Annotated in this window: 49 protein-coding genes, 1 tRNA gene, 1 other RNA gene and 1 pseudogene (1 of these 52 running past the window's edge); 10 read left to right on the top strand and 42 right to left on the bottom strand. The window is 47.2% G+C overall.

Annotated elements, in window-relative coordinates:
• The 4 genes from BN587_RS05775 to rbr all read left to right on the top strand — a co-directional run.
• Positions 1-425, top strand: partial view of a cysteine desulfurase family protein gene (locus tag BN587_RS05775; protein WP_021720196.1) — the 3' portion only. 718 nt of this gene lie to the left of the window's left edge; 425 of the gene's 1,143 nt are visible here — the last part of the coding sequence; the start codon falls outside the window, past its left edge; it ends in the stop codon at positions 423-425.
• 4 nt (positions 426-429) lie between these two features.
• Positions 430-1,509, top strand: coding sequence for a [FeFe] hydrogenase H-cluster radical SAM maturase HydE (gene hydE / locus BN587_RS05770; RefSeq protein ID WP_021720195.1), 1,080 nt, complete (start codon positions 430-432; stop codon positions 1,507-1,509).
• Positions 1,506-2,579 carry a tRNA 2-thiouridine(34) synthase MnmA gene (gene mnmA, locus BN587_RS05765; protein WP_021720194.1) on the top strand — a complete coding sequence of 358 codons (1,074 nt, stop codon included), beginning with the start codon at positions 1,506-1,508 and terminating at the stop codon, positions 2,577-2,579. Before hydE ends, mnmA begins: the two co-directional genes overlap by 4 nt.
• 251 nt (positions 2,580-2,830) lie before the next feature.
• Entirely contained in the window at positions 2,831-3,370 is a 540-nt protein-coding gene (gene rbr / locus BN587_RS05760; protein ID WP_009146377.1) for a rubrerythrin, read from the top strand.
• A 189-nt stretch (positions 3,371-3,559) separates the two neighbouring features.
• Here rbr and BN587_RS05755 read toward each other — a convergent pair whose 3' ends face one another.
• The 14 genes and pseudogenes from BN587_RS05755 to dnaX form a co-directional block, all read right to left on the bottom strand.
• Entirely contained in the window at positions 3,560-4,813 is a 1,254-nt protein-coding gene (locus BN587_RS05755) for an ATP-binding protein (RefSeq protein ID WP_021720193.1), read from the bottom strand.
• A gap of 216 nt (positions 4,814-5,029) precedes the next feature.
• Positions 5,030-5,541 (bottom strand): annotated as a pseudogene (rlmH, locus tag BN587_RS05750) (23S rRNA (pseudouridine(1915)-N(3))-methyltransferase RlmH).
• Positions 5,538-6,635: a S1C family serine protease gene (locus tag BN587_RS05745; protein ID WP_021720191.1), complete on the bottom strand. Its 1,098-nt coding sequence runs from the start codon at positions 6,633-6,635 to the stop codon at positions 5,538-5,540. Before BN587_RS05745 ends, rlmH begins: the two are co-directional and overlap by 4 nt.
• A gap of 13 nt (positions 6,636-6,648) precedes the next feature.
• Positions 6,649-7,464, bottom strand: coding sequence for an MBL fold metallo-hydrolase (locus tag BN587_RS05740; protein WP_021720190.1), 816 nt, complete (start codon positions 7,462-7,464; stop codon positions 6,649-6,651).
• Between the two features lie 163 nt (positions 7,465-7,627).
• A complete protein-coding gene (locus BN587_RS05735) occupies positions 7,628-8,059 on the bottom strand; it encodes a Fur family transcriptional regulator (RefSeq protein ID WP_021720189.1) in 432 nt (143 codons plus the stop codon).
• A 5-nt stretch (positions 8,060-8,064) separates the two neighbouring features.
• The gene (locus BN587_RS05730) at positions 8,065-9,672 is read right to left on the bottom strand and encodes a DAK2 domain-containing protein (RefSeq protein WP_021720188.1); all 1,608 of its coding nucleotides are present in this window, start codon (positions 9,670-9,672) and stop codon (positions 8,065-8,067) included.
• A 21-nt stretch (positions 9,673-9,693) separates the two neighbouring features.
• Positions 9,694-10,551, bottom strand: a complete 858-nt coding sequence (locus tag BN587_RS05725; RefSeq protein ID WP_021720187.1) for a DegV family protein — start codon at positions 10,549-10,551, stop codon at positions 9,694-9,696.
• A 341-nt stretch (positions 10,552-10,892) separates the two neighbouring features.
• On the bottom strand, positions 10,893-12,251 hold the full coding sequence (locus tag BN587_RS05720) for an LCP family protein (protein ID WP_021720186.1): 1,359 nt from the start codon (positions 12,249-12,251) through the stop codon (positions 10,893-10,895).
• Positions 12,252-12,265: 14 nt separating this feature from the next.
• A complete protein-coding gene (locus BN587_RS05715) occupies positions 12,266-12,931 on the bottom strand; it encodes an NUDIX hydrolase (protein ID WP_021720185.1) in 666 nt (221 codons plus the stop codon).
• 212 nt (positions 12,932-13,143) lie between these two features.
• Positions 13,144-14,361, bottom strand: coding sequence for a dicarboxylate/amino acid:cation symporter (locus tag BN587_RS05710; protein WP_021720184.1), 1,218 nt, complete (start codon positions 14,359-14,361; stop codon positions 13,144-13,146).
• A gap of 178 nt (positions 14,362-14,539) precedes the next feature.
• Positions 14,540-14,812 carry a pro-sigmaK processing inhibitor BofA family protein gene (locus BN587_RS05705; protein WP_021720183.1) on the bottom strand — a complete coding sequence of 91 codons (273 nt, stop codon included), beginning with the start codon at positions 14,810-14,812 and terminating at the stop codon, positions 14,540-14,542.
• Positions 14,813-14,834: 22 nt separating this feature from the next.
• A complete protein-coding gene (gene recR, locus BN587_RS05700) occupies positions 14,835-15,434 on the bottom strand; it encodes a recombination mediator RecR (protein ID WP_021720182.1) in 600 nt (199 codons plus the stop codon).
• A 4-nt stretch (positions 15,435-15,438) separates the two neighbouring features.
• On the bottom strand, positions 15,439-15,765 hold the full coding sequence (locus BN587_RS05695) for a YbaB/EbfC family nucleoid-associated protein (protein ID WP_021720181.1): 327 nt from the start codon (positions 15,763-15,765) through the stop codon (positions 15,439-15,441).
• Between the two features lie 86 nt (positions 15,766-15,851).
• Positions 15,852-17,657 carry a DNA polymerase III subunit gamma/tau gene (gene dnaX / locus BN587_RS05690; protein ID WP_021720180.1) on the bottom strand — a complete coding sequence of 602 codons (1,806 nt, stop codon included), beginning with the start codon at positions 17,655-17,657 and terminating at the stop codon, positions 15,852-15,854.
• A gap of 167 nt (positions 17,658-17,824) precedes the next feature.
• On the opposite strand from dnaX, the gene BN587_RS05685 reads away from it, so the two are divergent.
• Complete coding sequence (locus BN587_RS05685) at positions 17,825-19,393, top strand: nitrite/sulfite reductase (protein WP_021720179.1); 1,569 nt, start codon at positions 17,825-17,827, stop codon at positions 19,391-19,393.
• 65 nt (positions 19,394-19,458) lie between these two features.
• Here the strand turns inward: BN587_RS05685 and ffs are convergent.
• The 7 genes from ffs to BN587_RS05655 all read right to left on the bottom strand — a co-directional run bounded on the left by ffs (position 19,459) and on the right by BN587_RS05655 (position 25,916).
• Positions 19,459-19,558: signal recognition particle sRNA small type (ffs, locus tag BN587_RS11885), an RNA gene on the bottom strand.
• A gap of 70 nt (positions 19,559-19,628) precedes the next feature.
• Positions 19,629-19,718: transfer RNA gene (locus tag BN587_RS05680), tRNA-Ser, on the bottom strand.
• 156 nt (positions 19,719-19,874) lie between these two features.
• Positions 19,875-20,735 carry a universal stress protein gene (locus BN587_RS05675; RefSeq protein WP_021720178.1) on the bottom strand — a complete coding sequence of 287 codons (861 nt, stop codon included), beginning with the start codon at positions 20,733-20,735 and terminating at the stop codon, positions 19,875-19,877.
• A gap of 145 nt (positions 20,736-20,880) precedes the next feature.
• Entirely contained in the window at positions 20,881-21,183 is a 303-nt protein-coding gene (locus BN587_RS11410; RefSeq protein WP_303684866.1) for a helix-turn-helix domain-containing protein, read from the bottom strand.
• 258 nt (positions 21,184-21,441) lie between these two features.
• Complete coding sequence (locus tag BN587_RS05665) at positions 21,442-22,839, bottom strand: FAD-binding oxidoreductase (protein WP_021720176.1); 1,398 nt, start codon at positions 22,837-22,839, stop codon at positions 21,442-21,444.
• A gap of 73 nt (positions 22,840-22,912) precedes the next feature.
• Positions 22,913-24,313, bottom strand: coding sequence for an FAD-binding oxidoreductase (locus BN587_RS05660; protein WP_021720175.1), 1,401 nt, complete (start codon positions 24,311-24,313; stop codon positions 22,913-22,915).
• A gap of 196 nt (positions 24,314-24,509) precedes the next feature.
• Positions 24,510-25,916 (bottom strand): FAD-binding oxidoreductase, encoded by a 1,407-nt coding sequence (locus BN587_RS05655; RefSeq protein WP_021720174.1) that lies wholly within the window; start codon positions 25,914-25,916, stop codon positions 24,510-24,512.
• 292 nt (positions 25,917-26,208) lie between these two features.
• Here BN587_RS05655 and BN587_RS05650 point away from each other — a divergent pair, with 292 nt between their 5' ends.
• Positions 26,209-27,768 carry an alanine/glycine:cation symporter family protein gene (locus BN587_RS05650; RefSeq protein ID WP_021720173.1) on the top strand — a complete coding sequence of 520 codons (1,560 nt, stop codon included), beginning with the start codon at positions 26,209-26,211 and terminating at the stop codon, positions 27,766-27,768.
• Between the two features lie 45 nt (positions 27,769-27,813).
• Here the strand turns inward: BN587_RS05650 and ligA are convergent, their stop codons facing one another.
• Together ligA and pcrA are read right to left on the bottom strand one after the other, a co-directional pair.
• Entirely contained in the window at positions 27,814-29,853 is a 2,040-nt protein-coding gene (ligA, locus tag BN587_RS05645) for an NAD-dependent DNA ligase LigA (protein ID WP_021720172.1), read from the bottom strand.
• Between the two features lie 36 nt (positions 29,854-29,889).
• Positions 29,890-32,115, bottom strand: a complete 2,226-nt coding sequence (gene pcrA / locus BN587_RS05640; RefSeq protein WP_021720171.1) for a DNA helicase PcrA — start codon at positions 32,113-32,115, stop codon at positions 29,890-29,892.
• Between the two features lie 198 nt (positions 32,116-32,313).
• Here pcrA and BN587_RS05635 point away from each other — a divergent pair, with 198 nt between their 5' ends.
• Entirely contained in the window at positions 32,314-33,117 is an 804-nt protein-coding gene (locus tag BN587_RS05635; protein ID WP_021720170.1) for a tRNA lysidine(34) synthetase, read from the top strand.
• Complete coding sequence (locus BN587_RS05630) at positions 33,114-33,983, top strand: DMT family transporter (protein ID WP_021720169.1); 870 nt, start codon at positions 33,114-33,116, stop codon at positions 33,981-33,983. The genes BN587_RS05635 and BN587_RS05630 overlap by 4 nt, the downstream gene beginning before the upstream one ends.
• Before the next feature lie 85 nt (positions 33,984-34,068).
• Here the strand turns inward: BN587_RS05630 and BN587_RS05625 are convergent, their stop codons facing one another.
• The 19 genes from BN587_RS05625 to BN587_RS05535 all read right to left on the bottom strand — a co-directional run bounded on the left by BN587_RS05625 (position 34,069) and on the right by BN587_RS05535 (position 56,244).
• Positions 34,069-35,679, bottom strand: a complete 1,611-nt coding sequence (locus tag BN587_RS05625) for an AAA family ATPase (RefSeq protein ID WP_021720168.1) — start codon at positions 35,677-35,679, stop codon at positions 34,069-34,071.
• A gap of 91 nt (positions 35,680-35,770) precedes the next feature.
• Positions 35,771-36,145: a fluoride efflux transporter CrcB gene (gene crcB / locus BN587_RS05620; RefSeq protein WP_021720167.1), complete on the bottom strand. Its 375-nt coding sequence runs from the start codon at positions 36,143-36,145 to the stop codon at positions 35,771-35,773.
• On the bottom strand, positions 36,142-36,507 hold the full coding sequence (locus BN587_RS11405) for an Hpt domain-containing protein (protein WP_021720166.1): 366 nt from the start codon (positions 36,505-36,507) through the stop codon (positions 36,142-36,144). Before BN587_RS11405 ends, crcB begins: the two co-directional genes overlap by 4 nt.
• 22 nt (positions 36,508-36,529) lie before the next feature.
• Positions 36,530-39,031 carry a hybrid sensor histidine kinase/response regulator gene (locus tag BN587_RS05610; protein ID WP_021720165.1) on the bottom strand — a complete coding sequence of 834 codons (2,502 nt, stop codon included), beginning with the start codon at positions 39,029-39,031 and terminating at the stop codon, positions 36,530-36,532.
• 382 nt (positions 39,032-39,413) lie between these two features.
• Positions 39,414-40,172 carry a DUF6339 family protein gene (locus BN587_RS05605; protein WP_021720164.1) on the bottom strand — a complete coding sequence of 253 codons (759 nt, stop codon included), beginning with the start codon at positions 40,170-40,172 and terminating at the stop codon, positions 39,414-39,416.
• A 9-nt stretch (positions 40,173-40,181) separates the two neighbouring features.
• A complete protein-coding gene (locus BN587_RS05600) occupies positions 40,182-41,036 on the bottom strand; it encodes a hypothetical protein (protein WP_021720163.1) in 855 nt (284 codons plus the stop codon).
• Entirely contained in the window at positions 41,020-42,942 is a 1,923-nt protein-coding gene (locus BN587_RS05595; protein ID WP_021720162.1) for a hypothetical protein, read from the bottom strand. The genes BN587_RS05600 and BN587_RS05595 overlap by 17 nt, the downstream gene beginning before the upstream one ends.
• 165 nt (positions 42,943-43,107) lie before the next feature.
• Positions 43,108-43,329, bottom strand: coding sequence for a hypothetical protein (locus BN587_RS05590; RefSeq protein ID WP_021720161.1), 222 nt, complete (start codon positions 43,327-43,329; stop codon positions 43,108-43,110).
• A 183-nt stretch (positions 43,330-43,512) separates the two neighbouring features.
• A complete protein-coding gene (locus BN587_RS05585; protein ID WP_021720160.1) occupies positions 43,513-43,938 on the bottom strand; it encodes a very short patch repair endonuclease in 426 nt (141 codons plus the stop codon).
• Positions 43,939-43,972: 34 nt separating this feature from the next.
• Entirely contained in the window at positions 43,973-45,175 is a 1,203-nt protein-coding gene (gene dcm, locus BN587_RS05580) for a DNA (cytosine-5-)-methyltransferase (RefSeq protein WP_021720159.1), read from the bottom strand.
• 64 nt (positions 45,176-45,239) lie between these two features.
• The gene (locus BN587_RS05575; RefSeq protein WP_021720158.1) at positions 45,240-46,721 is read right to left on the bottom strand and encodes a Sau3AI family type II restriction endonuclease; all 1,482 of its coding nucleotides are present in this window, start codon (positions 46,719-46,721) and stop codon (positions 45,240-45,242) included.
• Between the two features lie 490 nt (positions 46,722-47,211).
• A complete protein-coding gene (gene bioB, locus BN587_RS05570; protein WP_021720157.1) occupies positions 47,212-48,231 on the bottom strand; it encodes a biotin synthase BioB in 1,020 nt (339 codons plus the stop codon).
• A gap of 252 nt (positions 48,232-48,483) precedes the next feature.
• Complete coding sequence (locus BN587_RS05565; protein ID WP_021720156.1) at positions 48,484-48,909, bottom strand: VanZ family protein; 426 nt, start codon at positions 48,907-48,909, stop codon at positions 48,484-48,486.
• A 38-nt stretch (positions 48,910-48,947) separates the two neighbouring features.
• On the bottom strand, positions 48,948-49,778 hold the full coding sequence (locus BN587_RS05560; RefSeq protein WP_021720155.1) for a bifunctional 5,10-methylenetetrahydrofolate dehydrogenase/5,10-methenyltetrahydrofolate cyclohydrolase: 831 nt from the start codon (positions 49,776-49,778) through the stop codon (positions 48,948-48,950).
• 115 nt (positions 49,779-49,893) lie between these two features.
• Complete coding sequence (locus tag BN587_RS05555; RefSeq protein ID WP_021720154.1) at positions 49,894-51,564, bottom strand: formate--tetrahydrofolate ligase; 1,671 nt, start codon at positions 51,562-51,564, stop codon at positions 49,894-49,896.
• A 115-nt stretch (positions 51,565-51,679) separates the two neighbouring features.
• On the bottom strand, positions 51,680-53,713 hold the full coding sequence (locus BN587_RS05550; protein WP_021720153.1) for a penicillin-binding transpeptidase domain-containing protein: 2,034 nt from the start codon (positions 53,711-53,713) through the stop codon (positions 51,680-51,682).
• Positions 53,710-54,906, bottom strand: a complete 1,197-nt coding sequence (locus tag BN587_RS05545; RefSeq protein ID WP_021720152.1) for an FtsW/RodA/SpoVE family cell cycle protein — start codon at positions 54,904-54,906, stop codon at positions 53,710-53,712. Before BN587_RS05545 ends, BN587_RS05550 begins: the two co-directional genes overlap by 4 nt.
• Before the next feature lie 13 nt (positions 54,907-54,919).
• Positions 54,920-55,558 carry a tRNA (guanosine(46)-N7)-methyltransferase TrmB gene (trmB, locus tag BN587_RS05540; RefSeq protein ID WP_021720151.1) on the bottom strand — a complete coding sequence of 213 codons (639 nt, stop codon included), beginning with the start codon at positions 55,556-55,558 and terminating at the stop codon, positions 54,920-54,922.
• 125 nt (positions 55,559-55,683) lie between these two features.
• Entirely contained in the window at positions 55,684-56,244 is a 561-nt protein-coding gene (locus BN587_RS05535; RefSeq protein ID WP_021720150.1) for a hypothetical protein, read from the bottom strand.
• Positions 56,245-56,455: 211 nt separating this feature from the next.
• On the opposite strand from BN587_RS05535, the gene gluQRS reads away from it, so the two are divergent.
• Positions 56,456-57,412: a tRNA glutamyl-Q(34) synthetase GluQRS gene (gene gluQRS / locus BN587_RS05530; protein WP_021720149.1), complete on the top strand. Its 957-nt coding sequence runs from the start codon at positions 56,456-56,458 to the stop codon at positions 57,410-57,412.
• Between the two features lie 53 nt (positions 57,413-57,465).
• A partial coding sequence (locus BN587_RS05525) for a hypothetical protein (protein WP_044484360.1) occupies positions 57,466-57,671 on the top strand: 206 nt, incomplete at its 3' end.

The raw sequence follows: 57,671 nt of genomic DNA, 5'->3' as shown, positions 1-57,671 counted from the left end.
AAAACCTTCCCGGTATCATCGGTCTTGCCGCAGCGCTTAAAGATGCACAGGAGCATATGCAGGCAAACACTGCTTATATCACAGCCCTGCGCGATGCTCTGCGCAACGGCTTAGATAAAATTGACAGCGCCAGCTTCAACGGCAGCCGTGAGCATTGCCTGCCCGGTACTGTCAACTACAGCTTTCAGGGAGTAAACGGCGAAATACTGCTTTCGCTGCTTTCCAACGAAGGTATCTGCTGCTCGTCCGGCTCTGCCTGCTCCGCAGGCTCGCTCGAACCCAGCCATGTACTGCTCGCCCTCGGCCTGAGCCACGAAACAGCACAAAGCGCTCTGCGCTTTTCGCTGTGCGAATACAATACTATGGACGAAGTCCAAACAATTATAACTAAGGTTACAGAAGCTGTAAACCGCTTACGGAGGTAAAATTATGCTGTCAACAGCTGCCAATTTAATAAAAAAGCTCGCCTGTGAGCATGACCTGAGCGACGCAGAGCTGTTGACGCTGATAACAAGTACTGAACCTGACATCAACAAGCTGCTCGCCTGCGAAGCAGATAAACTCCGCCGTCAATATTACGGCGACAAGGTCTATATCCGTGGTCTGATTGAATTCACCAATTACTGCAAAAACAACTGCTACTACTGCGGTATCCGCGCCGGCAACAGCCTTGCGGAACGCTACCGCCTGACGCAGGAGAAAATCCTGGCCTGCTGCGCCGAAGGCTATAGGCTCGGCTTCCGCACCTTCGTGCTGCAGGGTGGCGAGGATGCGTATTATACGGATGACAAAATCTGCGCTATCGTCAGCGCTATCCGCAAGCAGCATCCGGACTGCGCCATTACGCTGTCCATCGGCGAAAAAAGCCGAGCCAGCTATCAGGCCTACTTCGATGCAGGCGCCAACCGTTATCTGCTGCGCCACGAAACAGCGGATGCGGAGCATTACGCCAAGCTACATCCCGACTGCATGAGCCTGGAAAACCGCAAGCGCTGCCTGTTTGACCTCAAGGAAATCGGTTATCAGGTTGGTTCCGGCTTCATGGTAGGCTCCCCCTACCAGACGCCACAAAACCTTGTCAGCGACCTGCGCTTTCTGCAAAAGCTGCAGCCTGATATGATAGGCATAGGTCCTTACATTACGCATGAACACACACCGTTTAAGGATATGGCAAGCGGTACTTTAGAGCAGACGTTGCGCCTGCTGTCTATCCTGCGACTGCTCTTCCCTTACGCACTGCTGCCTTCGACAACAGCGCTCGGCACCATCCATCCCAACGGACGCGAGCTGGGGCTGCAGGCCGGCGGCAACGTCGTAATGCCTAACCTTTCGCCTGTAGGAGTACGCAAAAAATACGAGCTGTACGCCAACAAAATCTGCACCGGCGAGGAGGCAGCCCAATGCCGTGGCTGTCTGGAAGCACGCGTAAAAACGGCAGGCTATAACATTGTAACCGACAGAGGCGATGTACGCCGCACTTTAGATAAACCAGAAGGAGAAAAATTATGAACAAGAAAGCACTAATCGCTATGAGCGGCGGCGTTGATTCCAGCGTTTCCGCATTGATGATGCTGGAGCAGGGCTACGAATGCACCGGTGTAACCATGAAGCTTTTTGCCAACGAGGATATCGGTGTTTCCAAAGCCAACAGCTGCTGCTCCATTGATGATGTAGCAGATGCCCGCAGCGTAGCAACCAGCCTTGGTATGCCTTATTACGTTTTCAACTTTGCTGACCGCTTCGAGCGCGACGTTATCGACCGTTTCGTAGACGCCTACGTTAACGGCAGAACGCCTAACCCCTGCATTGACTGTAACCGCTATCTGAAATTCGACCAGCTCTTCGTACGCGCACAGGAGCTTGGCTGTGATTACGTTGTCACCGGCCACTATGCGCAAATCAGCTATGATGAAGCCAAAGGCCGCTATCTGCTGCGCAAGGCAGTTGACCCTCTGAAGGACCAGAGCTATGTGCTTTATTCGCTCACACAGGAGCAGCTAGCACACGCTATGTTCCCTCTCGGAGGTCTGCATAAGACACAGGTACGCGAAATTGCCGAAAAGCATGGCTTCGTCAACGCTCAAAAGCATGACAGTCAGGATATCTGCTTTATCCAGACCGGCACCTACGCTGATTTTATCGAAGCACGCCTGGGCAGAAAATTTAAGCCCGGCAACTTTGTAGACGAAGCAGGCAACGTGCTTGGCAGACACAAGGGTATTATCCATTACACCGTAGGCCAGCGCAAAGGCCTTGGTCTGGCACTGCCGCAGCCTATGTACGTTAAAGAGATTGACACCAAGAACAATGCTGTTATCCTCACAACAAACGAGGGACTGTTTACCAAAAACGTTACAGCCAAGAACATCAACCTTATCGACTGCGACGCTATCACCGAACCGCGCCGCGTGAAAGCACGCATCCGTTACCATCAGCAGGAGCAATGGGCAACCGTTACCCAGCCTGACGCAGATACGCTGCAGCTCGTTTTCGACGAGCCTCAGCGCGCTATCACCAAAGGCCAGTCCGTTGTTATGTATGACGGTGACGTAGTTGTCGGCGGCGGCACAATCGTATAATACCCTGCAAATTAAAAGCATCAGTTGCGACAATAATTGTAGCAACTGATGCTCTTTTATTATACTCGTTCTGAATGAGTAATAATTTTACCAGTTGTCAGCAAAACCTTTTTAAGCATGATTAATATTTTCTTTATATATACATTGTTAACACTGACTCTATATGATAGAATATAAACAGGCAGATATAAAGCGAAACAATATTTTTATACCGCTCTAAAATAAGTTTGCCAGAAGTAAGGAGGAATAATATGAAATCATTAAAAGGCACCAAAACCGAAAAGAACCTGTTGGAGGCATTTGCTGGCGAATCCATGGCACGCAACAAATACACCTGGTTTGGTATTGTAGCCCGCAAAGCAGGCTATGATCAAATCGCTGAATTATTTGAGAAAACCGCTAATAATGAAAAAGCTCACGCTTATATGTGGTTCAAGGAATTAGACCAGTTAGGCGATACTGCAGCTAACCTTTTAGCAGCAGCTGAAGGCGAAAACCATGAATGGACCGATATGTATGTAAAAATGGCACAAGAAGCTGAGGAAGAAGGTTTCCCTGAAATCGCAGCAAAAATGCGCGGTGTTGCAGCTATCGAAAAACGTCATGAAGAACGCTATCGTAAACTCTTACAAAACATCGAAGAAATGAAGGTTTTCAGCAAAGACAGCGGCCTGACCATTTGGGAATGCCGCAACTGTGGTCATATTGTAGTCGGCCCCAGCGCTCCGGAAGTTTGCCCTGTCTGCGCTCATCCGCAAGGTTTCTTTGAAGTACATATGGATAACTTCTAAGCTTATACATCTCCCCAAATGCATAAGAGAAAGTAGAAAAGTGTAGCGTAAAATTTACGTTGCACTTTTTCTTTATTTCCGTTTCAAAACCAATACGCAAATGAAACGCAAATTTTTACGTTTCATTTCTAATACAACGTAAAAGAGGCGTGCAAATTATGCATGGCTCTAATTTCTTATAATGAATTTTTAGGTTAAGGAATATTTTGTACCCCTACCCTTGCCACCTTTAACAAGCTTATTTTTCTCCACTAAGCTGTTCAATAATCTAATAGTTTTAGCTCTACTAAAGCCTGTTATAGCTGAAACATCAGAGCTTGCCAAAACTAAATTAGCGGCAAATACTTCTAAAACTGCTTGCTCATCCACAGCAAGCGGAAGTTGATACTCCACGCTAGGCAAAGTAACCATTACTGCATTGTCACTTATAGCAAAATTCGGTTTCACGTCAGCGTTCCTGTATGCTTCTAAAATTCTACGCACTCCTGTACCAAAGATTTCTACATATTTTAATCCGAAGAACACATTGCCTAAAGTAGGATTACGTAAAACAGATACATACCCCTTCAAATATTCTTCCTTGCTAACACCTAATGGTAAGCCACCAGGAGAAACTATTTCTATTTTATCAGTATACATCAATACTCTTATATTAGCATTGATATCCCAAGTGCGATGTACTAAAGCATTAGCTAATGCCTCACGAAATGCCCTTTCAGGAATCTGTTCCTTAGTAATTCGTTCAGCGCCCTTTATCAGTTCATATACGTAATAACGCCTGAATAGCTTTATCGCCTTAGCAAATTGCTCAATAACTGATACATTCTTAATGAGCTCCCTATCTAAAATCACATCATTACTGCTACCAAATTTAGCAATATCAATGCCCGGGAAGCTGTTAGTATCTGCCAAAAGTTCTCCGGCATTGTTGAATCTGTCCTTGCTGTAATATAAATTCAAGGTTCTGCATATATCTTTTGTCAGCTTCTTAATGCCAAGCTTAGCCTGCAATTCCTTTTCTAAAATAGTAAACCTTAATTCGCTATTTCCAGCAGGAAGTTCATCATAATATTTTCCCGTACCAAGTAAAGTCAAACGATTCAATTCACCTCTATCAACCTCTATGGTAGAAGTATCATTACGTTTATAGGCCTTTCCCTTGTACAAATACGGTTTGTCCAGACCTTCAGAAACCTTTAAAGCTATAGTATTATTTTGAGAATTAATTCTCAGTGTAAAACCAGGCTTTGGCGAAATGCTGTCATTGATACGATTTTCTAAATCAAGGCATACCTTTTCAGGATTATTTATACCGCAAGGAGTTCCGTCATCCCTTACGCCAAATAAAATTTCTCCAGCGCCATAATTAGCATAAGCACTGACTGTTTTCAGAAATGTATTGGTGACTTCAGACTTAAATTCCAGGCTTTTAGTTTCTTTCATCTGTTACACCTCCCTATCACTATTAAATAAATTGTAGCAGAACTCAGCAGTAAGCGCAACGTATTTTTTACGTTTTATTTTCGTTCCACTTTCATCTCATTTTTAGTTTCAAAGCCAATACGCAAACGAAACGCAAATCTTTACGTTTCATTTCTGTTGCAACGAAAAAGAGCCGTGCCTGCGCACGACTCTTTTTTATTGCTTATTCAGCTTAACTTACCAATGATATTTTTCGCCTCTGCTGATTTTAAAAGCACGGTAAATCTGCTCAATCAGCAATAAACGTATCATCTGATGCGTAAAGGTCATTTTAGAAAAGCTCAGCGCCAAATCGGCACGCTTACGCAACGCATCAGTATAGCCAAAGGCACCGCCAATCACTCTTAAGTATCGCCAAACCCCCCGCCAATCACGAAGGTGATATGGCTGTTGCCGGCAAGCGCCAGCTCGTCCAGCTTTGCCGCCAAATCCGGGCTGCTCAGCTGCTTGCCGATGACATCTAGCAAAATCACATAGGAGTTTGCCGGAATAATTGCCAGCAGGCGTTGCGTTTCACGCTCCAGCACCTGCTGCTTTTCCGCAGGGGAGGGATTATCGGGCATACGCTCTTCGTTAATTGCCAGCGTTTCCAGCTTGCAGAAGGGCGTCAGCCTTTTGCTGAATTCCTCTATCCCCGCAGTAAGATATTTTTCTTTAATTTTGCCTACACAGGCTATCGTTATCTTCAATTGCCATAATCCTTCGGAACCTCTTCCAAGACCACAGTTCTGCTTTCTCTCTGACCGTTACGCATAATAGTTACTTCGGCTCTGTCGCCTACCTTGCATTTAGAGAGAGCAGTACGCAGGTCAACGGCAGTCTTAACTTTGCTGCCATTAAAGCTCAGGAGAATATCGCCGGGGCGGATATCAGCCTTCGCTGCCGGACTGCCGGGAACAACCTTAACGAGGAAGATACCGCCGTGCAGGTTGATTTCAAAGCCATAGCGGTTAGCAATTTCCTGATCCATCAGCGAAGCGCCCAGATAAGGTCTTGCAATGCGTCCACGCTCTGCCAGCTCCTGCAGAATCGGTTTAGCTGTGTTGATAGGAATAGCAAAGCCAATGCCTTCAACACCGCTTACAGCAACCTTAGCACTGTTGATGCCTACTACCTCGCCGTCAGCATTTACCAAAGCACCGCCACTGTTACCGGGGTTGATTGCCGCATCAGTCTGAATCAGGTTGAACTTACGCTCGCCTACTTCAATGCTGCGGTTCAATGCACTGATAACGCCTGCGGTTACACTGCCGCGGAATTCCAGTCCCAGCGGGTTGCCGATAGCAATTGCCGGTTCTCCGACCTGCAGTGTATCGCTGTCACCAAAGGTGGCAACGGTAAGGTTATCCGCATCAATTTTTACTACAGCCAAATCGGTTACAGCATCGGCACCCAGTACCTTGCCTTTAACGGTACGTCCGTCAGGCAGGCTGACGATGATTTCCGATGCACCCTCAACTACGTGGTTGTTGGTTGCAATATAGCCGGCCTTGTCATAAATAACGCCGCTGCCTGTACCACGCTCCATCAGCTGCGTGCGGTTGAAGAAGTCGCGCACATAAGCCTTGTTGGTGATACCTACGACAGCAGGACCAACCTTCTTGGCGGCAGCTACAATCGGTGTATTGCGCGCTGCGCTCAGCTGCTGCTCAGTCTTGGCAGCAGGCTTTTCATGTACTGCGGCGGAGGTTTTATTGTCGCCGCAGCCGGCAACAAGAATTGCCGCACCCAAAAGGCCACAGACAAAAATATTAGCTGATTTTTTCCAGATACTCTTGTTCATCTGTATCCACTCCTTATTTTAAATCTAAGACTGCCGGCAGCGGACTGTCTGCTACTACCCTGTTCTGAGCAGCCACAAAAAGCTCTATTTCCTGCAGGCGGTTATTATCATGTAAAATATTCTGCACCGTATCCTGCGCCAGCTGCGGCAGGTTATTGTGCTCACTCAGGTGCGCCAGCACGATATGCTCCGGCAGACGTTCAAGCTCCGTCAGAAAATGTCCGGCGGTATCATTGGATAAATGTCCCAGCGTACTTAAAATACGCTGCTTCAGATGACGCGGATATGGACCATTTTTCAGCATTTCCACATCATGATTGGCTTCGAGCACCAAAGCACTGCTGCCGGCAACCGCCTCACGGATGGTATCGGTCACAAAACCCGCATCCGTAAGATATGTGCACTTAGAGCCGTTGCTGCGGCTCGTAAAGGTATATCCGTGCGGGTCAACGGCATCATGCGGAATACTGAAGCTTTGCACCTCCAGATCACCGCAAAGCAGACGGTTATTATCAATAAGACGGCAATTCTGGCGCACCAGACTGCTGTCCTTGGCTAATATTGCACGCCAGGTAAGCGCACTGCTATATACAGGCACCTGATAATTTTTTAAAAAGGTTGCCAGCCCGCGGACATGGTCGACATGCTCATGTGTAATAAACACGCCGTCCAGCTCGTTTACGCTGACGCCTATTTCCTTCATTCTCGTTGTCAACGCTCTGCAGCTGATACCTATATCAACCAAAAAGCGTTGCTTTGCTGTGCTTATCAAAGCGGCATTTCCCTTGCTGCCGCTGGCCAGCATCACAATCTGAAAGTCGTTTAGCACAACGCCTTCACTCCTATCAATATAACATCTTTATTATAGCAAATTCACTAACTGCTATTGTGGCATTTTGGTAAAAATAACGCTACAAAAATCTGACATAATTACCCAATATATAAAGAAAAGTGTACCAACCAACTAGAGAATCGGTACACTTCTTTATAGTTTAATGCATCGTAGAACACTTCGGACACAAGCCAAAGAAATAGAACTGACGGCGGCTGATAGTATAACCGCTCTGCTTTTCTACATCCTGTGTCAGCTGCAGCTTAACGCCGTCATCCATCAGCGCATCGTCTACCGCACCGCATTTCAAGCAGCGCAGATGATAATGCTCGCTGATATCAGCATCATAACGGAAGCTGTCCTCACCCGTATTCAGAATCTGAATAACGTTGATATCGTGCAGAATCTCTACAGTTTTATACACCGTAGCAAAGCTCATAGCAGGAAACTTCGGCTGCAGCTTATTGAACAGCATCTCTGCATTCGGATGCCATGTTTCATCAGCCAAGGCTTCATAAACAGCAAGTCTTTGAGGGGTGACCTTATAGCCACGCTCGCGCAACAGGTTGGTTAATTCCTGACTTGTAAGCATATTCATCACTCCATTGCCAACAGAATCGGATACAGCGGTTGTCCTCCGTAAAAGGTTTCAACCTCCCATTCATCATTCAGCTCTTCCACTTCAGCTGCCAGCTTTTCAGCCTGCTTTTCAGTTACATCGGCACCATAATATAAGCTGATCAGTTCATAATCCCCATCTGTCAGCATCTTCTGCAGCACTTCCTCCATGCTGCTGCCGTTGCAAACAATTTTATCGTTTAAGATACCAAGATAATCGCCCTCATGGATAGCAATACCGTTTACTACGCTGTCGCGTACAGCTACGGTAATACTGCCGCTGGCTGTTTCCTTGGCTTCCTTGGTCATAATAACAGTGTTTTCGTCCATGCTGCGTGTTGCATCAAAATGCAGCAGTGCGGACAATCCTTGCGCCATATTGGTAGTAGGAACATAGGCTACCTTGGAATTACCCAGCAGCTTACGCACCTGCTCAGCCGCCAAAACAATATTCTTATTGTTCGGCAGAATAATGTACTGCTCGCAGGTACCGTTTTCAATAGCATTGACAAACTCCTCAACCGGAGGATTCATGCTCTGACCGCCGCTGATAATCTCTGCAGCACCCATTTCATGCATAATCTTGGCAATGCCGTCACCGGCTGCAACAGTAAGCACACCAACGCCATGCTTTACCGGTTGAATATCCTCGGCAGTAAAGAGACGGTTTTCGTGCTGGTCACGCATATTTTCTATTTTGATATCATGCAGTGTTCCCCAGGTCTGCGCCATATTAAGCGCATCACCGGGATGCTTGGTATGGATATGCACTTTTACAATATCCTCTACCACTGCTACAATCATAGAATTGCCCATGCCCTCCAAGGCCTTGCTGACGGTCTGCTTATCAACATCAGCATCCTTGACGATAAATTCGGTGCAATAAGGATATTCCAAATCAAGCGGCTCGCCCTTTTGAATCTGTACCTTGGCACGCGGTGTAACATCCAGCACTTCGCAATTCTGACCGCGCAGGCCTGCCAGACAGCCCTCGAAAAAGACAATCAGGCCTTGACCGCCGGCATCAACAACACCGGCTGCCTTCAGTGCAGGCAACAGCTCCGGAGTTCTTGCAAGCTCTTCCTTGCCGCTGCGGATAGCCTCCAGCAGTACTTCCTCCAGGCTAACGTTGCCACGGACAGCATTATAAGCACCCTTGGCCATGCCGCGGGCTACTGTCAGAATAGTACCTTCTACCGGTTTGGATACACTGCGGTAAGCATATAAAATACCAAACTGGAAAGCCTTGCCGATTTCTGTATTGTTCAGCGTCTTTTTACCGGCAACACCCTTGCCGATACCACGCAGCAGCTGCGATAAAATTACGCCGGAATTGCCACGTGCACCCATAATAGCGCTGCGGGCAGCTGCGGCACCGATTTCGCCGGCCTCAGCCTCATCGCTCATTGCGCTGATAGCCTTCGCCACGGACGCCATAGTATGCATCATATTAGTACCGGTATCGCCATCCGGTACCGGAAATACATTTAAATCATTAATAGCTTCAAAATTCTTTTCAAAGCTATGGTAAGCACCCAGCAGCATATCCTTCAGCTGCTTGCCGGTAATTACCTTGCTATTATTCATCTAAACCCCACACCTTTCCTTTCAGGCTTTGCGACGGACAAATACACCGATAGCACCGGGTCCGAGATGAGCAGCCAAAACGGTGCCGATACCTGTAAGCATAGTCGGTACATTTGGGAACAATCCCTGCAACTGCTGTTTCAAATCCTCTGCATCTGCCAAAGCCTCTGCATGAGCGACGAAAATTGCTTCAATGGGTGCCTTTTCAGCAGCCATCTCAACCATGCGCTTCATAACCTTTTTACGGGTACGGCACTTGTCCGCAACTTCCAGTCTGCCCTCTTTATCTAAGTGCACAATAGGGCGAATACCAAAAATACTTCCTATCAAAGCGCCAACTGCGCCAATGCGTCCACCCTTTTGCAAATAGTCTAATGTATTTACACTGAAAAATGTTTCTGTACGCGCAACCATCTCACGCGCCATTTTTTCGGCCTCGTCAATATCCATGCCTGCAGCTGTATGCTTCAGTACTTCCATCGCAATGCCGCTGATAGGGCAGGCAGCAGTCTTGCTATCGATTACACGGATATCCGCACCCTTTATATCATCCATTACCTGACGCGCAGCAACGCAGGCGGTCTGATAGGTACCGCTTAGTACGCTGTCTATTGTCAGCATAATAACCTTTTTGCCTTTCTGAGCAAGCTTGGTAAAAAGCTCCACTACAACACCGATAGGCGGCTGTGAAGTAATCGGCAGCTTGCCGGTTGCGTCTACCATACCGAACAATTCTGCCAACGAGCGTTCCCCGTCCTGCCATTCTAAATCTCCATGACGGATAATCAACCTCAGGATATGGCAACGGGGATCATCCTTCAAAGCTGTTTCATCTGCTGCCGAAATGCTATCTACGACAACATGTATTTCATCGTGCATATAAGCCTCCTGTTAGTTATGAATATTCTCTATATAAGTTATATCCGTTCCTCTCCCATATTATATTATATTGTACCATATTCTGAAAACTATTGCTACATTGACTATGGCTAACTGACAATATTTCCAAAAGTGAATACTAAATTTCTAAAAAGGCTAAAAAAAAAAGCCCTTACGAAGAAGGGCCAAATGAGGGGCTGTTTTGATGTTCTTAGTATACCATCTTTGTATACAAAATGCAAGAGTTTTTTGTAAATTTTTTTACGTTAAATAACGAAACTGTCCACGAGCTTCAGAAGCACCTTCTGATTCGTGGACAGCTCTCTTATTGATTATCAAGCTTATTTGAAGTCTGCGCCCAGCATAACAACACCATCGCAGTCAGCAGCACCGTCGCGGCTGATGCGCATCTGGTGCGCAAAGGGAACGTTGGAAAGACGATTGACAACAGCACCATTATTAGTCGTAGAAATAACAATTGTATTGGCAATTACATCACCACTGCCGCCGCTGATAACCTCAAAGCCTGCATTGCGCAAGCGCGCAGCAGCATCTGCGCCTGCTGTCTTGCTGCCGCTGCAGTTAACAAGACGTACAACTCCGCGGCTTTCGGAGGAAGCTTCTTGGGAAGCAGTATTTTTACCTGCATCCTTGTCTTTATCAGCTTGCTTCTTCTTTTCTTCCTTCGCTTTTTCTTCTTTCTTAGCCTTCAGTTCCTTTTCTTCCTTGACAGCTTCCTTGTTTTCTTCGCTGTCATCACCCTTTTCTACCTTTTCCACAGCGTTGTTGTATTCCTTCTCCATCAGCTCAGCTGCAGATTTATAGTGCTCCGTCATAGTTGCACCCTGCATCTTGACCATCAGCTCACGCAGGTCGGTAATATCCGGTAGCCAATAGCTGATACCGTCGATATACTTCGGAGTACCAGGAACCATCGCCATAGACAAGCCCTTTTCCTTAACCATGGAATGCAGCGCTCTGCCCAAATCCATCATATCACCAAGAGGCATATCAGTCTTTACCATAGAGGTCAGCTGCTTAGCCAGGCCGGGGATATGCAGCAGCATATCGGCAGAGGTAATCTTGTCGTAAACTGCCATCAGGAAATGCTGTTGGCGGCGGATACGGCCGATATCGCCCTCTTCATCACGGAAGCGTACATATTGAATGGCTGTTTTGCCGTCCAGATGCTGACGGCCCTTTTTCAGATCAACGGTAAAACCATCCCAGGTATCATGGTAGTACATGTCCTTTTCCACATCGATATCAATACCGCCGATAGCATCAACAAGACCGGTAAAGCCTTTAAAATCAACCATTACGTAATTGTTGATTTTGATACCCAGCAGCTCTTCTACAGTTTTCTGTGTCAGCTCACGTCCGCCGTAAGCGTAGGCATGGTTAATTTTATCCCAGCCGTGACCGTCAATACGTACGCGTGTATCACGCGGCACAGAAAGCAGGGAAGCGCTTTTGTTGCTGCTGTCGAACATTACGACAAAAAGCGTATCACTGCGCCCCACATCATCGGAGCGTTCGTCAACACCCATAACAACGATATTCTTTTTCAGATTCAGCCTGTCTGTCGGCGCAAGATTATCCAATCCCGTTTCCGGAAAGAAATAACCGAAGGCAATATAGCCTACTACACAGATAGCCGTTACAATCATTAAAATTTTTGTCTGGAGAATGCTTTTCATCCTTATATAACCTCTCAATCAATTTCTTCTGCCAGATATTCCGTCAGCTCCTTGCGGCTGCGGTACAGGAAAGCATACAGCATGCGTGCAGTCAGGCCCCAGATAACCTTATCCTCATACAGGTAAAAATACACATAGTAGGATTTGTTCATGCGCCAGCCACGCTTGCGCTGCGGCACCAGGTCAAATGGGAAATCATCACCCGGATGATCTGCCAGCTGTACAGAGCCACGCCGCGGCTTTTGCTCCAAAAGCACCTTTAGCGGCACAGTAAAGATGCGCTCCACCTCACTCTTGCTGTACGTAATCTTGCTGATATCATCAATCAGACCAACAAAGGGGTGGATAATCGGTCCGTTATGCGTTACCAGACAATCCAGTTCACCGCAGATGGTGATATTCTCCGGCTGCAGGCCAAGCTCCTCACAGGTTTCGCGCACTGCGGTATTGCGGAAACTGTTATCCGCACATTCGTACTTACCGCCAGGGAAGCATATTTCACCCGGCTGACTGCGCAGCGTATGCGCCCGCTCTTCAAAAAGCACACTTATGCCTTCTGGAGTACGCACTAAGGGCAGCAGCACAGCAGCGTCCCACAAACGGTCCAGCTTATCAATGCCAGGAGCACGACGGTGCAGTCGCTCAAACAATACATACTGTAATTTTTCCATCTCATTCATAATAACACCTTATTTTAACACCTTTGCCTGCAAAATTAAATAGTATTTATAAATTTCTGCGCAGCAAAAGTTTTTTCCTGCCAACAAATGTAACTAAGCTGTAAAATCCAGGTAACAATCCTTGAAAAATGCACTTTAAACACTATATTTCTGCATAAAAGGAAAGCGCCAGCCGCTAATGCAGCTGACGCCAAGGGAAAGACAGATTTTAATTAATACAGAGGAGCTTCAGCTTCTGCATGCTTTTTTTCGCTCTTGTCAACCAGCAGAGTTACAGCAGCATCGCCGGTGATGTTAACAGAGGTACGCGGCATATCCAGGATACGGTCGATACCTGCGATAAGAGCAGAGCCTTCCAGCGGCAGACCAAGGCTAGTCAGAATCATGGTCAACATGATGAAGCCTGCGCCCGGAACACCTGCAGTACCGATAGAAGCCAAAGTACCGGTAACGATAATGGTCATGTATTGGGAAGCGGTGAGGTCAATGCCGTACAGTTGAGCAATGAACAGTGCGCATACACCCTGATAAGCAGCAGTACCATCCATGTTGATGGTTGCGCCCAACGGCAGAACGAAGCTGGAAACTTCTTTGGAAGCGCCCATTTTTTGAGCACAGCTCATGGTCAGCGGCAGAGTACCACCGGAGGAGCAGGAGCTGAAAGCCATCAGGGATGCCGGAGCAATACCCTTAATGAATTGGATGAAGCCCATGCCTGCAAGGAATTTGATCATAGAGCCATAAACGAGAACTGCATGCAGGAGGCAAGCAAGATATACAGCAATAACAACCTTCAGCAGCGGCAACAGTACGGAAGGACCGTTAGATGCAACTACCGGAGTAATCAGACCGAAAACACCAATCGGAGCAACAGCCATGATCATGCCAACGATTTTGTAGGAAACCTCAGCCAGACCATCGATGGTGTGCTTCAGAGCGTTAGCCTTTTCACCGACAACGGTGATACCAGCGCCAACGAAGAGAGAGAAAACGATAATTTGCAGCATGTTGGCTTTAACCATAGCTTCCAGCGGGTTAGTCGGGAAAATGTCAATGATAACCTTGGAAATAGGCGGTGCAGCCTTAGCAGCAACCTTCGCGGTATCAGCAGCCATATGCAGGCCAACACCCGGCTGCATGATGGTACCGATTGCCAGACCGATAACGATAGCAAAAGCAGTGGTTACCAGATAGTACGCTACAGTTTTTACACCGATACGGCCTACCTTTTTGATATCACCAAGGCTGGTGACACCAATTACCAGGCTGGAGAATACCAGCGGTACGATAACCATTTTGATCATGTTCATGAAAATTGTTCCCAGAGGACCAATCCAGGTCTTGGCGAAGCCGGCGCCTTCAGCACCCAGCTCCAGGCCTGCAATAATACCAAGCGCAAGGCCGATTAAAATTTTTGTAGATAAATTCATTTTTACAACCCCCAGATAATTAAGTAAAAAAACTGTTAAGCTAATTATAACAACTTATCAGAGAAAAGTCCGATTGTATACAGTATTATTGCCGTGTATACAATATTATTTACGATTATCCCGTCGAAGCGCATAAAAATACCCCTGCAGCAACGTGCAGGGGTAAAAGCAAATTATCTTATTTAACTAAAAGCTCATACAGCACTACGGCAAGAGCACCGGGAACACCGAAGAAGCCGGCAATCAAAGCCTTGATAACCGTAATCTTCATGGTAAAGCCCGCCAACGAGCCTACTACATTGATAAACCACAGCAGCAAAGCGCCGCAGAGACCATTCCACACCAGCTTGAAGGGCATCGACAGCAGCTTTACTATTACTAAAAGCAACAGTACGCCAGCAATCATCGGTCCAAAAGCACCAAGCGGTGACAAAATAGCATTAAGTTCCATAAATAAATAACGCCAGTCCTTTCTACATCTTGCGCCTGTTTTCCAGCGCCTTAGACAAGGTTATTTCGTCAGCATATTCCAAATCGCCGCCCATCGGCAGGCCATGAGCAATACGGCTGACGGTTATTCCTACAGGCTTCAGCAGCTGCGCCAGATAGGTAGCAGTCGCCTCGCCCTCTACATCTGAGTTGGTTGCAATAATAATTTCACTGACTGATTCCTGCTGCAAACGCAAGAGCAGCTCTCTGATGCGCAGCTTTTCCGGACCAATACCATCCAGCGGTGACAGCACACCATGCAGCACATGATACAATCCGTGATAGCCATGACTGCGCTCCATCGCCGCAATATCCTGCGGCTGCTCCACTACACAGATAGTAAAGCTGTCGCGCGAGCTGTCACGGCAAATCTCGCATACATCGCTGTCAGTAAGATTAAAGCAGCGGCTGCAGTAGTGAATCTGCTCCTTGGCGCCGCTCAGAGCCGCCGCCAGCTGCTTCACATCCTCCGCAGGCATGTCAATCACATGATAGGCCAGTCGCATAGCTGTTTTCGAACCAATGCCCGGCAAACGCCTGAGCTGCTCATATAAATTAGCCAGCGGCCTGATCATTCTTGCCATCAGCTTAGAACATGCCAGGCAGCTTCATACCGCCGGTAACCTTAGCCATTTCTTTTTCGGTCAGCTCGTCAATCTGCTTCATAGCGTCATTGACAGCTGTCAGAATCATATCCTCCAGCATTTCTACATCCTCGGGATCTGCAGCGGTCGGATTGATTTTGATGGATTTCAGTTCTTTTTTACCGCTGACAACAACGGTTACAGCACCGCCGCCAACAGAAGTTTCTACAGTACGGCTTTTAAGATCCTCCTGCATTTTCGCCATATCGGACTGCATTTTTTGTACCTTTTTCATCATTGCCTGCATATTACCCATGCCACCTGGAAACATAATTAAATTCCTCCTTGATATTTACATATATTGATATTATATATTCTCAGAAACATAAGCCAAGACCTGCTAGTCTCAATTTAGTTTCATTGGTCTGATATATCCGTTACACTGCCGCCTAAGGCATTAAATGCCTTGCGCAGGTTTTCCGGCAGCTGCGCTGCCTGCAGATTTTGCGTTTCGCTTTCGGGCGATTGCTGCACCTCCTGCTGCTTTACAGGCTTTTGCGGCAGCTTAGCCTTGCCCTCAATCACAGCCTCCAGTCTGATTTCACGTCTTGCCAGACGCAGCAGAACCTCTTCAAAGGCACCGCGATAGTCATCCTTGTTCATTCTGTCCGCAAGGAAGGGCGCCTTAAAGGCCACCTGCAGAATATTATTGGCAAAGCTGAAGACTCTGCCGTTTTTAGCACAGGACACCATCGAGTTCTTCTTTTCAGCCTTCATAATCTCCAGAGCCTGCTTCCAGAAATCCTCACCGGCGGCAAAATCACCGGCATATTCCTCTGTCTGCTGCACTCTGGCACTTTTAGGCTTAGGAGCGGCGTTCACCGCTGCAGCCAGCGTATCGGCAGCAGGCTGCGCTTTAGCTACCGGCTTCTTAGCAGGAGCAGGTTTTGCTGCCTGCATAGGCTCTGCCGCAGGTGTCTGCTGCGCTGCCGGCGCTGCATGTTCCTGTGCAGCTTGCTGCTGCACTGCCACAGCAGGCACAGGCTGAGCATTAACCGGAGCCTGCTGATAAACAGGCATCACACCGCCTGCCAGCTGACGCTCCAGCTGTTCTATCCTTGCCGACAAAGCAGCCAATGTGCTGCCCTCTACGCGGCACAAATCCAATAAGCACAGCTCCGCAGTGATGCGCGGACGCATTGAGCCGCGCAGCTCCTGAATAGCACTATGCAGTCTTTCTTCCGCCGCCAGCAAGCGATCACGCCCAAATAACGGCGCCAGCTCTGCCAGCGCTTCTTTGGTATCCGTCAGATAAATTTCTTCATAGTCAGGCACAGCCAGATAAAGCACCAGCGCCCGCAAATACTCTATCAGCTCCGTAAGCACCTGCTTGACATCCTTACCCTGCTCCAGCAGCAGATTCAGCGTAGCCAGCGCCTGCGGCAGCTGTCTGCGGCCTATTGCTCCTGTCAGCTCGTGCAGCGCTTCACGCCCTACGATGCCCAGTACCTCGCGCACGGTAGCAACAGTAACGCGCTTGGCCATGACACCACACTGGTCCAGCAGGCTCAGCGCATCACGCATACCGCCCTCAGCCTGAATCGCTATTAAGCGCAGCGCGTCCGCATCTGCCTCAATGCCACTGCCAGCGGCTACCATGGCCAGATGCTCCGCAATTTCGTCTACCGTTACCCTGCGGAATTCAAAGCGCTGACAGCGCGACTGAATCGTTGCAGGCACCTTCTGCGGGTCCGTAGTCGCCAGAATAAATACAGCGTGTGCCGGCGGCTCCTCCAATGTCTTCAGCAAAGCATTGAAAGCTCCGGTAGAAAGCATGTGCACCTCGTCGATAATATAAACCTTATAACGGCTTTCGGCAGGTGTAAAGGCTACCTGCTCGCGCAGATCACGGATATTATCTACGCTGGTATTGGACGCAGCGTCAATTTCAATTACATCCAGAGAGGTTCCCTGTACAATGCGCTGACAGTTGCCGCATTGGCCGCAGGGCTCGGCAGTCGGCCCCTGCTCGCAATTCAGGGCCTTGGCCAGAATACGCGCCATACTGGTCTTACCGGTGCCGCGTGGACCGGAAAACAAATAGGCGTGAGCAATTTTACCGCTTGCCAAAGCATTTTTCAAGGTTGTTTTCACAGCCTTTTGTCCCACAAGAGCGTCAAAATCCTGCGGACGCCACTGGCGGTATAATGCTACATAAGCCATCACTGCACCTCCCCGGAATTTATTACATACATAATTATTATACTCAAAATAGCCTGAAATGTAAATTGAAGTTTTGTAGTCCCAAAATCACGTTGAAATAAATATTTTACTAATACACCAAAGTATTATATAATATCTTCAGCAATTTAAAAAGGGAGGCTACAGTCATGACTATACCCGAAATTGATAAAGATTTCCTGCGCAGGCAGCTGCCGGAATTTGCCGGACAGACTGCCGACTATCATAACGAAAAAATCGGCAAAATTGCCTACAAGGAGTTTTCCGGTTACTTCGGCAGCTTTGCCCAGCGCGACGGCAAAAGCAACATGCTGCGCCTGCGCTGCAGCGCAGGACGCATCACTGCGGAAAAACTGGCCTTCATCGCCGAGATAATCCGCAAATATAACATCAGCCGCATTCATTTCACAACCGGGCAGACTATACAGCTGCATGATCTCAGCGCCGAGGCTGCCGCTGAAATTTTGGAGCAATGCCTGGACGCGGATATCATCCCCTTCGGCTGCGGCGGTGACTATCCCGGTAATGTGCTCTGCTCACCCTTAAGCGGTGTGGAGCGCGAGGAATATTTTGACGTGCTTCCTTACGCTGAAGCAGCGGCGCAATATCTTGTTGCAACTATTCCCGACGGCAAGCTGCCACGCAAATTAAAGACCGGCTTTTCCAATTCACCGCAAAATCTTACGCACGCTACCATGCGCGATTTAGGCTTCGCCGCCCGTCCCGACGGTCGCTTCGATGTCTACAGCGCCGGTGGACTCGGCCCTGCTCCCTGCATAGGTATAAAAATGGCCGAGGCTGTTGCTCCCGAAAAAATCTTGTATCATATTAAAGCAATGCTCGCCACCTTCCGCGAATGCGGTACCTATACGCAAAGATCCAAATCACGCACCCGTTATCTGCCTGAGCTTTTAGGCGGCGAAGCCGCTTACAAGGCAGCCTACAGCGAACGCCTCCTGCAGGCACTGCAGGAAGGCGGTCTTGATTTGCAGCCTGAGGCAACAAAAATCACCAAGCGCGACTTCAAGCTCATCACCGGCTTCCGCATTACCTCACAGAAGCAGCCCGGTCTTTACGCTGTCAATTATCATCCACAGGCAGGACTGCCCAAAATCGAAAGCTTCCTCGCCCTGGCCGATTATCTGCAGAACATTAAAGCCGCCGAGCTGCGTCTTGCACCCGACCAAAGCGTCTATATTATCAACCTCACTGCTCCCGAAGCAGCAAAGGTAATGTCGCTCACGCCTGACACAGCCTATAATGCCTTCACAAGCAGCGTGGCCTGCATCGGCTCCACCGTCTGCCAGATGGGCATGGGAGATTCCCAAAGCCTGCTGACAAGCTGCTTCGAAGAAATGGCTACGCAGTACGCCGCCAGTGATGCTCTGCCGCAGATTTATATTTCCGGCTGTCCTTCCAGCTGCGGCACCCACCAAATAGGCGAACTCGGCTTCCGCGGTACAGTTAAGGTCATCAAGGGCACAGCACACCCAGCCTTCACTATGTACATCAACGGCTGCTCACTGCAGGGCAGCGAACGCCTAGGGGAAGAAGCAGGCACACTGCTCGCCGAAGATATCCCCTTCGTGCTTTTGGAAATCGGCAAGCATATCGCCCAAAGCGGGCTGGACTTTGCCGCCTGGCAGGCAGCAAATCCTCAGGCCATCGCTACTATCGTTGCTCCCTATATGAAAAAAATCGAGCTGCTCAGCAAATAAGCGCAGCACAAAAAAATCCGTCGCACATGCGACGGATTTTCTTCGTTTATTTCCCTGTAGGACCGCAAAGACGGGCTTCCCCACGGCACATGAAAGTATCCGCTTAAGGCTGCTTCCTTCCGGACCTGACCTGGTTCACAGGCTCCCATTGCGCAGGACCCGGCTCTACGATCCTACAGAGAAACAAGCTATATGATTTTATTAAAAAAGCCGCTCAGTGCGGCAGATTTTTAAGTGGCGGAGAGAGAGGGATTCGAACCCTCGGTACGGTTTCCCGTACACACGCTTTCCAGGCGTGCACCTTCAACCACTCGGTCATCTCTCCAAGGTTGAAAACTTTAAACTATTTTCAATTTGCCAGCACAATACGTACCCGCAGTCAACATAACTGCAAGTAGTATTATACTGGCATTTTTAATGAAAGTCAAGCATTTTTTGTAAAAATTTTTATAAAATCATCAAAAAAATCTTCTGCGGCAGTTTAGGAGAAGGTATCCTCCTCATCACTGTCTTCAGCCGGCAGCAGCATTACCGCACAATCAGAATTCAGGACCACGTTTTCCGAGATGCTGCCCAAGTCATCACCGTTAGTCATATCGGCACCGGTTTTAGTCATCATAATCAGACTGACATTGTCGCGCTCACAGATAGCGGCAATTTTTCTGGAGGCTACGCCATGTGCAATGCGGTAATCGGCTTCAATACCGAAAATTTTCATTTCGTCTACCAGCTCTTGCAAAAACATCTTGGCACTGCCGTATTTTTCCTTGTAATCATGTTTGTTTCTGCTATGCTCAACAACATGCACAAACAATACCTTGCCTACATATTCACGCAAGCTACGGATAACGTTCAGCGCTTCTAAGGATTTACGGGAAAAATCGGTCGGTATCAGCACAGTATCCAGCAGATTTTCTGTAACCTCATCTTCCTCATCCTTATTAATCAGCAGGGGAATCATTGTAGCCCGTGCCAGCTCATAGGTAGTGCTGCCCATCAGCGCACGCTTCAAAAAGCCCTTGCGGTGAGATGCTACCAGCATCAGGTCAGCGTCGTTTTCTTCCGCCAGCCTGCTCAAGGTTTCGCAGGGCTCGCCTGCCGGGGTTACAATGGAAATTTCTTCATAGCCTGCCTGCTCTATATCATTTTTATACCCATCCAATCGGCTGCGCGCTTTTTTAAAGCTGCTACCGTCAGGGTCGGCATCATCGTCATCATCAAAGACGTGAGCCAAAACCACTTCCGTTTCCGTATCGGGGCATAAGCAAAACAGACACTCGGTCAATTTATCAGCCTGCGGGGACAGATCTGTGGCCAACAGGACCTTGGTGAATGTACTCATCTAATTGCTCCTTTAAAAAATATGTAATATATGGATAGTTCGCCATGAATCCCGAAATTCCTGCCTGAGTAAAAAACAGCTTTCCTAAAAATACTGCCACAGCAAAAGCAAAAAGCAAAGCCATAAAATGACTTTGCTTTTTGTTTCAGGCACGTGCCTTTTTCAGGAGTCTTGCCAGCTCCATAACATTTTCCAGAGTTATATCGCTGCTGTTATCAGCTTCCTTTTCCCCTTCGATATCCACAAAAAAAGAACTGATAGGACATTCCAAAATCTGATGCAGCTTAATCAGATTGGGTATTGTCAAACCCGCGCGTCCGTTTTCGATATTGCTTAAATGCGTCTGAGTTACCCCCAACTCTTTCGCCAATTTTGTCTGAGATACCTTAGCGGAAATGCGCTGCATTTTTACACGCTTGCCTATCAAGCGATTGTATTCCTCTGTCATATTCATCATCATCCTCACCTTTTCATAATATATATTCATTATTCCTAATTAAATTTATACAGACAGCATTATAACATATACGTATTTTACAAGCAATAGTTTTTTAATTTTCGGCAATTTATTTAACTCTGCCTCTATCAAGTTGGCAACATTTATAATGTAGGCGAGGAATATTGTAAATAAAAAAAGCGACGTACTCTTGCATATAAGAGTACGTCGGACGCTATATTAAAATTATTCAGCAGTGCTCAAAAAGAATCAGGCACGGATAAGCTTGCCCGGATTCAGGATATTGTTCGGGTCCATAGCGCGTTTAATAGTCTTCATGATAGACATTTCTACCGGGTCGCAATAAGCTGCCAGTGCGTCAATCTTTTTCGCACCGATACCATGCTCGCCGGAAAGACGGCCGCCAAGGCTATAAACATATGCGTAGCAGATTTTGTGGAACTCTGCGAGCTGTTTTTCCCATTCTTCGTCGGTCATATCCATCTTCAGGCAGTTGAAATGCAGGTTACCGTCACCTGCGTGAGCCAGGCACATGCATTCGAAATCAAATTGCTTGGAAACCTCCATCAGGTGGTTCAGGCAGACAGCGATTTTGTCGATAGGTACAACAAGGTCATCAGAGGTAGATACCTTGCTCAAAGCCTTGGAGCCTTCCAGACAGCTGCGGCGCACCTTCCATACGCGCTCGTCTGCTTCAACAACGTCGGTTGCACCGCAGGCAGTACAGATTTCGTCAAGCTGCTCCATCTTCATATCCAGCTCGTCCTCGTTAAAGGTTTCCACGGTAACGATAACGTAGCTGCCATCCTCGTAATGCGGCAGACGCTGTTCTGCATAATCGCTGGCAGCACGTACAAAGCCGTTGTCCATAAATTCAACACTTGTCGGATTCAGGCCGGCCTTAACCAGCGCAGGCACTAGGTCGACAGCCTTCTGTACCTCGGTGAAAACTGCAAGGATATCCAGACGATACGGAGCCAGCGGCAACAGCTTCAGAGTTGCTTTGGTGATGATACCCAGAGTACCCTCACTGCCCATTACCAATTGGTCGAGGCAGTAGCCGGTGCTGCATTTTTTCAGGCGGTTGCCCAGCTCAGCGATTTCACCTGTCGGAGTAACAACCTCGATAGAATAAACCTGATGACGGGTAGTGCCGTAGCGTACAGCCTTGTTGCCGCCGGCGTTGGTTGCAATGTTGCCGCCGATCATACAGCTGTCAGCACTGCAGGGGTCACCGGCATACAGCAGGCCTGCTTCGTTAGCCTTAGCCTGAATATCAGAGGTCAGCGCACCAGCCTCAACCTCCATATACATAGCATCGGCATCAAGCTTAATAATCTTGTTCATGCGTTCCATCAGCAGCACAATGCCGCCGAAAACAGGAATCGCACCGCAGGATACACTGGTACCGGCACTGCGCGGAGTTACAGGTACAAGATATTTATTGGCGATTTTCATAACAGCAGCCACCTCTTCGGTGCTGCCCGGTGCTACAACTACCTCCGGCAGATGGTGGTAATGAGCATCCGGCTCTTCGTCGGTTTTGTAACGCTCCAGAGTTTCGGCATCATTTTTTACATGCTCTGCACCGACTGCTTTACGCAGCTCCTCCAGAACTTCTTCGGTTACGGGATTGTACTTTGTCATACTAAAATCTCTCCTTTGCTACTTAGCTACAATGCTACATATTTTAGTTTTACAGCAGACCATTGAGATAGTCTTATAAATTAAAAACCTTGCCTGGATTCAGGATATTATTGGGATCCCAGGCTTTTTTTATTTTTCTCATCAGTTCCAGCTCACCGCCAGGAGTAAAGCGCTCCAAGAAGTGTGCCTTCTTGCTGCCAATGCCATGCTCACCGGAAAGACGGCCGCCATGCGCATAAGCATATGTATAAACCTCTTCCGTAAAACGGCTCAGTTCGGCTTCCCACTCCTCATCGGACAAATCCAGCTTACACAGCACGATATGCAGGTTGCCGTCACCGATATGCGCGTTGATGCGCAGAGGGAAGGGATATTTCGCCACAGTTTTAATGATGTACTGAATCATGTCGCTCATTTCATCAACCGGCACAACAACGTCATCCGTCGTGCACACCTTGCTAATAAGGCTGACAGATTCCAGACAGTTGCGGCGCATCGACCAGATACGCTCATCAGCCTCCAGAACATCAACAGCGCCTGCGGCCTCGCAGATATCGCTGGCCTGCTCCATTTTCATGTCCAGCTCATCTTCATTGAAGGTTTCTATCGTAATGATAACATAAATACCGTCTTCAATATGCGGCGCACCGGGGAACTCAAGGTATTCCGAGGTTGTCCGCACATTAGGATTATCCATATATTCGATGCTTGTCGGGTCGATACCTGCTTTCACAAGCTGCGGTACAACGCCGATTGCCGCCATCGGGTCATGGAAAATTGCCAGCATATCGATTTTATACGGAGGCAAGGGCTGCAGCTTCAGCGTTACCTGCGTAATAATACCCAGCGTGCCCTCGCTGCCGATAACAAGCTGTTCCATGCAGTAGCCTGTGCTGCACTTTTTCAGCGGCGAGCCCAGGTCAACAATGTCGCCGTAGGGCGTAACAATCTGCACAGCGTAGACCTGATTGCGCGTTACACCGTAGCGCACTGCCTTGATGCCGCCGGCATTTGTCGCCAGGTTGCCGCCGATCTGGCAGCTGTCGCTGCTCGACGGGTCACCTGCATAAAGCAGATTCTCCGCCTTCGCCGCTGCCTGAATATCCAGCGTGCGCACACCGGCCTGTGCTACCATGTACAAGCCTTCCTTATTCAGCTCGATAATTTTGTTGAGGCGTTCCATCAGCAGCACTACGCCGCCCTTGTCGGCAATAGCGCCGTCAACGATACCTGTACCGCCACCGCGCACGGTCAGCGGAATGAGATACTTGTTGCATAGCTTCACTACACCGGCAATCTCTTCGGCATCGGCGGGAATTACCACTGCATCCGGCAGGTGGAAGCAGCGCTCGTCTGCCTCCTCGTCCGTCTTGTAGCGGTCGAGCGTATCAGCATCGGTTTTGACATATTTTTCGCCCAACAGCGTTTTTAATTCATCAATAAATTCAGGAGTTACAGAATTGTAATTGCTCATAATACACTACCTTTTCTAAAGGCTGACGAGAAGGTATCAGAGGCAAAGAACAGGCACCGCCGGCGTACTAAACGTACGTCAAGGTGACTGTGATGAAGCTCGTCGCAAGCGACATTAGCACGACCATCGGTTTTTCGCTACGCAAAGCTTGCGACAAACCGGGTCTTTGCGTCTATGATGCCTTATTCGTCAGACTTCATGCTTTAAACACCTTACCCGGATTTAAAATCAAATTCGGATCCCAAGCCAGCTTAATCCTGCGCATCAGCTCCAGCTCACCGGCAGGCGTAAACTCTTCCATATAAGCCAGCTTCTTGGCACCGATGCCGTGCTCACCGGCTAAGCGGCCGCCCTGAGCGTAAGCATAGGCATAAACCTCTTCATGGAAGTCATGCACGATTTTTTCCCAGGTTGCATCATCCAAATCGCATTTGCAGAGAACGATATGCAGATTGCCGTCACCGATATGCGCATTGATTTTTACTGGAATCGGGAAGGGATACTTGCTGCCGATATGCATAATTTCTTTAATGGTCGGCGCAATGCGGTCTACAGGCACAACAACATCGTCGGTCAGGGAAACCTTGCTTACAAGGCTGATAGATTCCTGGCAGTTGCGGCGCATTGCCCAAATACGGTCATCTGCTTCCAGAACCTCAACGGCGCCTGCTGCCTCGCACAGCTCGTCGAGCTGCTCCATCTTCATGTCCAGCTCATCCTCACTGAAGGTTTCTACCGTAATGATAACGTAAATACCGTCCTCATAATGCGGTGCGCCCTTAAATTCAATATAATCGGCGCAGGCACGCACATAGGAATTATCCATATATTCCATGCTCGTCGGGTTCAGACCGGCCTGCATAATCTTCGGCACTACATCAAGAGCCTTGAACGGGTCGTCAAAAACTGCCAGCAGGTCAAAGCGATAAGGAGGCATCGGCTGCAGCTTCAAAGTCACCTTGGTGATAATACCCAAAGTACCTTCGCTGCCCATTACAAGCTGCTCCATGCAATAGCCTGTGCTGCATTTTTTCAGACGGCTGCCAACCTCCACGATTTCGCCGGTCGGGGTAACCATCTCCAGGCTATAAACCTGATTACGGGTAACGCCATAGCGGACTGCCTTGTTGCCGCCGGCGTTGGTTGCCAGATTGCCGCCGATCAGGCAGCTTTCGGCGCTGCAGGGGTCACCTGCGTAAAGATAGCCTGCTTCGTTGGCCATCTTCTGAATATCAACTGTACGCACGCCGGCTTCGGCGACAACATACATCGCTTCGGTATTCATCTCGATAATTTTATTCAAGCGCTCCATGAGCAACACAATGCCGCCGCAGACAGCAATTGCGCCATCGGCAAGGCTGGTACCGCCGCTGCGGACAGTCAGCGGCACATTGTACTTATTGCACAGCTTCACAACTGCGGCAATTTCTTCGGCATTGGCAGGACGCACAACAGCCTCAGGCACACGGAAACGGCGCGGATCATATTCCTCGTCGGTTTTATATTGCTCCAGCTTTTCAGGCTCGGTAAATACATTGGCGTCACCTACTACGGCGCGCACATCCGCTAAAAACGGTTCTGATACGGAATTATACTCTTTCATCATATTCCCTCATTTCTAAATTACATATAGACATCTGTGCGAAAGACAGCAGATGTTACTTATCTAACTTTATATTATAGTACAAATCACTCTGTTTGTCTGTAAATTATGTATGAGAAATCAACACAAAAAGTTTTTCTTGCAGAGAAAATAGGCTCAGCCATATATTGTATACTTCCCCGCACCCATTGCCAAGCAATATAAAAAAGGTTAAGATATAGATAATGAAGCTGCCTTTGCTGCGCCTTAACGCAAGGGCAAAATAAATTTACAGCTATAGGAGAGAGGTCTTATGCAAGCTTTATTTGATGCAGTTAACGCAATCTGCGCCAAAATCCAGATTGTTTCCAACTGGTTCTGGGATTTCCCCTGTAATCTCGACTGGTACAGTTCTATCCCCATTCTGGGAAACTTCAGTCTGGCAATTATTTTATTGGTCGGCACAGGTATTTACTTCACCTTCCGTCTGCACTTTGTACAGGTGCACAACTTTATCTTCGCTGTGAAGGTGCTGATGCAGCGCAATCATACGCGCAACGGTATTTCCTCACTCACAGCCTTTTTGCTTTCCACCGCCATGCGTGTCGGCCCCGGCAATATTTTGGGTGTAACCGGCGCAATTTCCATCGGCGGCCCGGGCGCGCTGTTCTGGATGTGGGTTTCTGCATTCTTCGGCATGGCAACGTCCTTCGCCGAATCCACGCTTTCTCAGATTTTCAAGGAAAAGCGCGATAACGAATATGTCGGCGGCCTGCCCTTTTACGCACGCAAATTATTGAACGATTCCGCCGCTGCCGGCGTTGCGCTCAGCATGCTATATATCGTTTATGCGCTGCTGTGCTTCCCCGCGCAGGGCTTCAACACTATTTCCGCCGTGGGTGCCATCGCCAGCAAAATCAGTGGTGTGAATATCCCCACCAATTCCTCGCTCTACTGGATTTCCTTTGCAGTGCTTATTGTTATCACTGCTGTTATCAGCTTCGGCGGCATCAAAAAGGTTACGAAGGTTACTGACCGCATCGTTCCCGTTATGGCAGTTATTTATGTGCTCACCGTCATTGCCTTGACTGTCGGCAACCTTGAGCGCATCCCGCTGTTCTTCAGCTCCGTTTTCACGCAGGCCTTTGCGCCTGATGCTGTTTTCGGCGGTGCCTTCGGTCTGGCACTCAGCCAGGGTATTAAGCGCGGCCTGATGTCCAACGAAGCAGGCCAGGGTACCATCACCATGCCGGCAGCGGCAGCAGAGGTTGCACACCCCTGTGAGCAGGGCTGTGTGCAGGCTTTAGGCGTATTCCTTGATACCATCGTTATCTGCACCCTGACCGGCTTTGTCGTTATCATGGGCAGCATGTGGCTCACAGCTGATGCCAATGCCTGGTTCGAGATGGGCAAGCTGGATAAATTCTTAGCCTCCTGCGGCGCTCTGACCGGTGGCAGTGACATGCTTTACAGCGTTGTTACGCTGCTTGTAAGCGTTTGCTTCGGCCTGTTTGCCTTCACCTGCCTCTTGGGCTTCATGTCCTTCACCGAAATGTGTGCTAACCGCATTTCCAGTAAGGCGTCCTTCATCAACGCCATACGCGTACTGTGCCTCATCGTTATTTCCTTCGGTGTTATCACCAACATCGCCGGTATGGATTTAGGCGCACTCTGGGAATTGAGCGACTTCGCCAACATCCTCATGGTATACTGCAACTTACCGCTGCAATATATCGGCTTTAAATATGTACTGCGTGCCTGGAAGCATTTCGAAAAGAACGACGGTACTCCGTTCACCTCCGAAATCGCCGGCCTGCAGCTGCCTGTTTGGGACGCTTTGGCCAAGGAACACAAAAACGAATATCATCACTAAAAAATTAAGCGTGGCCGCTGCTCGCAGCCACGCTATTTTTATGCCTTATTCACCTTTAAGCAGACGTAAGAACTCTGCTTCATCAATAACCGTTACGCCTAATTGCTGTGCCTTTTCCAGCTTACTGCCGGCCTCCGCACCGGCAATGACGTAATCCGTCTTTTTGCTGACGCTGCCGCTGACCTTCGCACCCACATCCTGCGCCATCGTCTTGGCCTCGGCGCGTCCCAGCGTAGGCATTGTGCCCGTAAAGACAAGCGTTTTGCCGAAGAAGGGGTTATCCTCCTGACTGGCAGGCGGCGTAAACGTCATCGTCAGTCCTGCTGCCGCCAGGCGCTCCACCAGGTCGATATTCGCCGGTACGTTCAGCCAAGTAACGGCGCTTTCCGCAATTTTATCACCGATATCACGAATCTGCGCCAGCTCCTCCGGCTGTGCCTGCTGCAGCTTTTCCATGCTGCCGAATTCCGTTGCCAGAATCCGCGCCACCTTGGCGCCAACATGACGGATACCCAAAGCAAAGAGCAGCTTGTCCAGCTCGTTCTTCTTGCTTTCAGCAAGCGCCGTCAGCAGATTATCCGCCGACTTTTCGCCCATACGCTCCAGCTTCAGCAAATCCTCCTTGCGCAGGCTGTACAAATCCGCAGCATCGCGCACCAGACCTGCATCAAGCAGTGCATTGATAACGGAAGGACCGCAGCCGTCGATATTCATCGCATCACGGCTGACAAAGTGAATGAGGCCCTCGCGTCCGAGCGCAGGACAATGCGGATTGGTGCAGCGGATAGCTGCCTCCTCGCCCTGACGCTCTACACGCCAGCCGCATTCCGGGCATACGCCGGGAATTTCCACCTCTTTTTCGTCACCGGTGCGCTTTTCAACAACTACACGCAGTACCTCAGGGATAATTTCACCGGCCTTGTTGATAACAACCCTGTCACCGAGGCGGATATCCTTGGCACGGATAAAGTCCTCATTATGCAAGGTAGCACGGCTGATAACGCTGCCGCTTAATTTTACCGGTGTCAGCACTGCCGTCGGCGTCAGTACGCCTGTGCGCCCTACACGCCAGTCAATATCCTCCAGCGTAGTTTCCGCCTGCTCCGGCGGATATTTGTAGGCCGTTGCCCAACGCGGATCCTTGCCAGTCGCGCCCAGAATACGCTGCTGGTAAACATCGTTGACCTTAATAACAGCGCCGTCGGTATCATAGGCAAGTCCTTGGCGCAGCTCGTTGAAATCGCCGATATATTTAATTGCCTCGTCGATATTTTCGACAACCTTGTAATTTTCACTGACTTTGAAGCCATAGCGTGCCAGCAAGGCCAGCGATTCGCTGTGCTTAGGCTGTGCGCCCTCGCCTACCAGATAATAGGCAAAAAAGCTCAGGCTGCGGCTTGCCGTTACCTGCGGGTCCAGCTGACGCAGGCTGCCTGCCGCCGCATTACGCGGATTGGCAAACTCGCTCTCGCCGCGCTCAGCGCGCTGCTCGTTCAAACGCATAAACGCCTGCCTTGGCATATAAACCTCACCGCGCACGTCAAGAAGCTCCGGCACTGCTTCGCCCTCCGGCACCTTCAGCGTCAGCGGAATGCTACGGATTGTGCGCACGTTAGCCGTAACATTTTCGCCTACCACTCCATCACCGCGGGTAGCAGCGCGAACCAGCTTACCGTTTTCGTAAATCAGGCTGCAGGCCAGGCCGTCGATCTTCGGCTCCATAACGTATTCCACCTTGCTGCCTACAGGCAGACCGCTGCGAACGCGTTCATCAAAGGCACGCAGCTCCTCGGCGGAAAACACATTGCCCAGGCTCAGCAGCGGCTCAAGATGGCGCACCTCGGTAAACTGTGAGGATGCACGGCCGCCGACACGCTGCGTAGGCGAATCGGCCGGAATGCTGTCGGGATAGCGCGCCTCCAGCTCACGCAGGCGCACCATCATGCGGTCATATTCAGCGTCCGTAATTTCCGGCGCATCTAATACATAATATAAATACTCGTTATGACGGATTTCGCGGCGCAGCTTTTCGGCCTCGGCCAAATCCGCCGCACGCTCATCAGCAAATAATTCCATTTCTGCCATTGCTTTATCCTCCAAGATTTTTATCTGAAAAACGGCTTACAGCTTTTCCAGCTTAGCATACTTCGTCAGCAGGCTGCGGATACCACCGCCGGCAAAAGCAACTGTAACCTCCTGGCCATCATCGGCAGCCTTGGCAGTAACAATCGTGCCTACGCCCCACTTTTTATGCATAACCTTATCACCGACACGGAAGCTGCAGCCGACCGCCGCACTGCTTTCCTTCGGGAAGAAGCTGGCCTTGTGCTGCTCAAACCAGTTAGCAGCCTCTTTTGCACTCGTCTTATGCACCTGCTGCGTCATCACCGGACGCTGCGGTGACTGACGTTTAATCACATGCACCAGATTACGCGGCACCTCCTGCAGAAAGCGGGACGGTGTATAATACTGCGTGCGGCCGTAGATAGTGCGTGTTCTGGCGTTGCTCAGGAACAAATGCTTTTCCGCACGCGTAATGCCTACATAGCACAGGCGGCGTTCCTCTTCAATCTCATCATCGTTCATCAATGTGCGGGAATGCGGGAAGATACCCTCCTCCATACCTACCAAAAAGACATTGGGGAATTCCAGGCCCTTGGCAGAATGCAGCGTCATCAGTGTAACTGCATCCTCACCCAGCTCAGCATCATCAATATCGGCAACCAGCGCTACGTCGGCCAGGAAGTTTTCCAGCGTCGGTTCTTCGCCGTTGCGCTCGCATTTGACAGCAAAGTCCTCGGTTACGCTCAGCATTTCCTTCAGGTTCTCCACACGGCTTTCATCCTGCGGATCCTTGCTGCTTTGCAGCTCCTCCAGATAACCGGTTTTCAGCAGCACATCATCTAGAAGCTGTTTTACCGGCACATCAGCGGCCTCGCCCATCAGCTCAAAAAGCAGCTCGCTCAGCTCGTCCAGCTTACCGGCAAAACGGCTGGCAAGTCCCGGAACATCCGCTGCATTAGTCACTACCTCAAACAGCGTCTGGCCAGTAGCATTAGCATGCTCCTGCAGACGTGCCAGCGTAGCATCACCGATACCGCGGCGCGGGACGTTGATAATACGCAGCAGGCTCAAGCTGTCACTGGGGTTGAAAATCAGACGCAGATAAGCCAGCGCATCCTTGATTTCCTTGCGCTCGTAGAACTTCGTACCACCGACCATCGTATAGGCGATACCGCTTTTAATCAGCATTTCCTCGAATACACGCGACTGCGCATTGGTGCGGTACAGCACTGCCATATCGCCCAGCTTGGCGCTTTCGTTGAGCTGCAGCTTCTGCATATTTTCAATCACATAGCGTGCTTCATCTCTTTCATCATTCGCCTGATAGTAAACAATTTCCGAACCATTGCCGTTGGCAGTCCACAAATTTTTCGGTTTGCGTCCGCTGTTATTGTCGATAACGGCATTGGCGGCATCCAGAATAACCTGCGTGCTGCGATAGTTCTGCTCCAGCTTTACCAGCTTGGCATCGGGGTAATCCTTTTCAAAATCAAGGATATTCTGGATGTCGGCACCGCGCCAGCCGTAAATGCTCTGGTCAGCATCGCCTACAACGCAGATGTTTCTGTGGCCTGCAGCCAACAGCTTCGTCAGCAGGTACTGCGCATGGTTAGTATCCTGATATTCGTCAACCATCAAATAATCAAACTTGCGCTGGTATTTTTCTCTTACCGCAGGATTTTCCTGCAGCAGACGCAGCGCCAGCAGCAGCAAATCATCAAAGTCTACGGCGTTGTTGGCCTGCAGCTTTTTCTGATAAGCATCATAAATTTTTGCCACCTGCTGCTCATAATAGCCGGAGGCCTCACGAGCGTAGGCATCAGGCAACAGTAAAGCATTTTTCGCGTTGCTGATATGGCTGATAATCGCCGGCAACGGGAAACGCTTTTCATCCAGATTCATTTCCTTCAGCACCTGCTTAATCAGGTTTTTGCTGTCACTCGTATCGTAAATAGCAAAATTATTGGCATAGCCGTTGAGATTTTCCAGCTCATAGCGCAAAAGGCGGGCACAGAAGGCATGGAAGGTAAACAGCCACACATCTCTGGCAGCAGCGCCTGCCATACGGTCTACACGCTCGCGCATTTCCGCGGCGGCTTTATTAGTAAAGGTAATCGCTAAAATGCGATAGGGACGCACGCCCTGCTGCAGCAGGTGGGCAATGCGGCAGGTAAGCACCTTGGTCTTACCGCTGCCTGCGCCTGCCAGAATCAGCATCGGTCCGTTGATAGTCTGTACTGCATCAAGCTGCTGTTTATTGAGTCCTTGCATTGTATCGGTCATCAGTCGTTAGCCTCCATCATATTTCACAGATGCACCTGCATCCTCTGCTTTGGTAAAAATATTTTTGACTTAAATATTATATCACAAAACGCAACTCTTAGCAGAAGAAAAGCAGCCGCTTTTGCCTAGAGAGATGCTAGGAAAAGCAGCTGCATTGTGTTAAAATAAGTCTATGTAATGCAAAAGGAGATTATAAAAATGAGCAAAAAAAGCACCTTCGTTCCCGCCAAGGATTTAAGCAAGCTGTGGCGGGCTATTATAGAATTCGACATGCTCCAGCCCGGCGACCGCATCCTCGTCGGCCTCAGCGGCGGCAAGGACAGCATGCTTCTGACAGCCATGCTGGCGGAAATCAAAAAATATTCGCCTATTCCCTTCGACCTTGCCTGCTACACTGTCAACGGCATGTTTGCACCCAACTTTCCCAAGGCGGAGCTGGAGGCCTTCTGTGCGCAGTTCGGCCTTACACACTACAGCGATGATGTTGACGTAATGGCAGCGCATGAAAAAAAGGGCGGCAGCCCCTGCTTCACCTGCGCCTACTTCCGCCGCGCCGCCACCAACCGCCGCGCACAGGAGCTTGGCTTCAACAAGGTAGCGTTAGCGCACCACAATGACGATGCCGTAGAAACCTTCTTTATGAATCTTGTAACCAGCGGCCAGCTGCGCACCTTCTTGCCCGTAACACCGCTGTCGCGCTCCGGCATCACGGTATTGCGCCCGCTGCTCTACTACCGCGAGCAGGAAATACGCGAGCTGGTAGCAAAGCTGAACCTGAAGCCTATAAAAAATCCTTGTCCTTATGACGGCCACACCATGCGTCAGGACATCAAGGAGCATATCGCCGCGCTCAACGCGCAGTATCCGGAAATCTACGAGCATCTGGCGGCAGCCATGCGTGACAGCGACAGGCAGGAGCTGTGGCCGCCCAAACCCGGCAAGGAGCTGCTGCAAAAATTCCACACCTTCTGGGGACGTGGCAAAAAGCAGGCTGAGCAATGAAAACAAAGGCCTATTTTTACATCATAGCCGCTGCTGTCTGCTGGGGTTTAATCGGTCTCTTCGTCAGAACGCTGGCAGCACAAGGCTTCAGCTCCATGCAAATAGTTGCCCTGCGTTCGCTGGCAGCGGCAATCTGCGTCACGCTGCCGCTGCTGCGCTCAGGGCGTGCCGCCCTGCGCATCAGACTGCGTGACCTCTGGCTCTTCGTAGGCACCGGCATCTGCAGCCTGGTGTTCTTCAATTATTGCTACTTCAACGCCATGCAGCAGACAAGCTTGGCAGTGGCAGCGCTACTGCTTTACACCGCGCCTGTCTTTGTTATGCTTATGTCACTGCTGTGCTTCGGCGAAGCCTTTACACGCACCAAGGCGCTCGCCCTGCTGCTCACCTTCAGCGGCTGCGCCTGTGTAACCGGCGTCTTCGGCAGCAGTGTGACGCTCACGCTCAGCGGCCTTCTCTATGGTTTAGGCAGCGGCTTCGGCTACGCGCTGTACAGCATCTTCGGCAAGTACGCCGTGCGCAAATATTCATCACTCACCATCACCGCCTACACCTTTTATCTGGCACTCGCAGCTTCATGGCCGCTCGCAGATTTTGATTATCAGCGTCTTGCAGCCATTGACCTGCAGTCCATAGGCAGCGTTTTAGGACTGGGCCTGCTCTGCGCCGTGCTTCCTTATCTGCTATACACCAAGGGACTGGAGCAGATTGAAGCAGGACAGGCCTCCATCCTGGCGACGATTGAGCCCTTTGTGGCTGCCGCCGTCGGTGTTATTTTCTTTGCGGAAGCACTGACGCCGGTGAAAATCATCGGCATGGGACTGATATTTGCGGCGATTGCGGTGTTGAACATCAGGAGAGCGTAGGAAAACACTAACAATATAAAAAATAAAAAGCAATTTGCCTCTGCCAAATCGCAGTTACAAATTGCTTTTTGTTTTATACAGCCAACTATTTCTGCAGCACCTCTACCTTACAGCGGTGCTGCTTTGTTTTCTTGGAATAGCCTATACCGACAGCCAAAATCCGTCCTTTATAACGCTTGCTGCCATCTCCCAGAGTTCCGGCAAACTTAAGTGCATACTGCCTGCGTTTAATCTGCTCAATCGCTTCCTCAGGCGTATGGTCCACCTTCAGCTCCAATATAAGGCAATCATCGTTTTCCTGATATGGATAGAAGATAAAGTCAACATAGCCTGTCCCATCCTTATCCTCCCTCTGAACATTATATCTGTCAAGTGCTGCCAGATATATGAGATTAACAATGGCAGCCAGTTCGGTTTCATTGTTATATGCCAACAGCGGTGTTTCCGTATTGTGCGCAAATTCCAGAATCCTGCTCATTGTAGCGGTATCGCCTTTCAGCGTAGCCTGCAGCATCCCTTCCGATTTTACCGCCAGCTGATGTACGTAGCCCAAGGAATCCTTATTCAAAAGCAGCTCATTAAATTTATCCATCAATTCTTTGTTAGGGATGAACACTTTGCCGTTTTCATATGTCAGCAGGCCATAAACAACCATCGCCGAAAAAATCTGTTGCTTTGTATTAAGCTCCAGCAGCATAGCCGCATATTCCTGGATTTTCAAGGGTATCCGTTCGCCTGCAGCCATCAGCGCCAAATCATCACGCACCGCCGTCACATTGTTACGGATATAGTAAAATAATTCGTCATAGGGTCCGGAGCTGGTCCAATAATTATAAAGCTGGTTATTCTGCAAAGCCATAACAACTGAGCGCGGATTATACAGTAAATTACCGGCAGCAGTGTGATAGCCGTCATACCATATTTTTAAGCCTTCACGTGTAACCTGCGGTTGAGCCGTCAAAGCCTGATACTTGGCAAACAGCGCATCTACTTCCGCATCATTAAAGCCAAAAACATCACTATATAATGACATAGTAGCCATATTATATTCCGCAAAGGTATTTAATTCCGAACCGCTGGTATATTTTGATATCGGCAGTACGCCCGTCATATACGCCAGTTGGACATAGACTCTGTCCTTAAGCAAATCCTTTAAGAACAGCAGATATTTTTTCCTGTCATCTTCGGAAATAAAGGCAGCATGAAAGATTGCATCCCATTCGTCAAAAATGAAAATAAACCTTTCGCCCGTCGCTGCAGTAATTCTTTCCAAATCCTCAGCTACGCCGCCTGCCGCACGATAATCAACATCGGGATACGCCTTATGCAGATCGTTCTTCAAGGCATCGGCAATATTATCTATATAGCTTTGGTAATCATTGCTGCTGATTCTGCTGAAATCAATATAAATAACATTATATTGATTAATATGCTGCATAGCCTCGGCATCACGGCCTATATTCAACTGTGCAAAAAGCTTTGCCGTAGCGGCACTTTTAGTCAAAAATGCTCCCAGCATATTAGCCATAACAGTTTTGCCAAAACGGCGCGGACGTGTGATGCACACATACTTGCCATTGGTGCCTATACGCTGCAGCATTTGGCCTATAAAGGCTGTTTTATCAACAAAATATGTACTTTTAGCCATCTCCTCGTATAACACTGCCGGAGAGAGAGTATTTAACAATAATCCCATATGATTCTCCCCCTTGCTTTTGCGCATAGTCTATATCACTGATTATAACATACATTTTCACAAGTGTTGTTTATTCCTTACAGCGTCAGCATCATACCCCTTTACCCGCCAGCACGCCTGCCCCCGCAGCCAAAAGTCCCAAAAGCAGGCTGCCGCCGCTGTACGCTGCCGCCGCGGCTATATTGCCTTCCGTCAGCAGCATCAGGCTTTCATAGCCAAACGAGGAAAAGGTAGTGAAGCCGCCCAGTAAACCTACGCACAAGAACAGGCGCCAAACCGAAGGCAGCAGACCGCGCTCCACAATCAGCGTCATCAAAAGTCCCATGCAAAAGCAGCCTATAATATTAATGGCAAAGGTTCCCCAGGGAAGGGCGCTGCCGCTCATCCTGCTGATAAAATTACCCAGCAGATAACGGCACACTGCACCCAGAGCACCGCCGACTGCTACGCTCAGTATCTCCTTCATGCGCTCTCCAGCTGCTCAATATATTGCAGCGTGCGCTGCCAGTCAATCTTCACTGCTGCCAGCTTTTCCTGCAGCTGCGCCACGGTATATTCCTCGCTGCGCAGCAGGCTCACAATATCGGCAAACTGCGCCTGCAGGCCGGTCAGCCCCAGCGTTGCGCACACACCCTTCAGGTTGTGCGCATAGCGCAGCACCTCCTGCCAATTTTCTGCAGCAGCAGCCTCCTCCAGCAGTCTGTAATCATCTGTTGTCAGCAGCTTGCGCAAAAAGCGCACATACATCTCTTCACTTTCCATAAAGCGCTCTTCCAGCGCTTCCTTGATATCAATCGCCACATACTGTGATATTTCCTGTAAACGCACAGCATCGCACCCCCTTCTGCTTTTAATGCTGCAGGTACGCACTCATCATCTGCGCCAGCAGCTTCATCTGTACGGGCTTCACCATAAAATCGTTCATACCTGCAGCCTTCGCCCGTTCCACATCACTGCTGCCGCTGTTGCCGGTCAGTGCCAGAATCGGCACTGTGTGCGCGTCATCACGTTGCAGCGCTCTGATGGCCTTGGCTGCCTCGCAGCCGTCCATTTCCGGCATCTGCATATCCATCAGCACCATGCTGATGCTGCCCTCGTCCGAAGCCTCAAACAGCTCCACAGCGACCTTGCCGTCGCAGGCAGGCACAACCTCCAGGCCATTCATCGTCAGCAGCTCGCTGATTATCTCCATGTTGATACTGTTGTCCTCTGCTACCAGAATTCTGCAGCCGGCAAAATCCTCCAGCTTCGGCATGCTATCCTGAGGCTTGCTTTCTACCTTTTTTACAATGTTGAACGGCAAAGAAATAATTACGCAGGTGCCTTCATCAACACGACTGCTGATGTGAATGCTGCCATCCATACGCTCCACCAGGCTTTTGACAATCGTCATGCCCAGACCTGTGCCGGTAACGCGCGGCACACCGAAACGGCTGTCGCGTTCAAACGGCTTATAAATCTTCTCCAGGAATTTGGCTGACATACCGCAGCCGGTATCCTTAATGACAAAGGTATAATGCACGCGGTTGCGCTCGTTCCCTGGCTCACGACGCGCCAGAAAGCTGATTTTGCCGTGTGCCTTAGTATATTTAAGCGCATTCGACAAAATATTATTCAGAATCTGCTGCAAGCCCTGCAAATCGCCGCTCACCATTTCGTCTTCTTGCAGCATAATCTGAGAATCAAAAAACTTTTGCTCCAGCTCGGCCTGCGCCGCAAAAATATCGCTGGTATCCTGCGCTACCTTGGCAATCATAAAGGTTTCCTGCACATGCTCCACCTTGCCGTTGTCCAGGCGTGCCATTTCCAGGATATCGTTAATCAAGGTCAGCAGCTGCTGGCCGGCGGCACGTATTTTGCGGATATATTCCTTCACCTGCACGCAGTCATCCTTGTGCAGCTCTGCCAGCTCCGCCATGCCGATAATGCCGTTAAGCGGCGCACGCATATCATGCGACAGTGCCGAAAAGAACATATTTCGAGATTTGGCATTTTCACGTGCTACCTGCAGCGCCTGCTCCGTCAGCTGCAGATGCTCCAGCTCCTTCTGTTTTTCAGCTTCTACCTCACGGAAGAAGAAAACTGCTTCGTCCTCATTCAGCAAATCATCGCGCATCAGGCGGACATTCAGCCATCTGTATTCCTTGCCGAAGCGATAGCGGAACTCACCGCCGAAGTCATTGATATGACGCTCCACCAGGTCCTTGATATGCTCACGCGCAAAGCTGGTCGCAAATTCTTCGGTAGCCTCCGGCTCCACATTCTTTATCAGCTCCTGCAGCAGCTCATCATAATCGCCCTCAGGCTCCTGCGGTCCCGGCGGAGTACTTTTCAGCATATAATAGCGTCCTGTAATATAATTAACTCTGAACACAGCCAGGAATGATTTGCTCATAACGCGGATAACCTCGTTAATGCTCTGCAGCTCCCTGTTCAGCACATGCTCGCGCAGTGCCAAACCGGCAGCCAGCAGCAGGAAAATAGCCAGCGTCAGGCTGAACCACTGCATCAAATCCTTATAATCACCCATCAGGAAATCATAAGGAATTGTTACGATAGATATCCAGCCCTTTTCCGAAACTTTGTAGTAAACACCGCGCTTATTGCCATCGTAGTCGGTGATATAAGATACATCACTGCCGGAATTGCGGATTTCCTTAAAAATTTTATCTACATAAGGCTGCTCTTCTTCTATCGACAGATTGCGGTCATTAATGGTAAACATAATATTACCGGACGGATCGCAAAGGTAGTAATAGCTGTCCTTCGGCAGCTTATTGTCACTCAAAAGGCCATTCAGACGCTCCGGATAAAGATTCATCGCCAGCACATTGTTATCGCTAAAGCGCACGGCCATCGTCAGCAGGCGCTCATTATTCTTGCCGTATTGATATAAATTAGTATAGGCTACGCCGCTTTGATTGCTCAGCGCTGCCTGATACCATTTCAGCGAAGCAACATCTGTCGGCTGTCCCTCCAATCGCTTGCCTATAAGATGCCCATGTACTACAGCGCACATATCAAAGCGGCCCACATCAGCATTTTTTTCCATATAATCGGTAAAATGCGTCAGCGCCTCCTCCAGCTCTGCATCCGTCATATCTGGCTTCATTTCCAGCATATGTGCAAGGTTCTGTGCGGCACTGCGCAGCAGCATTTCCTGAGCTTTTATGCGTCCTGTTTCCCTTGTGGCAAAGCGGGCTGCCAGCTGCTGTCCCATAATATGCGAATTATCCAATATTTTTTCGCGCACAATATACAGGCTCAACAGGGAAACAAGCAGGAAGAAGGCGAAGATGCCTATGCTGTATAGAGATACCTTTATTCTGTTCCTAAAAAATTTAAAGTCCATAAGCCCTCCATTGAGCCACTGTCAACAAACAAGTGCATATTTCATGTATACATATTTTATTATATAACACCAGGCACATCTCTACAAGTGCACACGTCAAAAAGCCGCCTGCGGATATAGGAGTTTCCTCTGCAGGCGGCTGAATAGGTATTTATGTATATATATGCTTGTCGTGTTACTATTGTTGACTAAAATATTGCATTAGGTAACGATGAAGGAGGTTAGGCTTCTGATTTTGTTAGTGAAGAAAGAGTTATTTTCATATACGAAATTACCTGCACAAAAAAGAGAAAAGCTGCATGTGAAAGATGTTATTACCTCTGCAGACAGCTGATCTCATCTTAATGTGTAATTATGATTTTTTCATAACTTCCATACTATATTAGTGTACCACATTATTTTCAAATTTTTTTCTCAGACAATCTAAAGTTATATCATGGATATCCTGCCTATTATAGAAATCTAATAAGGCTACACCTCCAATAATATTCAAATACTTTACAGGTTCCACAAAATATTTTCTTTTAAATTTTAAATCATTTACTTCCAACCATTCTTTCAACCCATCTAACACCCCTAATCTGACATCTTTGTTAGCAGTAGCTTTGCTTGACTGCAATAATAAAATATTAGATGCAAAAGCATTTTTTAAATAGAATTTTGTTAGTTCATATTTATCTGCTCTATTTTCATCATATGTATAATATCCTGCCCACCATAACCTGGAAACAGTATTAAGAACTTGAGATCTGCTAGGACCATAAGTATAAAAAAACGATTGATAATAAGCTCTATTATCTTTAGGGTTTCTCCAATCCCCTTTACGTCTATAATAAATATAATCCCAAAATTTCTCTACAGTCAGCCAAGCCCATAAACGTTCATCAGCAGCAAGACGCATCGGAATATTTTTCATTTTGGAATAAAGTAAGATAGTATTACTCAAATCACTAACAGAAAAATCTTCTTCCTCAGTCAAAGTAAAATCATCAACAGAAACACCAGTATTTTTTATATGATTATTATTAACCAAATATGATGTTATATCATCTCGATTTTCCGAAATCAGCATTGGAATAAATTTTTCATCATCAGCTTTCATTTCAGTAATACTTTCTCGAGTTAAAAATTTCAACTCCATTTTTTCACCTCATTCCTCACCTGGAAACATCTCTATTTCAGAAAAGGCCTTTTTTAAAGGGTTCTGAAATATTCGTTGTGCTATAACAAATATGGATTTATCTCCTGTTTGATTGATATTATCTAGGTATATATCATTGCTTTCTAATTTATCTGAAATAACTTTATACCATTTTTTACCCTCGTGTTCATCTTTTTCTTTTTCCATTACATTTAAAACCGTTATCATTACAGGCAACATAACCATCGTCATTATTGTATTTTTCAATACACCTTTTGCTAACTTCATATATGTATTGTATTCACTCTCATTGATGCAAATCAAAACATATTCATCCTGAGAAAAATTTAAGTCAATCCAATCTTTTTCATCATGTATTTTTTTCACTTTAAATATAGATTCTTGATTACAATAATCAACTGCATCGTTTAGCGTAAGAATGGTTTGGCCTGAATCTGCTAAGATATTTGCTTTTTCAATATTAACTTTTATACCTTGGTAAGCTATATTAAAGTTAGGATTATCGTAATCATCTATTCTTTTTAATGCAACAACAACACCTAAAACTTCAATTTCATCTGTTATATCATCAACAGGAATACTGACTTTATATTCAAATTTTCTTGTATAAAATTTTCTTCTATAAGCAGTCTTTGAACATTCAATATGTAACGCAAATGCCGCGAACCCCTCTCTTATCAAATTCAGTAATCCATCATCATTAAGATTAAACTTAGCACTAATTACAACATTATTAAATTCAACTTTACCATGGATTTCGCTGCTAAATTTTGAATTCTTATTATAATCATCCCTTCCATCAGCCAATACAGGATAAGGATATAAACTATTTTTTAGCCTCATAATGTTTTACCTCCCATTTGCAATATCGCTCAAAAGGTATTTTGAATCTTAATTTTACTATCATATTTTTCCTAACACCAGACAGTATTACTTTATTCTCTTCTCCACAAATAATTTTAGTTGTATCATCTATAGCTTCTATTTCAAGTATAGATAACTTGGCATCATACTGTTCTCCATTTACAAAGAACTCAAGTTTTTCTTTTTTATTGCTTGGTGCTGTAAAAATATACATATATATTCCCTGTGCCGAATTGATGCAAACTACTCTTTGATTCACATGAGTTTCTTCTTCTCTAAATCCTATCTCCATTTCCCCTGGAATTCTCGGTAGTTTTGTACCCTTAGTATGACCATGTTTTCCGCTACCTCTAGTAGTTGAAACATTTATTCCGTTTCCTTGTTCACCATCCACAAACTCCATCTGCTCTTTTTCTTTTTTATTCCTAACTTTTGTTTTTGTCGATTTGTTATGCTTCTCACCACTAACTTTCACTAATCCAATAATTTTTTCCTCCAACTGTTTTCCGTCTAAATCATTAGTGTTATCAGAAGGTAAAAATGCACTTACACCATAAGCATCATTTATTTCAGATATAGATTTCTCTAAAATGCTATTAACTTGTCCTCTCAAATATTTACGCAAATCAACATACATTTTATTTAGACGATTTCTATCCTTTGGATTTTTGCATGAGTCTGGAATCCATTTATCATGAGAAGCAACTTCCATTTTTCGAAATTCTCTATTCATATTAGGATCAGTCATTAACAAAATACCCGTAAACGAAGCAGAGCCGTTAATGTTTTTCTGCTCAAAAAGTTTCATGCCAGCTCCTCTAGTCATAAGTATACGCCGATTTAAATTTTCTGCTTCCATAATAAGTAAAACTGCTTCATCATCAGCAAATCCAAATTCTGATCCATAATCTTCAGCCTTGATTGATATAGTATGGCAATTTCCACTCTCATTTTCTAATAATATGTAATAATTATTCAGATCTTCTATTTTTTCTTCATCTATTTTATTGTAATTGGAATTTTTTATTTTATTGTAAATGAATTCGATATGGCTTCCAAGATTCTGCTTATTTATTTTCTCTCCACATATATTAACCTCTAACTTATCTGACCAAATTGAAACCAAAAAATTTTCTAAAACAGCTCTTTTTATTTCGAATCCCAAATCTGACTCTTCTCGCATTCCCATTACGTATATATCTGTTCCACATGAATTGCGAATGAAATTATCATCTATATCTGCTAATTTCATAATCGCTGTTTTTTTGTTACTATCACTCCAAAAAATATCGCCAGTAGTTAATTCACCATCAGATTCTTTAAAAGAAACTAATCTGCCTACACCAATATTAGACTTAATACCATTTTTATCTAGTGAAGAGTAAAATACCGTACGTAATTCAGAACACACAAAAGGTGCTGCTTTGCCTATGCCAAAACTGCCTTGAGATCCCTGATTATTATTAGCAGTACCTAACTCTTTTACTAATCTACTCCATTTGCTGCCTTTATGCCCATCATCAGCGCCTATTAATCCACACGTATTAAAGTCACTAATCCTTAAAACACGAATATCGTTTCCTAAGCATCTTTTTGCATTTCCAAATATATCCTGTATATCATTATCTTCTTTATTTTCCAGACATTTATCAATAATTACTTTGAACTCTTCGATTCCCGGAAACTTTGCAACAGGAATTCTAAAATCACAAAATTCAACAACAGTAGGTTTATTTTCATCAATTTTTTCTGCATCTAATGCATTTTGGATAGTTTCTCGTACTAATGATTTTATTGCAAAACCAGAAAATGTACATATACCAGAATCGTTAGGACCTTTAATTAAACCATCATTGTTAGGAATTGAATGCCATTTAGCCAACATAATCTTACCTTGTATAATATTCGAAAACCCAAATATATACTTGCCTTTCTTTCAATATCGCAATCCCAAAATTTTATAATGCATATATACTCAAATATATAGGCATTATGTTTTAGTATTTATAAATAGTAAATGATTATTTGTTTATTTTGCTCTACTTTATAATTAAAGTTCAAACTTGCCAATAGTATTGCATTTCCCAAATTTTTGTTTCTGTAATTTTACCTCTTGTTCAATTGCATTAAAAATTTTTTTCACATCATCTTCTGTATACTCATAGCTCGCCGTATTAGAACAATTTCCAAGCAATCTCAACGTGTCTAATATTTTATTTGTTCTATTCACAGCAATTTTATTGAATCTTTCTTTTTTTACATTTTTTTCCATGATAATCATCCTTTCTTTTAATACTTAAATTATACATCCCTCTCGAATATATGTCAAATATCGTCAGTATATTTTTCATATATTTCAATTATATCTATCATATATTTCGAATAAGGATATAAGAAAAAAAACTGCTTAAGAAAAATTCTCTCAAGCAGTTTTTATAAATTTATTTTATATGCACTATCTTATTCCATCAAGCGAACTAATTTGTTTTATATAAGCCTTCACTTTTTCCACACAACCACACAAATCATGCAAAATTTCATCCTCCCAAAACCTGATAACAATCCAGCCATTATCCCTAAGCATAATCGTATTCTCCAAATCACGTTCTATATTGCGTCTGATTTTATTATCCCAATACACACTATTATGCTTAATCTGGTGCTCATGAAAATTTTTTCCATGCCAAAAAACACCATCACAAAAAATCACTATCTTATATTTAGTAATCACTATATCAGGATGACAGTCATATATCCGATAGTATTTTCTGTATCGAATGCCTTCATGCCAAAGAGCTTTACGCAACAGCACCTCTATTTTGGTGTCCTTGCCTTTTATTCTGCTCATAGTTTTAGACACTATTGCATTTTTTGCATCCATTTACAAACACCACCAACAAAGTTGTATAGTAAAATTATGGTTCGCCTTCCATTATGGTACTTAAAGTTCTTCCCATACGTGTAACCATAGGCACAACTAAAGCATTTCCCATACAAAAATATCTGAACTTCTGCGGCATACCAGTATCAGTCCAATTATCGTCAAAGCCTTGGATACGCTCTGCTTCAACCTGTGTCAGTAATCTCAGCCTATTGGTTTCTGGATCTCTGATTACATGCGTGCTACGATTCAAGCTAGACTCTGATGTCAGCATTGTACGTGCCGGTGCATCAATAGAATCAGGAAAAGCGATCGCACCTTCACTAAATATATATCTATGACCTGTTTTGGAAGTACGTTCTATCTTCTTTGCTCCCTTAAGATATTCCCATTTTTCTAGCTTATCACCTAGATAATAATCTTCAGCTACATTCTTTGCAAGGATATCACGCAACAAAGTCGGTTCTTCCTCTATAGGTTTAACATTAGCAGTATAAATCTGTCCGTTTAGCATATAACCTGCATTTTTAAACTCAAAGCTAAAACTTTCTGATACTGTAGGGATATCTTGGAAATTAAGCATTTCCTCATTCACAACAAAATTCTGCTCTATTGGAAAACTTCTTGCAAAAAAGCCTATAGAACTTATTATATGCTCAGGATTTTGTCTGTTCATTCTTTCCGCATAACGGGTATTTGTAGAATACGCAAAAATAAACGTTCTGCGACGCCTTTGGGCAGCGCCATATTCAGCTGCATTAACTACACGCCATTCTACGGCATAACCCAAAGCAGCCAAACAAGCAAGGATTACACCAAAATCACGTCCTCGCTGAGATGCAGGCGATTTTAACAATCTGTCGACATTCTCCAACAATACAAAAGGTGCGTGTTTAGCTTCCAACGTATCACGTATCTGCCACCAAAGCACACCTTTTTTGCCTTCTAAACCAGCAGAACCTGGCAACGGTCTGGCAACAGAATAATCCTGACAAGGAAAACCACCTACAAGCAAATTATGGTCAGGTACATTATGCTTATCTACAATAGAAATATCTACACCGGTAAATTCGTCAATATCGCCCCAATGTTGGACATAACAGTCGTGAGCCCATTGTTTTGTCTTCCCGGGTTCCCATTGGGAAAACCACACTGTCTGAAAATCGCTGGATGCACGCTCCAAGGCAAGTCGGAACCCTCCTACTCCCGCGAAGAGCTCGCATACTGTTTTCTCCATCATTCCACGCCTTTCTTATATAATATACATATATTATATCATATCCTAGTGATTCGATCAAGTTTTAATTTTCCCTCATTCGTTGATTAATCAAATTTACAATATATGTATTGTTAAGCCAAAAGCTCTGTTTAGGCATACGTTCACCATTGGGCAACAGATCACTATCACTCAATGTACCATTACCTATAATACTTCCATCAGCAAACTGATAATATCTTTTTGCTGTATGTGGACGTATATGTATAATTTCAGCATCTGATTTTTTGGGCAAGTTGTTCTTTACTATCGGTCCATTTGCACTGGAAGTTATTTGGAACTTAATGCCTGCCCTCGCAACATCTCTAATCGCTTCCCATTCGCTCTTAACTTTTTCCAAGTCCTTCACAGGCATATTCCACAACAAACAACCCTTTAAAATATAATTGCTGTTTTGTTTTTGATAGATAACAAAAAGAAATTTGGTTTCACTCAAATACTCATAAAGAGTAGAATCTTCCCATTCCTCATTAACTAAATCCCTAAAACTAAATTGTGGCAACGGACTGTTTTCTCTCAATGTCCCTTTTTCATCTAACCGAATAGCTTTAGGAACTATATTGGCTTTTGCAAATTCTTCTGCTCTGTTTGATTTTATACCAAGCATTCTATAAGCCAACTCAATCCATTGAGCTTTATTGTTATTATATTCTCTGTTAAAGATGGTACATAACATCTCATCAGAAGTACCGATATACTGATTGATTTTATTCGTGATTATTTCTTCAAAACTCTTCTTTTCCAGTTCTGCAGGATCAGTTATGATTTCCTCATATGTATTGACACCATTAACTATATATTGGTTCAACACATATGTCATATATGAATTTTTATAGCAAAACGCCCTCTTTTTAGCCAATGTGTATGGTGGATAAAACTGCGGCACAATACTTTTTGCTGCAGTAGCACCCTTGGTGCATGCACCAAGATAAATTGTATCGCCTTCTGAAAGCTCTTCTGCTTTGCCAGCCTTAATCTTATCAATGATTTTCCTATAGTCCTGACGAATAATCTCCAAGTCTTTCGCAGGCGGAGTAAACAACGTAACATAATCAATAGAATACATCAAATTGCTTTCTAAAGTCTTATCTCTTAGGTAATACACCAACAAAAGCAATCTGCACTTTTCCCATAAATGTGATTGGAAAAAATCTTCTTCTACCGGCGAATTATAGCTAATCATAGTCAAGACTAATCTTTCACCTGCACGAAGCTCTCCTTTCTTATTCTTTTCATAAGGAGTTACTTTCAGCTCTACACCAGCTTTGACAAAATCCGCATGAGGATCACTGTTAGATTCATAATTAAAATAGACATTTTCTAATAAATTACCTAACCCGCCTTTACGATGTTTATTAGCATAACTATTTATCTGTTCTTCAGCGACCTGATGTTGATCCCTCTCGATTTTCCAGCCTATAACATCATAAAAACTTTTACCTAACAATTGTTTAGCATATTCTTCTATTGATTTAGGATTCCTATCATCGAACTCAAATCTTGCCATACCCATCACCTCATCATAATCTAGGTAAATAATCATTCTTTAATAAAAAAGGCATCTGCCAAGCTCGACAGATGCCACTGACTCACACAGTCAGGCATGACTTCTCTTAAAAATAGAGCTACCATGCAACTGCTATTAGTATAACATACAAAGACCTTTACGTAAAATTAAATTTAAATCTCTGCACCACTTGCACCACTACTTTTGGTGCAAAAATAAAAACTGCTCCACAACCACTAATATATATCCCTGCAAGTAAAGTCTTCGTAATGGTTCTAAAGCTTTATTTTATGCTGTTTACAGCTAAAATAAGGCTTTTTATTTATATTATATTAAAAATTACGAGCCTACGGTTTTTTAGCAAAAACGCCGAAAAAAGTGGTTCAACTGGTGCAACCGGTGCAAAACGCACCGTTAAAGCAGCACAAAAAAGCTGCCTGCAAAAGGACCTCGTCCCTCCGCAGGCAGCTGAATTTATTTCAATATGTAATCATGCCTGTTCCGCTCTGGCATCAATAGCAGCAGCTTCTTCATCCGTCATATATTCCGGCTTAATGTCACGTCCCATATGATTCAGCATCTTTCTGTCGCTGCGAATCGTAGCGCAGGCCACAGTCGTCAGCATATTACCGGTGATAGTAGCGGATGCGCCAGCCTTAAACGCTGTTTCACCGTCATTGGTCAGCAACGCACGGCCTGCACCCAGGCGAATGTTGGCCAGTGGATTGATATAACGGAAGAAGGCCACAGTACGCAGGATATCAGCCTCGCTCAGACGCGGCAGATGCCCCAGCGGCGTACCCGGAATCGGCATCAGCGCATTTAGCGGAATAGAATCAATGCCAAGCTCTGCAAGGCTGATAGCCATATCAAGACGGTCCTCCCAGGTTTCGCCCATGCCGATAATACCACCGGAGCAGGCGCACATGCCCTCCTCCTTGACCATCTTCAACGTGTTGATTTTCATATCATAGGTATGCGTAGTGCAGATATTGGGGAAGTTGCGCTTAGAGGTTTCAATATTATGATGATAGCTGGTGACACCGGCCTCATGCAAGCGATGCAGCTGTTCACGGGAAAGGAAGCCCATAGAAGCGCACAAATCAATCTTCAAATCACGGTGCATAGTCTCATACGCATGAATAGCCTTGTCGAATTCTTCACCGGTCAGCGCCTTGCCTGCGGTTACAATGGAAAAGCGGTGTACCCCCTCCTCCTGGTTCAGACGTGCCAGCTTCACGATATCCTCCTCCGGCAGGAAGCTGTAAACCTCGCAATCGGTATGGTTATGTGCGGACTGCGCGCAGAATTTGCAGTTTTCCGGACAGCGGCCGCTGCGTCCGTTGATAATGGAGCACAAATCCACGCGCTCACCGACAAAATGCTTGCGGATTTTATCTGCACCTTCACATAATTCCTGCAAATCGCAGGTCAGAAAGGCTTTTAAATCGTCCTGACGTGTCAATCTTCTGCCATCAATAATTTCTTGTGCTAATGCTTGCGGGTTCATATTCTCTTCTCCTTTTATAACCTATTTAATCGGTAGGCTTATGCTGTAAAAAAATAAGTGGTACGTTAACCTTGACCGTTTTAACGTGCACCATCGTTAACCCAAATTATAACATAGGATAACCTTGAGTGCAAGCAGATTGGCGCGCAATTTATAATTACAGCAATATTTTTTGCCGATACAGATTCCGAAGCAAACAAAAGGCTGCAGCCGGACGCCTGTCGGCGCCAAGCTGCAGCCTTCCATGTTTAATTATCTGCGGCACCACTGCCAGATGCGGTATTCCAGCCAGGCGCAGAACACACCGCTGAAATCCAGCAGCACATCCGTCACCCTGCAGGCACGTCCCGGCGAAAAGCTTTGGATATATTCGTCCAGCACCGCCGCGAACAACGCCAAAAACAGGATATAGCCGGTTGCTGTGCGATTCGACACGCCCAGAGCACTGAAGCTGTGGCACAGCAGCAGTCCCAGCAGCGCAAATTCGCAAAAATGCGCCAGCTTGCGGATATGATGCTCCACATCACCCGTCAGCTGGATATCCAGGTGCTGCGCCAAAAGCTGCGTCAGCGCAGTCACCCAGCCGCTAAGCTGGGATGACTGCCGCAGGGGCAGCGACGAATTATAAAAGATTATGCCCACAAAACAGGCAGCCAGTAAAAACCAAAAATACTTCATATAGCTCCATCACTCACTTAATGTGTCTGCAGCCAAAATCAGATATGACGCGTCAGGCACTCCATTACCATCATATTGCTGACAACACCTATACCGCCCGGCACAGGTGTAAAGGCACTGGCCTTTTCAGCAACAGCAGGATCAACGTCGCCCACCAGCTTGCCGTCTACAGCGTTGATGCCTACGTCCACAATCACAACGCCCTCTTTAACCATTTCCGGCTTCACAAAGCAGGCCTTGCCCACTGCAGCGACAATAACATCAGCTTGCTTTAAAAGCTCCGGCAGGTTGCGTGTACGCGAATGGCAGATGGTAACGGTAGCGTTTTGCTGCAGCAGCAGTACGCTCACAGGCTTGCCTACAACATTACTGCGGCCGATAACAACAACGTTCTTGCCCTCCAGCTCAATGCCATAGTGCGCCAAAGTTGCCATGCAGGCACGCGGCGTGCAGGCAGCAAAACGGCTGCGTCCCATGAACACATCACCAATATTCTGCGGATTCAGGCAGTCCACGTCCTTGTTCGGGGAAACTGCTGCGCCCACGTTATCGCTGTTGATATGCTTCGGCATCGGCATCATCGGCATAATACCGGTAACGTAACGGTTGCGGTTCAGCTTTTTGATGATGCTGATAACCTCTTCCTCCGGAGTATCTGCAGGGCAGGTGATAACCTTAGCGGCACCGCCCAGACTTTCAATTAATTTGACCAGCCTGTCCTTATATACGTGAGATGCAGGATCATCACCCACAACCAAAATAGCCAGGGTTACTACCAAGTCGTGCTGCTTAGCAACAGTAATCTTTTTGGCAATAGCCTCACGGTAAACATCAGCAACAGGCTTACCCCTCATTAAAACAGTTTCCATAGTAAATTCACCTCAAAAAAACATAGTTGATTTATTATAGATAGAAAATATATTAATAAATGGCGCTTTATCCTCCAAATTCCTTAAAGGATGGCGCTTTATCCGTCAGACTTTTTTAGAAGAGACCGCTGATAACACCATCATCCGTAACATCGATTTTCTCAGCTGCCGGAACCTTAGGCAGACCAGGCATGGTCATAACATCACCGGTCAGAACTACGATAAAGCCAGCGCCTGCTGCAATGCGGCAGTTGCGGATAGTAATCTTGAAGCCGCTCGGACGTCCCAGCAGTGCCGGGTCATCGGAGAAGGAATACTGGGTTTTAGCCATGCAGATAGGCAGGTTGCCATAGCCAAGCTCTTCAAATTCCTTGAGGGCTTTGTCTGCTTCCTTAGTATAGTTAACGCCGTCAGCACCATAAATTTCCTTAGCGATGGTTTCAATCTTACCCTTCAGGCTCATCTCCAGCGGATAAATCGGTGCGAATTTGCTCTCGCCGCTGTCTGCCAGGGCGATTACTTCCTTAGCAAGGTCGATACCGCCCTCGCCGCCTTTAGCGAATACGTCGGACAGTGCTACATTAACGCCATGCTTAGCGCAGTGCTCGCGTACTGCCTCCAGCTCTTCTGCGGTATCCTGAGCAAAGATGTTGATAGCAACTACGCAAGGAACACCGAATTTTTTAACGTTTTCGATATGCTTCTCCAGATTTACCAGACCTTTTTTAACTGCCTCTACGTTCGGAGTCTTCAGCTCGGTCTTCGGTACACCACCATGCATCTTCAGCGCACGCACGGTAGCAACGATAACAGTTGCGTCCGGCTTCAGGCCAGCATAACGGCATTTGATATCAAAGAATTTTTCTGCACCCAGGTCAGCGCCGAAGCCTGCCTCGGTGATAGTGTAATCAGCCAGCTTCATGCCGGTCTGAGTTGCCATAACGCTGTTGCAGCCATGGGCAATATTAGCAAACGGACCGCCGTGGATGATTGCCGGTACGTTTTCCAGAGTCTGTACCAGGTTAGGCTTAACGGCATCCTTCAGCAGAGCCGCCATTGCGCCCTGAGCCTTAATCTGGCCTGCAGTAACAGGGTTACCGTTGTAATCATAAGCAACGATAATTTTTGCCAGACGCTCCTTGAGGTCGTGCAGGCTGCTTGCCAGGCACAGAATAGCCATAACCTCGGAAGCAACGGTGATGTCAAAGCCGTCCTGACGCGGTACGCCATGAGCCTTGCCGCCCAAGCCTACTACGATGTTGCGCAGCTCGCGGTCGTTCATATCTACAACACGCTTCCAGGCAATACGGCGCGGGTCAATGTTCAGAGCGTTGCCCTGTTGGATATGGTTGTCCAGCATTGCTGCCAGCAGCATATGTGCGGAGGTGATAGCGTGGAAGTCACCGGTAAAGTGCAGGTTGATGTCCTCCATCGGCACAACCTGAGAATAGCCGCCGCCTGCAGCGCCACCCTTAATGCCCATGCAGGGGCCGAGGGAAGGCTCGCGCAGAGCTACGATAACCTTTTTGCCGAGCTTAGCCAGGCCCTGTGCCAGACCTACGGTAGTAGTGGACTTGCCTTCGCCAGCCGGAGTCGGGGTGATAGCGGTAACCAAAATCAGCTTGCCGTCTTTTTTATCTTTCACACGACGGATTAAATCGTAGGACAGTTTTGCTTTATATTTGCCATATAATTCAATATCGTCCTCGCTGATGCCTAATTTGGCAGCAACTTCAGTAATTTTCTGCATTTTTGCCTGTTGGGCAATTTCAATATCGGATAACATGTTTATCTCCTCCTATTTCATTGCGTAAAAACTACATTGAAAACAAAGTATCATATATAGTTCTTCCCCGAGCAGCTTTTTTCCTGCCCGGGGAAGTAAAATAATACAAAAATTTTTAGTTAAACCACACTTCTACCGTAGTGTTTTCAAGCACCTCACTGCCAGGTGGCGGCTTCTGCTGCCACGCATGGCCGCTGCCATAAGGCTTCAGCCGCAGCTTATACGGCTCCAGCAGGTCGATAGTATTACGCATATCCAGTCCTTTGAAGTCCGGCAGCTTAATTTTACCGTCCGGCATTCTTTGCAGCACCGGCAGCTGCTTCGGCTTGTTATCAGCCTTCTGGCTGACAGTATTCAACTCCTCAAACGAGGGCAAGCCCTTACTGTAGACCGGCTGAATGCCCTTCGCTACCAGAATCTGCTGCAGCGTATCGCGGAAAATAGGCGCGCTGACCTGCGAGCCGTAGAAGGCACCCTTCGGCGTATCCAGCATAACGATCATCGCATAGCGCGGTTTATCAGCAGGCACAAAGCCTACGAAGGAAGCAATGTACTGACCGGCAGCATAACCGACGCCGTTCTCGGCCCGCTTTTCGGCCGTACCGGTCTTGCCGGCAATGCGATAGCCCTTAATGGAGGCAGTCTTACCGCCACCCTCGCTGACTACCATTTCCATCATCTCGCGCATCTGGCGTGCCACCTGCTCGGTAATGACATTGCGCACCACCGTCTTCTTGCCCTCCTTGATGACGGTTCCGTCAGCAGCCACTATTTTTTTGACGATATATGGCTGCAGCAGCTCGCCACCGTTGGCAATAGCGCAAATTGCGCGCAGCTCCTGCAGCGGTGTCACGCCAATACCCTGGCCAATAGCCATGGTAGCAATATCAGGTTCGTACATATTCTTGGGATTATACAGGATGCCGTTTTCATCACCGGGAAGCTCGATGCCGGTGGGCGAGCCAAAGCCGAACTTTTTCGCATAGCTCGTAAGCTTTTCCGCTCCCAGCTGCATGCCAAGCTGTACCATACCGGTATTAATCGAAAACTTGATAACCGTTGAAAAGGGCACCGTCCCCATGCCCTCGCCGTCCCAGTTATAAATAGTGCGGTCAGCAATCTTGATATGACCGTTGTCTTGAATCGGTGTATCCGGCGTAATAATGCCCTCCGTCAGGCCCATGCAGCCTACAATCGGCTTAAAGACCGAGCCAGGCTCGTAAACCAGTGAAACAGCACGATTCTTCCAGCTATCAGGACTATATTTGCCAAAATTATTTGGATCAAAGGTCGGACGGCTGACCATACCAAGGATTTCGCCGGTATACGGATCCATGATGATTGCCGCTGCTCCCTGAGCCTTAGTGCGCTTCATAGCATCATCCATAGCATCCTCCAGCACATACTGGATTTTGCTGTCCAAGGTCAAATAGATTGTCGGCAGCTGCTCCTGCTTACGCTGCAAATCCTGCGCAGGCTCATTAAACAGCAGTCCTACCAGCCGCTTGCCGTTAGCATCCATGAGACATGAATAAAGCGTTTTCTTACCTTTAAGCAGGTCATCATATACGTGTTCAATACCGGCCAGTCCCTTGTCATCCGTACCAACATAGCCGATAACCTGTGCCGCTGCCCGCTTTTTAGTATAGTAGCGCTTGCTTTCCTGCTCAAAATGCAGGCCAGGCAAATCATTAGCGTCAATAATTTTCTGGATTTGCGCCACTTCCTTGGGATCCATATAACGCTTCAGCCAAAGATAATTACCGCCGCCACAAAAGTCCTTATAAAGCTTTTCGGGATCCCGCTTCAGCACCGGTGCCAGCAGATTAGCACACAGGCGACGTGCATCACGCGGCCCATGCTCTTTTATTCTGTTCTCGCTGTCAACCATCTTCTCGGGGTCCGCATAAAGCGAGCCCGTCATAATGCTCACGGCCAGCTCCTCTCCATCGCGGTCCATAATGCGTCCGCGCGGAGTGCCGCGCTCATAATCTAATGTCATCTGGTATTTGCTCATTTCCTTGTACTTTGCGGCATCTACCACCTGCAGCCAGACAAGTCGCAAAAATACAAGGAACACTAACAATCCCATCAATAAACACAGGCTAACAAAACGTTTTTGCGCATCCAATAAAGAAAAACGCTTCACCGCTGCCACCTCCCGCTATGCACAACGCGCAAATCACTGCGGCGTTTTTCCGGCGGCTCGGCCTCCAGCTTCTGCAGACGCTCTTCCTCATCATAAACTGACAACAGCAGGCCGATTGCTACCATAGAAATTACCATTGATGTACCACCATAGCTGATAAAGGTAAGCGGTACGCCGATAACCGGCAGCAAACCGCAAACCATGGCCATATTGGAAAAAGCCTGACCGATAATTAAAAATGTAACACCGACAGCCAGCAAAAAACCAACCTTATCACGTGTATGGAAGGCAATTTTACAACATGCAGCACACAAAAGACAAAACACTAGAATCAACAGGAAAGCACCAATTAAACCATTTTCCTGACAAAAAATAGCAAAGGCAAAGTCCGTATGTGACTCCGGCAGGAAAGCAAACTTAGCTGCACCATGTCCCCAGCCGGTACCTGTAAGCCCGCCACTGCCAATGGCCTTCAGCGACTGTATCGTCTGATAACCCCTGCCCTGAGCGTCAAGCCAGGGATCAAGCCATACCATAAAACGGTGCGCACGATACTCCGAAGAAAAAGCCAGAATGCCGCCTCCCACGACACCTAAGATACCCATACCGGTTACCCAAAGCATAGGCAGACCGGCAACAACAAATAATCCCATGACCAGAGCCACGATAATTGCTGCCGTTCCCATATCAGGCTGCTTATAAACAAGAAAACCAATTATCAGCGTCGGGATTATTACGCACAGACAATCGCCAAGGCGCTGGCTTAATCTTTCACCCCGCTTCATCACATTTCCCAGATACTTCGCAGCTATCATTATCAGCAAAGGCTTGGCTATTTCCGATGGCTGAAGCTTAAGCGGACCGATTTTGAGCCATCGGGCAGCGCCATTATTGACCTCTCCCACAAACTCAACTGCTATCAGCATGCCCAATACAACAGCCAAAGCCAAGTAAAGCAATTTTTTATTCAACCAAAATTTGTAGCCAAAATAGCGGATAATAGCAATTGCTACTATGCCAAGCAACGCATAGACATAATACAAAAGCAGAAAATAAAGACCGTCACCAAACATCCCTTGTGCCTTCACAAAGCTGGCACTGAACACATTTATGCCACCCACCAGCAGCAAAACTCCCACAAGTGCATAAACAGCAATGCAGGGATTGTCCCATAGCAAAAATCTCTTCTTCATGGCAAAGCCTTACTTAAAAAACTACCTCGCAGAAATTGATTGGCGTACCAAGCGCACTGAATTTCTGCTCATATTCTGTCTGTACAGGATTCTCATATTCAGAATGATGCAGGTCATAGCTCAAAGCAATAATCTGCAGGCCGAACTCCTTGAATTCCTCTACGGAAAAATCAAACAAAGCGCGGTTATCTGTTTTAAAGCGCAGGTGACCGCCCTCGCCCAGCAGCTGCTTATACAGCGCCAAGAAGTTGCGGTGCGTCAGACGGCGCTTAGCATGACGTGCCTTCGGCCAGGGGTCACTGAAGTTCAGGTACAGCTCCTTGATTTCGCCCGGCTCGAACCAGTCCAGCAGGTTTTCAGCGTTAGCGCAAATGATTTTTACATTCGTCAGCTCCTTATCCTTGGCAACCTTCGCAGGGAAATAGGCAATATCATGCTGTGTTTCAATGCCGATAAAGGCCTTATCCGGATACAGCTCTGCCATACCAATGGTAAAGCGTCCCTTGCCACAGCCAATTTCCAGACACAGACGTTTGCCCGGGAACATCTCCTGCCAATGTCCCTTGAACTTATCAATATCATGCAGGAAAACGTATTCTCCCTGCACTTCCTTCATAGCTTCTTCAATCCATGGTTTTTTTCTTAAGCGCATAGTCAGACCTCACATAAAAATATTTTCTCAATTATCTATTATACAACAAAACTTCTTATGGTGTAAAAAAGAATTATAAAAAAGCCGGCAGCATAATAACTACACTACCGGCATAAGCAGGTGTCTCAGTCCTTCTTCAACACGCCCTTTACCTTACGCAGCAAATCGTCGACCTTTTTATTTGCCGGCGAATCGTTATCTACCTCAAAGCGGCGGCTTTCATCGCCCAGCGGCTTATCCTTGCAGGCCAAGTCCTTCAGCTCGCCCAGCATTTTGATGCCTTCAATGCGTGCCTCCTCATAGGTAGACTTAAAGGCCGACAAATCCTCCGGGCAGCCTGCTGCCAGCCAGGCATTCGCCACCTTGCCCACAGCGTAGGTCACCGACATACCTACAGGAATCTGCACCGGCGCAAAGGGAATCAGCGTCGCCAGCGTCTGCCCTACAAAGGCACCGCCCAGTGAACCCAAAAGCCCCAGCACGGCACTTTCGGAAAGCTTAACACCGCGCAGCTTGGCCAGGCGGGTAATCATATAAACCTCGTTAGCCATCAGTGTCATCGTACCTACTACCGGAGCAACTACAATCACACCGGCGCGGGCAGCAGCCCAACGGCAGATATCCTCTGCCTCCTTATCCGTATCAACAGCATATTTCATTTTATGCTCATCTAAGCGTTCTGTCATTTTTACACCCCATTCCTTAAGCTTATAAACAGCATACTTTTTATAATTACATTATACAGCAAAGCAGGCAGGCAAAACAGTGAGTTTATCGTGAAATCACTGGCTATAGCAAACTTTTTCCGTCGCTGCACTAATCTCCTTAGCAAAGCAGGAGAGTTTATGGTAAAATATTATAGTATATATTGATATTACGTCGAGGTGGTGAGATAAAATGGCAGCAGCTACTGCGCCTGTCGTAGGACGTTTTGCGCCTACGCCCAGCGGCTTTTTGCATTTGGGCAACGTCTTCTGCAGCCTGCTGGCCTGGCTTTATGCCAAAAGCAGCGGCGGCAAAATAGTTTTGCGCATCGAAGACCTGGACCCGCAGCGCTGCTCGCGCGCTAAGGCTGACGCATTGGCACGCGAGCTGGAATGGCTGGGCCTCACCTGGGACGAGGGTGCGTACTGCAGCGCCGCTAGCGACAGCTTTTTCCAAAGCCGCCGCAGCAATATCTATGCTCACTGCTTTGACCTTTTACAGCTGCAGGAGCTTGTCTATCCCTGCTTTTGCAGCCGCAGCGAGCTGCACGCCGCCGAAGCGCCCCATGCCAGCGACGGACGTATTATTTACGCCGGCACCTGCCGCGAGCTGACGGCAGCACAGCGCAGCGCCAAAATGCAGCAGCGCCATCCCGCCTGGCGCATTAAGGTTGCTGACGAGCTTATCTCCTTTACGGATATGCACTATGGCAGGCAACAGGCTAATTTGGCGCACGAATGCGGTGACTTTATCCTGCGCCGCAGCGACGGCGTCTACGCCTACCAGTTAGCTGTAGTCATTGACGATGCGCTCATGGGCGTAAATCAGGTAGTGCGTGGCTGCGATTTGCTCAGCTCCACACCGGTACAGCTTTATCTTTACCGCCTTCTGAACCTTACGCCGCCGTCCTTCTGCCATATACCGCTGCTGACAGATACCGAAGGACGCAGGCTTTCCAAACGCGACGGTGATTTGGAAATTGCAGCCCTCAGGCAGCACTTTGGCAGTCCCGAGCCTATTATCGGCCTCCTGGCCTATCTTGCAGGCCAGCTGCCCAAGCCGGAACCGCTTACCGCCGCAGAGCTGCTGCCGCTTTTCCGTCCGGAATCGGTTCCCCATGACAATATCGTCGTACCGCAATTGCTTTGATTGCGCAGGCAATAACACATTTCACTGATTATAAAACCTGGGAGGAATATATAATGAAAAAATATTTAATGAAAATCAAGGTTAATATGCTGATTGTACTTATCATCAGCTTGCTTGGCGGCATGGCCGGCAGCTACTTCTTCAACAACCGCTGGTTAGGCCTGATTGTAGCTATTCCCCTGTGCGCTCTGTATATCTATCAGGTATATCAGGTGCAGGCCGATTACCGCGAACAGCACACCAAAAAGAAACACACCAA

The organism is Phascolarctobacterium succinatutens CAG:287 (assembly GCF_000434895.1).
Taxonomy (GTDB): Bacteria; Bacillota; Negativicutes; order Acidaminococcales; family Acidaminococcaceae; genus Phascolarctobacterium_A; species Phascolarctobacterium_A succinatutens_A.
This window is presented reverse-complemented; position numbering and strand designations above follow the sequence as displayed.

Coding starts and splice junctions, on each gene's coding strand:
- hydE (WP_021720195.1), top strand. CDS start 430: ATGCTGTCAACAGCTGCCAATTTAATAAAAAAGCTCGCCTGTGAGCAT.
- mnmA (WP_021720194.1), top strand. CDS start 1,506: ATGAACAAGAAAGCACTAATCGCTATGAGCGGCGGCGTTGATTCCAGC.
- rbr (WP_009146377.1), top strand. CDS start 2,831: ATGAAATCATTAAAAGGCACCAAAACCGAAAAGAACCTGTTGGAGGCA.
- BN587_RS05755 (WP_021720193.1), bottom strand. CDS start 4,813: ATGAAAGAAACTAAAAGCCTGGAATTTAAGTCTGAAGTCACCAATACA.
- BN587_RS05745 (WP_021720191.1), bottom strand. CDS start 6,635: ATGAACAAGAGTATCTGGAAAAAATCAGCTAATATTTTTGTCTGTGGC.
- BN587_RS05735 (WP_021720189.1), bottom strand. CDS start 8,059: ATGCTTACAAGTCAGGAATTAACCAACCTGTTGCGCGAGCGTGGCTAT.
- BN587_RS05730 (WP_021720188.1), bottom strand. CDS start 9,672: ATGAATAATAGCAAGGTAATTACCGGCAAGCAGCTGAAGGATATGCTG.
- BN587_RS05725 (WP_021720187.1), bottom strand. CDS start 10,551: ATGCACGATGAAATACATGTTGTCGTAGATAGCATTTCGGCAGCAGAT.
- BN587_RS05720 (WP_021720186.1), bottom strand. CDS start 12,251: ATGAAAAGCATTCTCCAGACAAAAATTTTAATGATTGTAACGGCTATC.
- BN587_RS05715 (WP_021720185.1), bottom strand. CDS start 12,931: ATGAATGAGATGGAAAAATTACAGTATGTATTGTTTGAGCGACTGCAC.
- BN587_RS05710 (WP_021720184.1), bottom strand. CDS start 14,361: ATGAATTTATCTACAAAAATTTTAATCGGCCTTGCGCTTGGTATTATT.
- BN587_RS05705 (WP_021720183.1), bottom strand. CDS start 14,812: ATGGAACTTAATGCTATTTTGTCACCGCTTGGTGCTTTTGGACCGATG.
- recR (WP_021720182.1), bottom strand. CDS start 15,434: ATGGCAAGAATGATCAGGCCGCTGGCTAATTTATATGAGCAGCTCAGG.
- BN587_RS05695 (WP_021720181.1), bottom strand. CDS start 15,765: ATGTTTCCAGGTGGCATGGGTAATATGCAGGCAATGATGAAAAAGGTA.
- dnaX (WP_021720180.1), bottom strand. CDS start 17,657: ATGGCTTATGTAGCATTATACCGCCAGTGGCGTCCGCAGGATTTTGAC.
- BN587_RS05685 (WP_021720179.1), top strand. CDS start 17,825: ATGACTATACCCGAAATTGATAAAGATTTCCTGCGCAGGCAGCTGCCG.
- BN587_RS05675 (WP_021720178.1), bottom strand. CDS start 20,735: ATGAGTACATTCACCAAGGTCCTGTTGGCCACAGATCTGTCCCCGCAG.
- BN587_RS11410 (WP_303684866.1), bottom strand. CDS start 21,183: ATGACAGAGGAATACAATCGCTTGATAGGCAAGCGTGTAAAAATGCAG.
- BN587_RS05665 (WP_021720176.1), bottom strand. CDS start 22,839: ATGACAAAGTACAATCCCGTAACCGAAGAAGTTCTGGAGGAGCTGCGT.
- BN587_RS05660 (WP_021720175.1), bottom strand. CDS start 24,313: ATGAGCAATTACAATTCTGTAACTCCTGAATTTATTGATGAATTAAAA.
- BN587_RS05655 (WP_021720174.1), bottom strand. CDS start 25,916: ATGAAAGAGTATAATTCCGTATCAGAACCGTTTTTAGCGGATGTGCGC.
- BN587_RS05650 (WP_021720173.1), top strand. CDS start 26,209: ATGCAAGCTTTATTTGATGCAGTTAACGCAATCTGCGCCAAAATCCAG.
- ligA (WP_021720172.1), bottom strand. CDS start 29,853: ATGGCAGAAATGGAATTATTTGCTGATGAGCGTGCGGCGGATTTGGCC.
- pcrA (WP_021720171.1), bottom strand. CDS start 32,115: ATGACCGATACAATGCAAGGACTCAATAAACAGCAGCTTGATGCAGTA.
- BN587_RS05635 (WP_021720170.1), top strand. CDS start 32,314: ATGAGCAAAAAAAGCACCTTCGTTCCCGCCAAGGATTTAAGCAAGCTG.
- BN587_RS05630 (WP_021720169.1), top strand. CDS start 33,114: ATGAAAACAAAGGCCTATTTTTACATCATAGCCGCTGCTGTCTGCTGG.
- BN587_RS05625 (WP_021720168.1), bottom strand. CDS start 35,679: ATGGGATTATTGTTAAATACTCTCTCTCCGGCAGTGTTATACGAGGAG.
- crcB (WP_021720167.1), bottom strand. CDS start 36,145: ATGAAGGAGATACTGAGCGTAGCAGTCGGCGGTGCTCTGGGTGCAGTG.
- BN587_RS05610 (WP_021720165.1), bottom strand. CDS start 39,031: ATGGACTTTAAATTTTTTAGGAACAGAATAAAGGTATCTCTATACAGC.
- BN587_RS05605 (WP_021720164.1), bottom strand. CDS start 40,172: ATGGAGTTGAAATTTTTAACTCGAGAAAGTATTACTGAAATGAAAGCT.
- BN587_RS05600 (WP_021720163.1), bottom strand. CDS start 41,036: ATGAGGCTAAAAAATAGTTTATATCCTTATCCTGTATTGGCTGATGGA.
- BN587_RS05595 (WP_021720162.1), bottom strand. CDS start 42,942: ATGTTGGCTAAATGGCATTCAATTCCTAACAATGATGGTTTAATTAAA.
- BN587_RS05590 (WP_021720161.1), bottom strand. CDS start 43,329: ATGGAAAAAAATGTAAAAAAAGAAAGATTCAATAAAATTGCTGTGAAT.
- BN587_RS05585 (WP_021720160.1), bottom strand. CDS start 43,938: ATGGATGCAAAAAATGCAATAGTGTCTAAAACTATGAGCAGAATAAAA.
- dcm (WP_021720159.1), bottom strand. CDS start 45,175: ATGGAGAAAACAGTATGCGAGCTCTTCGCGGGAGTAGGAGGGTTCCGA.
- BN587_RS05575 (WP_021720158.1), bottom strand. CDS start 46,721: ATGGCAAGATTTGAGTTCGATGATAGGAATCCTAAATCAATAGAAGAA.
- bioB (WP_021720157.1), bottom strand. CDS start 48,231: ATGAACCCGCAAGCATTAGCACAAGAAATTATTGATGGCAGAAGATTG.
- BN587_RS05565 (WP_021720156.1), bottom strand. CDS start 48,909: ATGAAGTATTTTTGGTTTTTACTGGCTGCCTGTTTTGTGGGCATAATC.
- BN587_RS05560 (WP_021720155.1), bottom strand. CDS start 49,778: ATGGAAACTGTTTTAATGAGGGGTAAGCCTGTTGCTGATGTTTACCGT.
- BN587_RS05555 (WP_021720154.1), bottom strand. CDS start 51,564: ATGTTATCCGATATTGAAATTGCCCAACAGGCAAAAATGCAGAAAATT.
- BN587_RS05545 (WP_021720152.1), bottom strand. CDS start 54,906: ATGAAGAAGAGATTTTTGCTATGGGACAATCCCTGCATTGCTGTTTAT.
- trmB (WP_021720151.1), bottom strand. CDS start 55,558: ATGCGCTTAAGAAAAAAACCATGGATTGAAGAAGCTATGAAGGAAGTG.
- BN587_RS05535 (WP_021720150.1), bottom strand. CDS start 56,244: ATGACAGAACGCTTAGATGAGCATAAAATGAAATATGCTGTTGATACG.
- gluQRS (WP_021720149.1), top strand. CDS start 56,456: ATGGCAGCAGCTACTGCGCCTGTCGTAGGACGTTTTGCGCCTACGCCC.